General features: G+C 71.4%; 36 protein-coding genes (1 of these 36 only partly in view). 9 read left to right on the top strand and 27 right to left on the bottom strand.

Annotation, left to right across the window (positions count from 1 at the left end):
- Nucleotides 1-1,178, top strand: a 1,178-nt coding sequence (locus BFF77_RS32970; protein WP_107422109.1) for a helix-turn-helix domain-containing protein, incomplete at its 5' end; no start/stop codon positions are given.
- A 137-nt stretch (nt 1,179-1,315) separates the two neighbouring features.
- Here BFF77_RS32970 and serA read toward each other — a convergent pair.
- The 6 genes from serA to BFF77_RS08325 form a co-directional block, all read right to left on the bottom strand.
- Nucleotides 1,316-2,908: a phosphoglycerate dehydrogenase gene (serA, locus tag BFF77_RS08350; RefSeq protein ID WP_066945696.1), complete on the bottom strand. Its 1,593-nt coding sequence runs from the start codon at nt 2,906-2,908 to the stop codon at nt 1,316-1,318.
- Nucleotides 2,909-3,245: 337 nt separating this feature from the next.
- A complete protein-coding gene (gene ilvC, locus BFF77_RS08345; protein WP_107422108.1) occupies nt 3,246-4,280 on the bottom strand; it encodes a ketol-acid reductoisomerase in 1,035 nt (344 codons plus the stop codon).
- 127 nt (nt 4,281-4,407) lie between these two features.
- The gene (gene ilvN / locus BFF77_RS08340; RefSeq protein WP_066945691.1) at nt 4,408-4,932 is read right to left on the bottom strand and encodes an acetolactate synthase small subunit; all 525 of its coding nucleotides are present in this window, start codon (nt 4,930-4,932) and stop codon (nt 4,408-4,410) included.
- A gap of 52 nt (nt 4,933-4,984) precedes the next feature.
- On the bottom strand, nt 4,985-6,835 hold the full coding sequence (locus BFF77_RS08335) for an acetolactate synthase large subunit (RefSeq protein ID WP_066945688.1): 1,851 nt from the start codon (nt 6,833-6,835) through the stop codon (nt 4,985-4,987).
- 234 nt (nt 6,836-7,069) lie between these two features.
- The gene (locus BFF77_RS08330; protein ID WP_066945685.1) at nt 7,070-9,910 is read right to left on the bottom strand and encodes a putative bifunctional diguanylate cyclase/phosphodiesterase; all 2,841 of its coding nucleotides are present in this window, start codon (nt 9,908-9,910) and stop codon (nt 7,070-7,072) included.
- Nucleotides 9,911-10,248: 338 nt separating this feature from the next.
- Nucleotides 10,249-11,196 (bottom strand): 2-hydroxyacid dehydrogenase, encoded by a 948-nt coding sequence (locus BFF77_RS08325; RefSeq protein ID WP_066945682.1) that lies wholly within the window; start codon nt 11,194-11,196, stop codon nt 10,249-10,251.
- Between the two features lie 79 nt (nt 11,197-11,275).
- Here BFF77_RS08325 and BFF77_RS08320 point away from each other — a divergent pair, with 79 nt between their 5' ends.
- From BFF77_RS08320 to BFF77_RS08310, 3 genes are all read left to right on the top strand, one after another.
- Nucleotides 11,276-12,271, top strand: a complete 996-nt coding sequence (locus tag BFF77_RS08320) for an aldo/keto reductase (protein ID WP_079124944.1) — start codon at nt 11,276-11,278, stop codon at nt 12,269-12,271.
- 244 nt (nt 12,272-12,515) lie between these two features.
- A complete protein-coding gene (locus tag BFF77_RS08315; RefSeq protein ID WP_066945677.1) occupies nt 12,516-13,661 on the top strand; it encodes a PQQ-dependent sugar dehydrogenase in 1,146 nt (381 codons plus the stop codon).
- A gap of 39 nt (nt 13,662-13,700) precedes the next feature.
- A complete protein-coding gene (locus BFF77_RS08310) occupies nt 13,701-13,883 on the top strand; it encodes a DUF6191 domain-containing protein (protein ID WP_245703316.1) in 183 nt (60 codons plus the stop codon).
- Between the two features lie 56 nt (nt 13,884-13,939).
- Here the strand turns inward: BFF77_RS08310 and BFF77_RS08305 are convergent, their stop codons facing one another.
- The 6 genes from BFF77_RS08305 to BFF77_RS08280 all read right to left on the bottom strand — a co-directional run bounded on the left by BFF77_RS08305 (nt 13,940) and on the right by BFF77_RS08280 (nt 21,718).
- Nucleotides 13,940-17,008, bottom strand: coding sequence for a helix-turn-helix transcriptional regulator (locus BFF77_RS08305; RefSeq protein ID WP_107422104.1), 3,069 nt, complete (start codon nt 17,006-17,008; stop codon nt 13,940-13,942).
- A gap of 139 nt (nt 17,009-17,147) precedes the next feature.
- On the bottom strand, nt 17,148-17,333 hold the full coding sequence (locus tag BFF77_RS08300; protein ID WP_066945670.1) for a hypothetical protein: 186 nt from the start codon (nt 17,331-17,333) through the stop codon (nt 17,148-17,150).
- A gap of 217 nt (nt 17,334-17,550) precedes the next feature.
- Entirely contained in the window at nt 17,551-18,180 is a 630-nt protein-coding gene (locus tag BFF77_RS08295; RefSeq protein ID WP_066945667.1) for a hypothetical protein, read from the bottom strand.
- Nucleotides 18,181-18,298: 118 nt separating this feature from the next.
- Nucleotides 18,299-18,862 (bottom strand): GNAT family N-acetyltransferase, encoded by a 564-nt coding sequence (locus tag BFF77_RS08290; RefSeq protein WP_066945665.1) that lies wholly within the window; start codon nt 18,860-18,862, stop codon nt 18,299-18,301.
- Nucleotides 18,863-18,899: 37 nt separating this feature from the next.
- On the bottom strand, nt 18,900-21,065 hold the full coding sequence (locus BFF77_RS08285; RefSeq protein WP_066945663.1) for a phosphocholine-specific phospholipase C: 2,166 nt from the start codon (nt 21,063-21,065) through the stop codon (nt 18,900-18,902).
- Nucleotides 21,066-21,115: 50 nt separating this feature from the next.
- On the bottom strand, nt 21,116-21,718 hold the full coding sequence (locus BFF77_RS08280) for a TetR/AcrR family transcriptional regulator (protein ID WP_066945661.1): 603 nt from the start codon (nt 21,716-21,718) through the stop codon (nt 21,116-21,118).
- 212 nt (nt 21,719-21,930) lie between these two features.
- On the opposite strand from BFF77_RS08280, the gene BFF77_RS08275 reads away from it, so the two are divergent.
- Nucleotides 21,931-22,779 (top strand): oxidoreductase, encoded by an 849-nt coding sequence (locus BFF77_RS08275; protein WP_066945657.1) that lies wholly within the window; start codon nt 21,931-21,933, stop codon nt 22,777-22,779.
- A 37-nt stretch (nt 22,780-22,816) separates the two neighbouring features.
- On the opposite strand, the gene BFF77_RS08270 is transcribed toward BFF77_RS08275, so the two are convergent.
- The 11 genes from BFF77_RS08270 to BFF77_RS08220 form a co-directional block, all read right to left on the bottom strand.
- Nucleotides 22,817-23,335: a universal stress protein gene (locus tag BFF77_RS08270; RefSeq protein WP_342671210.1), complete on the bottom strand. Its 519-nt coding sequence runs from the start codon at nt 23,333-23,335 to the stop codon at nt 22,817-22,819.
- A gap of 51 nt (nt 23,336-23,386) precedes the next feature.
- Nucleotides 23,387-24,643 carry an SLC13 family permease gene (locus BFF77_RS08265; RefSeq protein ID WP_066945654.1) on the bottom strand — a complete coding sequence of 419 codons (1,257 nt, stop codon included), beginning with the start codon at nt 24,641-24,643 and terminating at the stop codon, nt 23,387-23,389.
- Nucleotides 24,644-24,821: 178 nt separating this feature from the next.
- Nucleotides 24,822-26,330: an Asp-tRNA(Asn)/Glu-tRNA(Gln) amidotransferase subunit GatB gene (gatB, locus tag BFF77_RS08260; protein ID WP_066945652.1), complete on the bottom strand. Its 1,509-nt coding sequence runs from the start codon at nt 26,328-26,330 to the stop codon at nt 24,822-24,824.
- Nucleotides 26,331-26,346: 16 nt separating this feature from the next.
- A complete protein-coding gene (locus tag BFF77_RS08255) occupies nt 26,347-26,589 on the bottom strand; it encodes a hypothetical protein (protein WP_066945648.1) in 243 nt (80 codons plus the stop codon).
- The gene (gene gatA, locus BFF77_RS08250) at nt 26,586-28,097 is read right to left on the bottom strand and encodes an Asp-tRNA(Asn)/Glu-tRNA(Gln) amidotransferase subunit GatA (protein ID WP_066945645.1); all 1,512 of its coding nucleotides are present in this window, start codon (nt 28,095-28,097) and stop codon (nt 26,586-26,588) included. The genes BFF77_RS08255 and gatA overlap by 4 nt, the downstream gene beginning before the upstream one ends.
- Nucleotides 28,098-28,102: 5 nt before the next feature.
- On the bottom strand, nt 28,103-28,399 hold the full coding sequence (gatC, locus tag BFF77_RS08245; protein ID WP_066945642.1) for an Asp-tRNA(Asn)/Glu-tRNA(Gln) amidotransferase subunit GatC: 297 nt from the start codon (nt 28,397-28,399) through the stop codon (nt 28,103-28,105).
- A gap of 443 nt (nt 28,400-28,842) precedes the next feature.
- Nucleotides 28,843-30,972, bottom strand: coding sequence for a putative bifunctional diguanylate cyclase/phosphodiesterase (locus BFF77_RS08240; RefSeq protein ID WP_066945639.1), 2,130 nt, complete (start codon nt 30,970-30,972; stop codon nt 28,843-28,845).
- 237 nt (nt 30,973-31,209) lie between these two features.
- On the bottom strand, nt 31,210-33,570 hold the full coding sequence (ligA, locus tag BFF77_RS08235; RefSeq protein ID WP_079124943.1) for an NAD-dependent DNA ligase LigA: 2,361 nt from the start codon (nt 33,568-33,570) through the stop codon (nt 31,210-31,212).
- Between the two features lie 42 nt (nt 33,571-33,612).
- Nucleotides 33,613-34,608 carry a methionine synthase gene (locus tag BFF77_RS08230; RefSeq protein ID WP_066945636.1) on the bottom strand — a complete coding sequence of 332 codons (996 nt, stop codon included), beginning with the start codon at nt 34,606-34,608 and terminating at the stop codon, nt 33,613-33,615.
- Nucleotides 34,605-35,294 (bottom strand): SDR family oxidoreductase, encoded by a 690-nt coding sequence (locus tag BFF77_RS08225; protein WP_066945633.1) that lies wholly within the window; start codon nt 35,292-35,294, stop codon nt 34,605-34,607. The genes BFF77_RS08230 and BFF77_RS08225 overlap by 4 nt, the downstream gene beginning before the upstream one ends.
- 86 nt (nt 35,295-35,380) lie before the next feature.
- Entirely contained in the window at nt 35,381-35,920 is a 540-nt protein-coding gene (locus BFF77_RS08220) for an LOG family protein (RefSeq protein ID WP_066945631.1), read from the bottom strand.
- Between the two features lie 175 nt (nt 35,921-36,095).
- Here BFF77_RS08220 and BFF77_RS08215 point away from each other — a divergent pair, with 175 nt between their 5' ends.
- The 3 genes from BFF77_RS08215 to BFF77_RS08205 all read left to right on the top strand — a co-directional run bounded on the left by BFF77_RS08215 (nt 36,096) and on the right by BFF77_RS08205 (nt 39,178).
- Nucleotides 36,096-36,431: a DUF427 domain-containing protein gene (locus BFF77_RS08215; RefSeq protein WP_066945708.1), complete on the top strand. Its 336-nt coding sequence runs from the start codon at nt 36,096-36,098 to the stop codon at nt 36,429-36,431.
- A gap of 100 nt (nt 36,432-36,531) precedes the next feature.
- Nucleotides 36,532-37,332: an alpha/beta fold hydrolase gene (locus tag BFF77_RS08210; protein WP_079124948.1), complete on the top strand. Its 801-nt coding sequence runs from the start codon at nt 36,532-36,534 to the stop codon at nt 37,330-37,332.
- A 262-nt stretch (nt 37,333-37,594) separates the two neighbouring features.
- The gene (locus BFF77_RS08205) at nt 37,595-39,178 is read left to right on the top strand and encodes an N-acetylmuramoyl-L-alanine amidase (protein WP_066945628.1); all 1,584 of its coding nucleotides are present in this window, start codon (nt 37,595-37,597) and stop codon (nt 39,176-39,178) included.
- A 127-nt stretch (nt 39,179-39,305) separates the two neighbouring features.
- On the opposite strand, the gene mnmA is transcribed toward BFF77_RS08205, so the two are convergent.
- Nucleotides 39,306-40,436 (bottom strand): tRNA 2-thiouridine(34) synthase MnmA, encoded by a 1,131-nt coding sequence (mnmA, locus tag BFF77_RS08200; RefSeq protein WP_079124941.1) that lies wholly within the window; start codon nt 40,434-40,436, stop codon nt 39,306-39,308.
- A gap of 61 nt (nt 40,437-40,497) precedes the next feature.
- Here mnmA and BFF77_RS08195 point away from each other — a divergent pair, with 61 nt between their 5' ends.
- The gene (locus tag BFF77_RS08195; protein ID WP_066945625.1) at nt 40,498-41,217 is read left to right on the top strand and encodes an N-acetylmuramoyl-L-alanine amidase; all 720 of its coding nucleotides are present in this window, start codon (nt 40,498-40,500) and stop codon (nt 41,215-41,217) included.
- Nucleotides 41,218-41,244: 27 nt separating this feature from the next.
- Here the strand turns inward: BFF77_RS08195 and BFF77_RS08190 are convergent, their stop codons facing one another.
- The 3 genes from BFF77_RS08190 to BFF77_RS08180 all read right to left on the bottom strand — a co-directional run.
- Complete coding sequence (locus BFF77_RS08190; protein ID WP_066945623.1) at nt 41,245-42,408, bottom strand: cysteine desulfurase family protein; 1,164 nt, start codon at nt 42,406-42,408, stop codon at nt 41,245-41,247.
- Between the two features lie 109 nt (nt 42,409-42,517).
- A complete protein-coding gene (locus tag BFF77_RS08185) occupies nt 42,518-43,360 on the bottom strand; it encodes a thioesterase family protein (RefSeq protein ID WP_066945621.1) in 843 nt (280 codons plus the stop codon).
- A gap of 191 nt (nt 43,361-43,551) precedes the next feature.
- Nucleotides 43,552-43,865: the final stretch of an ABC transporter ATP-binding protein gene (locus BFF77_RS08180; protein ID WP_066945619.1), read on the bottom strand. It continues 859 nt past the right edge of the window; 314 of the gene's 1,173 nt are visible here — the last part of the coding sequence; its start codon lies off the right edge, out of view; its stop codon occupies nt 43,552-43,554.

The raw sequence follows: 43,865 nt of genomic DNA, 5'->3' as shown, positions 1-43,865 counted from the left end.
TCGAACCGGGCCCGGGCCCGGGCGACTCCCGATTGGCGGCGGCCATGGAGGTGACGGCCCGGATCGGGGATCTGCTCGCCGAGGAGGCGAAGGCGGGCGCGGACCTGGCACGCGAACTGCGCGCCGCGCTCACGGCGGAGCGCGGCTGGCAGCGCGACATGGCCCTGGCCACGCTGCGCACGGCCCTGGGCCCGAGCGCGGACGGTCTGCATGTGCTGGTGTGCGTGGCGCCCTGGCGGCTGGAGGAGCCCCGGCCCCGAGCGGTCCCGGGCACGGCGGCGGTGTGCGCGCTGCCGTTCGCGGGCGCGGGCGGACACCGCCGTACGGACCGGGCTCCCGGGGCCGGGGGCCGGGCGTCCACGGGAGAGTCCGCAGGGCTGACGGCCGCGGACCCGCGGGCCGAGCCGCCACCGGACGCTCCGTCCCCGGTCACCGCCTCCACCGGTCCGGCCGGACACCGCGCACAAGAAGACACGGCCGGCCGGACGACAGCACCCGTCGCGCGGGGCGGTTCCGCATCGGCCGGCCCGGCGGCCGACGACAGCGAACAGGCCGACGACGAACAGAGCGCGCGAACACCGGCCGATGGGCCGGCCGGGCGCGCGGCACGGTCGCGCGCGGTGGCCGGATGGGCGGACGGCGGCGGCTTCGGTGGGGTGGTGGAACCCGGTGGGGTGCCGGAGGCGGTGGCGCTGCTTGTGCGGCTTCGCTCCGGGGACGCGCTCGCGCCCGTGCTCGAAGCCGTCGGCCGGCTCTGCGAGGGCGCGGGCCCCGTGGTCGCCGCCGGTGCCTGCGTCCCGCGCCGGGGACTGGCCGAGTTGCCCGACGCCTGGCAGGAGGCGGTCGCGGCGGCCCGCGCGGCCCTCGCCGAACCCCGCTTCGGCCCGGTGGCCGAATGGTCCGCGATAGGCCCGTACCGCCTGCTCACCGCGCTTCCCCCCGGACCCGATCCCGCGGTCCGCCTCCTGCTGGCCCCGGCCCACGCCGAACTCGCCCGCACCGCCGAGGTGTTCCTCGACCGCGCGGGCCAGGCGGGCCGTACCGCGTCCGCCCTCGGCATCCACCGCCAGACGCTCTACTACCGTCTGTCCCGCGTCGAACAGCTCACCGGCCTCGACCTGGACTCCGGTGAGGACCGACTGCTCCTCCACATGGCCCTCAAGGCGGCCCGCCTCTGACGCCCGTGCCCGGTCGGGCGCGCGGTCACCGCCCGAGGACACCGGGCGAGGACGCACGAAGGGCCCGGCGGATGCCGGGCCCTTCCACGCTCACCCGGGCCCGCGGCCCGGTACGGCTCAGTCGCTCGGATCGCGGCTCAGTCGGTCAGGTTCACCGAACGGGCCGACGTCGCGCCGATCTCCTCGGCGATCTCCGTCAGCACGGACTGCGACACGGTGTCGTCGACGGTGAGCACGACCAGCGCCTCGCCGCCCTCCTCCACCCGGGAGACCTGCATCCCCGCGATGTTCTGCCCGGCCTCGCCGAGGATCCGGCCGACCGTACCGACCACACCGGGACGGTCCTCGTAGCGCAGGACGACCATATGATCGGCCAGCGCCAGATCGATGTCGTAGTCGCCGATCGCGACGATCTTCTGGAGGTGCTTGGGGCCCGCCAGCGTGCCGGAGACCGAGACCTCCTCGCCGTCCGAGAGCGTGCCGCGCACCATCACCACATTGCGGTGGTTCGGGGATTCGCTCGACGTGGTGAGCCGGACCTCGACACCCCGCTCCTGCGCGAACAGCGGAGCGTTCACATACGACACCGTCTCGGCGACGACATCCTCGAACACGCCCTTGAGCGCGGAGAGTTCGAGCACCTTCACATCGTGCTGGGTGATCTCGCCGTACACCTCGACATCGAGACGGACCGCGACCTCGCCCGCCAGCGCGGTGAAGATACGGCCGAGCTTCTCGGCGAGGGGCAGGCCGGGCCGTACGTCCTCGGCGATGACTCCGCCCTGGACATTGACCGCGTCCGGCACGAGCTCACCGGCGAGGGCGAGCCGTACGGACCGGGCGACCGCGATGCCCGCCTTCTCCTGCGCCTCGTCGGTGGACGCGCCGAGGTGCGGCGTGCAGACGACCTGGTCGAACTGGAACAGCGGGGAGTCCGTGCAGGGCTCCTTCGCGTACACGTCCAGACCGGCGCCGGCGACCCGGCCCTCCTTGAGCGCGGAGGCCAGCGCCTCCTCGTCCACGATCCCGCCGCGCGCGGCGTTCACGATCCGTACCGTCGGCTTCACCTTGTGCAGTGCCTCGTCGCCGATCAGCCCCAGCGTCTCGGGCGTCTTGGGCAGGTGCACGGTGATGAAGTCCGACACCTCGAGGAGCTCGTCCAGCGTCAGCAGCTTGACGCCCATCTGGGCGGCGCGGGCCGGCTGCACGTAGGGGTCGTACGCGACGATCTTCATCCCGAAGGCGGACATGCGCTGGGCGACCAGTACACCGATCCGGCCCAGGCCCACCACGCCGAGCGTCTTCTCGCTCAGCTCCACGCCCGTGTACTTCGAGCGCTTCCACTCGCCGTTCTTGAGGGCCGCGTTCGCCTGGGGGATGTTGCGCGCGGTGGCGACCAGCAGTCCGCAGGCCAGCTCGGCGGCGGTGACGATGTTGGAGGTCGGCGCGTTGACGACCATCACACCGGCCTTGGTGGCGGCGGAGACGTCGACATTGTCGAGACCGACGCCGGCGCGGGCGACCACCCGGAGCTTCCGAGCCGCGGCGACCGCCTCCGCGTCGACCTTGGTCGCGGAACGGACGAGAATGGCGTCCACATCGGCGATGGCGGGCAGCAGCTCCGCGCGGTCGGCGCCGTTGCAGTGCCGGATCTCGAAGTCCGGACCGAGCGCGTCGACGGTGGCGGGCGAAAGCTCTTCGGCGATGAGTACGACAGGTTTCGAGCTCACGTGAGTCCTCACAAGTCCCATTGCGGACGGCCGTCCCGACGGCCGCAGGCGGTGGAGGGGTCCTAGGGCGTGCCCGGTCGGACAGGACAGAACCTAGCCGCGTGGAAGACGCACAACGCTGTGGGCCTGACGCGTATGTGTTGAGCAGTGTAGTGCCGTAACGGGGCGGGTGATCCGCCCGAGCGACAGGATCACTCATACGCGTCGGGCCCGGCGTCCACGCACGGTCCGGCGCCGTACCCGTACGGTCCGGCGTCGTGATCGCGCGTCGGGGCGCCGCGTCGTGGCCTTGGGGGGACGGCCCGGCCCGTCCGGGCCGGGCCGTCCCCGCGCGGTGCTACGCGTCGTCGTTGTCGACCCAGCTCATGAGCTTGCGCAGCTCGGCGCCGGTGGTCGCCAGCAGGCTGTCGCTGTCGGCCTTCTTGTACTCGTTGTACCTCTTCAGACCGCCGTGGTACTCGTCCATCCAGTTCTTGGCGAACGTACCGTCCTGGATCTCGCCCAGGATCTTCTTCATCTCGGCCTTGGTCTGGTCGTTGATGATGCGCGGGCCGCTCACGTAGTCGCCCCACTCGGCGGTCTCGGAGACCGACCAGCGCATCTTCTCCAGACCGCCCTCGTACATCAGGTCCACGATCAGCTTCAGCTCGTGGAGGCACTCGAAGTACGCGATCTCCGGCTGGTAGCCGGCCTCGGTCAGCGTCTCGAAGCCCGCCTTGACCAGCGCGGCGGTTCCGCCGCAGAGCACGGCCTGCTCACCGAACAGGTCGGTCTCGGTCTCCTCTTTGAAAGTTGTCTTGATGACGCCGGCGCGGGTGCCGCCGATGCCCTTCGCGTACGAGAGGGCCAGCGCGAAGGCGCCGCCGGAGGCGTCCTGCTCGACGGCCGCGATACACGGAACACCGCGGCCCTCCTCGTACTGGCGGCGGACGAGATGGCCGGGGCCCTTCGGGGCGACCATCGCGACATCGACATGGGCCGGCGGCTTGATGAAGCCGTAGCGGATGTTGAGGCCGTGGCCGAAGAAGAGCGCGTCGCCGTCCTTCAGATTGTCCTTGATGGACTTCTCGTAGACCTCGGCCTGGATCGGGTCCGGCACCAGGATCATGATGACGTCGGCCTCGGCGGCGGCCTCGGCGGGCGTCACCACGCGCAGGCCCTGCTCCTCGGCCTTGACCTTGGACGTGGAGCCCTCGTGCAGACCGACCCGGACGTCGACACCCGAGTCACGGAGCGACAGCGCGTGGGCGTGGCCCTGGCTGCCGTAACCGATGACCGCGACCTTGCGGTTCTGGATGATGGACAGGTCGGCATCGTCGTCGTAGAACAGCTCGGCCACTGGGTCTTCTCCTTGGTGTGCACTTCTGTGAATTCGCAGCTTGTGTGATGCGCGGCTCGCGTCCCACCGTACGGCGGGACGGGCGGGGGCGGCGGTCCGGTCTCGCCATGCGAGCCGGACCCCTGCTGACGGGCGTGCTGAAGGCGTGCCGGCGGGCGGCTCACGCGCTGCGGTCGAGCGCCCGCAGACTGCGGTCCGTGATGGACCGCGCGCCACGTCCTATGGCGATCGTCCCGGACTGCACCAGCTCCTTGATGCCGAACTGCTCCAGCATCTTGAGCATGGCGTCGAGCTTGTCGCTCGATCCGGTGGCCTCGATCGTGACGGCCTCGGGCGAGACGTCGACGGTCTTGGCACGGAAGAGCTGGACGATCTCGACGATCTGGGAGCGGGTCTCGTTGTCGGCGCGGACCTTCACCAGGACGAGCTCGCGCTGGATCGCGGCGCCGGGCTCGAGTTCGACGATCTTCAGGACGTTCACCAGCTTGTTGAGCTGCTTCGTGACCTGCTCCAGCGGCAGTTCCTCGACATTGACCACGATGGTGATGCGGGAGATGTCGGGATGTTCGGTGACACCGACGGCGAGTGAGTCGATGTTGAAGCCTCGGCGGGAGAACAGGGCGGCGATCCTGGCGAGGATACCGGGGGTGTTCTCCACCAGAACGGAGAGCGTGTGCCTGGTCATGTGTCGGTCTCTTCTCTCTGGCTCTCGGTCTCTCTGGGCTCTCGGTCCCGGCTCAGTCGTCTTCGTTGTCACCGAAATCGGGGCGGACGCCCAGGGCCGCCATGACCTCGTCGTTGGAGGTGCCGGCGGCGACCATCGGCCACACCTGGGCGTCCTCGTGGACGATGAAGTCGACCACGACCGGGCGGTCGTTGATCGCGTTCGCCTTGGCGATGACCGCGTCCAGCTCGTCGGGCGACTCGCAGCGCATCGCGACGCAGCCCATGGCCTCGGAGAGCTTCACGAAGTCGGGGACGCGCGTGCCGCCGCTGGGGCCGTCCACCGTCTCCTGGCCCGAGTGCAGCACGGTGTTGGAGTAGCGCTGGTTGTAGAAGAGGGTCTGCCACTGGCGGACCATGCCCAGCGCGCCGTTGTTGATGATCGCGACCTTGATCGGGATGTTGTTGAGCGCGCAGGTGGTCAGTTCCTGATTGGTCATCTGGAAGCAGCCGTCGCCGTCGATCGCCCAGACCGTGCGGTCGGGCCGGCCCGCCTTGGCGCCCATGGCGGCCGGGACGGCGTATCCCATGGTCCCCGCGCCGCCCGAGTTCAGCCAGGTGGCGGGCTTCTCGTACTCGATGAAGTGCGCGGCCCACATCTGGTGCTGGCCGACGCCCGCCGCGTAGATGGTGTCCGCCGGGGCGAGCTGCCCGATCCGCTGGATGACCTGCTGGGGGGAGAGGCTGCCGTCCTCGGGCTGGTCGTAGCCGAGAGGATAGGTCTCGCGCCAGCGGTTGAGATCCGTCCACCAGGCGCTGTAGTCCCCCACCCGCCCTTCGGTGTGCTCCGCCTGGACCGCCTGGACCAGATCGGCGAGGACCTCACGCGCGTCGCCGACGATCGGCACGTCGGCGGCGCGGTTCTTGCCGATCTCGGCCGGGTCGACATCGGCGTGGACGATCTTGGCGTACGGCGCGAAACTGTCCAGCTTGCCGGTGACACGGTCGTCGAAGCGGGCACCCAGGGCGATGATCAGATCGGCCTTCTGGAGCGCGGTGACGGCGGTGACCGAGCCGTGCATGCCCGGCATTCCCACATGCAGCGGGTGGCTGTCGGGGAAGGAACCCAGCGCCATCAGGGTGGTGGTGACGGGCGCGCCGGTCAGCTCGGCCAGGACCCTCAGCTCGGCGGTCGCGCCGGCCTTGATGACCCCGCCGCCGACGTAGAGCACCGGCCGTTTGGCCTGGGTGATCAGCTTGGCGGCCTCACGGATCTGCTTGGCGTGCGGCTTGGTCACCGGGCGGTAGCCGGGCAGGTCGTGGGTGGGCGGCCAGGAGAAGGTCGTACGGGCCTGGAGCGCGTCCTTGGCGATGTCGACCAGCACCGGTCCCGGCCGGCCGGTGGAGGCGATGTGGAAGGCCTCCGCGATGATGCGCGGGATGTCCTCGGCCTTGGTGACAAGGAAGTTGTGCTTGGTGATCGGCATGGTGATGCCGCAGATGTCCGCCTCCTGGAAGGCGTCCGTACCGATGGCCTTGCTGGCCACCTGGCCGGTGATCGCGACCAGCGGCACCGAGTCCATGTGCGCGTCGGCGATCGGGGTGACCAGATTGGTGGCACCGGGGCCCGAAGTGGCCATGCAGACACCGACCTTGCCGGTGGCCTGGGCGTAACCGGTGGCCGCGTGGCCCGCTCCCTGCTCGTGCCGGACCAGGACATGGCGGACCCGGGTGGAGTCCATCATCGGGTCGTAGGCGGGGAGGATCGCGCCGCCGGGGATGCCGAATACCGTGTCGGCGCCCACTTCCTCAAGCGCACGGATGAGGGACTGCGCTCCCGTGACGTGCTCGACGGGGGCGGACGACGATCCGCCGTTACGGGCCCGCGGCTGCGGATGGTGGGCCCCGGTGGCCTGCTCGGTCATCGGCATTCTCTTCTCGAAGCTGAGGGTTTTTGCGAGGTTTGTGGTGTGCCGGTGCAACAAAAAACCCCTCGTGCCGTGAGGCAAGCGAGGGGAGCGCGTCGGTGTGGACTGCAGAGCGGGTGCCGGGCTCTGCTTCAACCGACGCGCTGTCCAAGTACGAGAATTCGGGTGCGCATGGCACAGACCATCCCTCCGGCGCGCCCCGACTGTCAAGCCGGTGGGACGGGAGTCTCATTATTTGAGCGGATCGAGCGGGCGTGGAACACGGTCGGAGACCGGCTGGCGGGGCTGTCTGACCGGCAGTGAGCCGCCGGTCAGAACGGGCAGGACGGTGCCGCTGCCGGGCAGCGCGTACGGGCCGCCCACCAGGGCGCGGCGCAGCCGGTACTCGTCGAGCGGCCCGGAGAAGGCCATGCCCTGGCCATGGGTGCATCCCATGGCGCGCAGCGCGAGCACCTGCTCCGGTACGTCCAGGCCGTCGGCCACCGACTGCATCCCCAGATCACCGGCGATCCGCAGCAGTCCCGCGGTGATCTTGTGCAGCCTCGCGGACTCCACGACGCCCTCCACCAGACCGCGGTCCAGCTTCAGTACGTCGACGGGGAGCCGCCGCAGCGCGTTTATCGCCGCGTAGCCGCTGCCGAAGCCGTCGAGCGCGATCCGTACGCCCAGTCGGCGCAGCGCGACGAGACGGTGCTCCAGCTCGTCCAGGCAGGCGCGCGGATCGGTGTCGGCCAGCTCGATCACCAGGGCGCCGGAGGCCAGACCATGGCGGGTCAGCAGGGCCTCGATGGAGCCGAGCGGCATGGACCGGTCGAGCAGCCTGCGGGCCGGGAGCCGGACCGCGACGGGTACGGCATGGCCCGTCCTGGCACGCTCGGCGGCCTGTACGACGGCCTCTTCGAGCAGCCAGCGGGCGAGTTCCGCGGTGCGGTCGCTGTCGTCGGCGACGCGCAGGAACTCGGCCGGGGTGAAGAGGATGCCCTGGGCCGAGCGCCAGCGGGCCTGGGCGGCGACGGAGGAGACCCGGCCGGTGGCCAGATGCACCACCGGCTGGTGGAGCAGCGCGAACTCGCCGTCGTGGAGCGCGGAGCGCAGCCGGGCCGCCAGCTCCGTCCTGCGCACGACGTCGGCCTGCATCTGCGGCGCGTACAGCTCGACGCGGTCCTTGCCGCCCGCCTTGGCGCGGTACATGGCGAGGTCGGCGTTGCGCATCAGATCGGTGGGCGTTATGCCCGGTTCGGCGAAGGCGACGCCGATGGAGGCGGCGACCCGGACATCGTTGCCGTCGATGCGGTACGGCTGGGAGAGCCGCAGCCGGAGCCGGTCGGCGATCTCATGGACCTGGTACTCCCGTGCGCGCTGGTCGCCGCCGCCGTCGCCGAGGACGATCGCCGCGAACTCGTCGCCGCCGAGCCGGGCGGCGGTGTCCCCGGCCCGTACCGAGTCCTGGAGCCGCTGCGCGGCGAGGATCAGCAGCTCGTCCCCGGCCTGGTGGCCCAGCCGGTCGTTGACGGCCTTGAAGCCGTCGAGGTCGATGAAAAGCACGGCGGTGCCGGGATCGGTCGTACGGCGGCCGGAGAGGGCCTGGCGCACGCGCTCGGTGAACAGAGCCCGGTTGGGCAGGTCGGTGAGCGGGTCGTGCTCGGCGTTGTGCTGCAACTGCGCCTGAAGGCGCACCCGTTCGGTGACGTCCCGGCTGTTGAAGATCAGCCCGCCCTGGTGGCGGTTGACCGTGGACTCCACGTTGAGCCACTCCCCCGCGCCGGACTTGAAGCGGCACTCGATCCGGGTGGTGGGCTCCTCGGAGGGCGGGGCGGCCAGGAACCGCCGCACTTCGTGGACGACCCTGCCGAGATCGTCCGGGTGGATGATCGAGGCCAGCTCGGCGCCGACGAGATCCTCGGCCTCGCGTCCGTACACACCCGAGGCGGCGGGGCTGACATAGCGCAGTATGCCGGAGGGCGCGGCGATCATGATCACATCGCTGGACCCCTGGACCAGGGAGCGGAAGTGGTTCTCCGTCTGGGCCAGTTCATGGGTGAGCGCGATGTTGTCGACGAGCATGATGCCCTGACGGACGACCAGGGCGAGGACGACCGTACAGCCGGTGAGGACCACCACCCGGTCGACCTGGCGGCCCTCGATGACGTTGTAGAGGATCCCGAGCGTGCAGACGGCCGCGGCGAGATACGGCGTGATCGCGGCGAGGGAGCCCGCGATCGGATGGCCGGCGGGACGGCTCTGCCGGCTCTGGCGCGGATGCGGGACGCTCTCGGGGGCCCGGCGCACGCCCCAGGGCGCGTAGGCGAGAAGCAGCGAGCCGGCGAACCAGCCCGCGTCCAGGAGCTGGCCGGAGCGGTAGGTCTCGCGCAGGAGCGGCGAGGTGAACAGGGCGTCGCACAGGACCGTCAGGGCGAGTGCGGCGATCGCGGTGTTCACCGCGGAGCGGCTGCCGGTGGCCCGCCGGAAGTGGAGGGCCAGGACCATGCTGACCAGGACGATGTCGAGCAGCGGATAGGCCAGGGAGAGCGCGGCCTGGGTGACGCTCTCGCCGCTGACCTGGGTGGTGCGCGCGAGGGCCAGGCTCCACGAGAGGGTGAGCAGCGAGCCGCCGATCAGCCAGGAGTCCAGCGCGAGACAGACCCAGCCGGCCCTGCTGACCGGCCGTTTGGCGAGGACGAGCAGACCCACGATGGCGGGCGGCGCGAAGCAGAGGAAGAAGAGATCGGCGAGGGAGGGGCTGGGCACGGGCTCGTCCAGGATCACTTCGTACCAGCCCCAGACCGCGTTCCCCCCGGAGGCCATCGCCGAGGAGAACGAGAACAGCAGCCAGGCGGGGCGGAACGGGCCGCGTCGGACGCGGGCGTAGCAGAAGCAGGAGACGGCGGCGATCATGGCGGCGAGGCTCAGCCCGAAGTCGCCCATGAACAGGGCCAGTTTCTCCGAGCCCCAGCCGAGCGCGGCCCCGGCCGCGTACCCTCCGCAGATCAGCGCGAGGAGGAGTTGCGCCAGCAGTCCGGTGCCGCTGCCGGAGACCGTCCGGCGGCCGAGGACCACGCCCTCGGCGCTCACCGGACCGCTCCTGGGGTCTTCGCTGTCACCGCCGCCGGGGCCGGCGTGCGCACCGGGATGTCCGGAGGTCGCCGTCGGCGTCCCTGCCGCGTCGGATCGTTGGTCCATTGGCCGTACATCGCCCGTCGCCCCCCTCGGATTCTGATCGCTCCGCCGTGCCGCCCCAGGCGTGGCGCGGCCCCCAGATCGGGACGATACACCAGTCTCGTCACTCAGGGACATAGTTCTTCTACTCTCCGTGACGACCAGGGCGGTTGTCAGCCACGAGGGTGTCCGGGCGGCTGCGGAGAGTGGCTGAAGACCGGCGGGCGCCGGACCACGGGATTCCGCCGGCGGTCCTAGGACGGCCGTCCGGTGACGAGGACGGTGTTGAGCAGGTCCCGCCCGGTGGCGAACCGGGTGAGCTGCTCGGCCAGCAGACGTCTGGCGCGCGGCAGGAACGCCGAGGTCGATCCTCCGACGTGGGGGCTGATGAGGACACCCGGAGCATGCCAGAGCGGATGGCCCGCCGGGAGTGGTTCCGGATCGGTGACATCGAGCGCGGCCGTGATCCTTCCGCTCTCCGCCTCCGCGAGCAGCGCCTTGGTGTCGACGACCGGGCCGCGCGCGACGTTCACCAGGAGCGCGCCGTCCTTCATCCGGGCCAGGAACTCGGCTCCCACCAGGCCTTTCGTGGTCCCGGTGAGCGGCGTCGAGAGGATGACGACATCGGCGTCCGGCAGCAGCGCGGGCAGCTCGGTGAACGCGTGCACCGGACCGCGCTCCGTAGTGCGTGCGGAGCGCGCGACGCGCGCCACCCGCGCGCACTCGAACGGCGCGAGCCGGTCCTCGATGGCGGCGCCGATCGATCCGTATCCCACGATCAGTACGGACTTGTCGGCGAGCGCCGGATAGAAGCCGGACCGCCACTCCTCGCGCTCCTGGCCCCGGACGAAGCCGGGAATACCGCGCAGGGAGGCGAGGATCAGGGCGAGCGTGAGTTCGGCGGTGCTGGCCTCGTGGACGCCCTTGGCGTTGCAGAGCCGGACTCCGGCGGGCAGTGAGCCGAGTCCGGGCGTCACATGGTCGATGCCCGCCGAGAGGGTCTGTACGACGCGTACCGAGGTCATCGCGGAGAGCGGCCGTATGGCGATCTCCATGCTCTTCATGTACGGGACGACGTAGAAGGCGCAGTCGGCCGGGTCGGCTGGGAAGTCCTGGCCGCCGTCCCAGAAGCGGAGGTCGAGCCCCGCGGGAAGCCCGTCGACCTCCTCGGCCGGAAACGGGATCCAAACGTCTGAAGTCATGGTCAGGAGGCTATGCGAAGCGTGCGGGCTACTGGGGCGATGCGGTTAGCTTGAGGACGGCACAGGGAGGGGTACGGCGTTGGAGCGCAGGACAATCGGTGCGGCGGCGCTGGAAGTGGGAGCGGTCGGGCTCGGCTGCATGCCGATGCACTGGGCCTACACGGGTTCGCAGCAGCGCGGCGACCGTTCGCTCCGTACGGTCCACGCGGCGCTCGACGCCGGTACGACCCTGCTGGACACGGCCGACATGTACGGGCCGTTCACCAATGAGCTGCTGCTGGGACGGGTGCTCGGACAGCGGCGGGCGGATGCCTTCGTCTCGACCAAGTGCGGGCTGCTCGTGGGCGATCAGCACATCGTCGCCAACGGCAGTCCCGGCTATGTGCGGCGGGCCTGCGACGCCTCGCTTCGGCGGCTCCAGACCGATGTGATCGATCTCTACCAGTTGCACCGCGCGGACCCGGAGATCCCGGTCGAGGAGACCTGGGGCGCGATGGCGGAGCTGGTGGGCGCAGGGAAGGTGCGGGCGCTGGGGCTGTGCGCGGTGGGCGCGCGTGCGTCCCGGCGCAGATCCGGCGCGCATCTGCACGAGGCGACGATCCGGCAGTTGGAGCGGGTGCAGCAGGTCTTTCCGGTGAGCGCGGTGGAGGCGGAGCTGTCGGTGTGGTCGCCGGAGGCGCTGGAGCGGCTGCTGCCGTGGTGCGAGGCGCGCGGCATCGGTTTCCTGGCGGCGATGCCGCTGGGCAACGGCTTTCTGACCGGCACGCTCACTCCTGGCCAGGGGTTCGAACCGGACGATCTGCGGGCGCGCCATCCGCGGTTCACCGCGGAGATGATGGCGGCGAACCAGCCGCTGGTGGCCGGGCTGCGGCGGATCGCGGAGCGGCACGAGGCGACTCCGGCGCAGGTGGCGCTGGCGTGGGTGCTGGCCCGGGGGCGCCATGTGGTGCCGCTGCCGGGGACGAAGCGCGAGCGGTGGGCGGTGGAGAACGCGGGCGCGGCGCACGTGCGGCTGACCGCGCGGGACCTGGCGGAGATCGCGGCCCTGCCGCCGGCCCGTGGCTCCTGGGACTGAGGTCCGACTCCCCCGGAACGACGGACGACTGGATGTACGGGCGGCCCGGGTCGGGATGCCGGGGTCCCGATGCCCGGGTCGGGATGCCCGGGTACAGGACGTCGGCGTGCGGACGGCCGGTGATTGGCCGGATCCGTGTGTTCGCTTGCGTATGCGCCGCCGGTGGGAACCCGAGCCGGGTCAGCGGTGTATGAACAGTGGAGACGCCGCCGTCGAAGGGATCGGAACCGTGCATCGTTCAGCAGTGACGGCTCTGTGGGCCGCTGCCGCCCTTGTCGTGGTCACCGGATGCTCCTCCGGCGGTGAGGGGGCCGGTCCCGGTGCCGTGCGACGGACGGCGTCGAGTCCGGCCGCCTCGCCGGAGGGCGGCGCGCCCAGCCCGTCGGCCCCGCCCGCGAAGGGTTCGGTGAAGGTGGTGTCGACCGTGACCGAGGGACTCGACTCGCCCTGGGGTCTGGCCGCTCTGCCCGACGGAGATCTGCTGGTCTCCTCGCGCGACGAAGGAACGATCACCCGGGTCGACGCGGCGAACGGGAAGAAGACCCTGGTCTCGACCGTGCCGGGGGTCTCCGCGTCGGGTGAGGGCGGGCTGCTCGGGATCGCCCTCTCGCCCGGCTTCGGCGCGGACCGTCTGGTGTACGCCTACTTCACCACCGAATCGGACAACCGCATCGCCCGGATGCTCTACGACGAGAAGAAGCCCGTCGGGCAGCAGATGGGCGCGCCCGACACGGTGCTGCGCGGTATTCCGAAGGGCACTGTTCACAACGGCGGACGGATCGCCTTCGGCCCGGACGGGATGCTGTACGCGGGCACGGGCGAGACCGGTGACGGACAGCTCGCCCAGGACCGGACGTCACTGGCGGGCAAGATCCTCCGGATGACTCCGGACGGGCAGCCCGTGCATGGAAATCCGGAGGCGGATTCGGTCGTCTATTCCTATGGCCACCGCAATGTGGAAGGTCTGGCCTGGGACTCCGGGAAACGGCTCTGGGCCTCGGAGTTCGGCCAGGACAAGTGGGACGAGCTGAATCTGATCGAGCCCGGGAAGAACTACGGCTGGCCGGACGTCGAGGGAAAGTCCGACAGGCCGGGCCTGGTGAATCCGGTCGCGGAGTGGCCGCCGAGCCAGGCCTCGCCCAGCGGTATCGCCTTCGCGGAGGGGTCCGTCTGGCTGGCGACGCTGCGCGGTGAGCGGCTGTGGCGCGCTCCACTGGCCGGACGGGAATTGGCGGCGCCGCCCGAGGCGTTCCTCGAAGGCGGGTACGGCCGCCTGCGCACGGTGCTTTCGGCGGGCGGCGGCAAGGTGTGGCTGGTGACCAGCAATACGGACGGCCGGGGCACACCGAAGCCGGGCGACGACAGGATCCTCCAACTGGAGGTCGTGTAGCGGTATTGCCGTGAGGACGGTGAACAGCCTGTGTTCAACATGATCGAGGAGATCTTCGCTCCGGGCCGCAAGCACACCGACGACGAGCAGAAGCGGCTGGAGGTCAGCCGGGTCGATGTCGACGACAACGACCCGGGCCGGGGCCCTATAGACCTCGCCTCCGGGAAGGTCACGATCAGGGTTCCGGCGCGGACCGAGGACACCGCGGACGCCGAGGACTGACCGGGGCACCGGGGACCGGCCGGATCCTGGCTCAGGAGCGGACGGCGGGTCCTGGCTCAGGAGCGGAGAGACGCGTCGGCCGGGTCGGGGAAGAGCTGGAGCCGGTGCGAGAGGGCCGCCGCCTCCGTGCGGCCCGAGACACCCAGTTTGGCCAGGATGTTGGAGACATGGACGCTCGCGGTCTTGGGCGAGATGTACAGCTTCTCGGCGATCCGGCGGTTGCTGTGACCCGCGGCGACAAGACGCAGCACGTCCTGCTCCCGGGGCGTCAGCCCGAGTGAGCGGGCGGCGTCCGGGCCGGGCTCGGTGAGGGCCCCGCGCTCCTGAGCGCCGTCGGAGGGAGCCGAGAGGCTGATACGGGCGCGGCCCGCGACCAGCGCGATGTCCTCGGCGAGAGGCCGCGCTCCGAGCCGCAGGGCCGTGATGTGGGCCTGGACCAGCAGACGGGCGGCCTCCGCGCGGTCGGTGTGGGCGTCCAGCAGGGCGGCGGCGTGGCGCAGCCGGGCAAGGGCCAGTTCATGGGGACGCGCCGTCTCCTCGAAGGCCGCGACGACCCGCGCCCAGTGCTCCGCGGTCCCGGCGCCCGCCGCGCGGGCCAGCTCGGCGTCCAGCATGAGGCCGTACGCCCGCCAGACCGGCACCAGTGTGGGCAGCCGCTTGGCATGGGAGCGTACGGCCGCGAGCACGGCGCCGCGGCCCGCCTCGGTGCCGGGCAGCCCCCTGGCATCGGCCTCCATCGCCGCCGCGGCGCACAGCAGCGGCAGCGCGTACCGCTGGGTGCCGGGCGGGAAGCCCTGCTCCGTGATCCGCTCGAACTCCGCGCGGGCGTCGGCCAGCGCGCCTCGCCGTGCGGCGACGGCCATCATCAGCCGGGCCGGTGTGATGAAGTGCTGCGGCTGCGGATCGTGCGTGCCCATGAAGCCCCGGGTCAGCTCCACCTGGCGCCGGGCCTCGTCGAGTTCGCCGCGGGTGAGGGCCAGCTGCGCCCGGTGCACGGCGACGACTCCGCGTGACTTGTGGGAGTGGGCGAGCCCGTCGGCGATGTCGAGCGTGGCGTCCGCCTCGGACCAGCGGCCCAGCGAGTGGAGGGACTGGGCCTGGTTGCCCCGGACCCATGCCTCCGTGTCGGCGAGACCCCGCTGATGCGTGACGGCGATGCCCCACTCCGCCGCCGCCACCGCCTCCTCGGAGCGGCCCATGCTCTCCAGCGTGGACGGCAGATTGATGCTGGCGCGGCCCAGGACACCGGCCGTGCCCAGTTCGAGGGCGCGGTCGCGCGCCTCGTACATCTCGGCTATGCCCTCCTCGACACCGCCGGCGTCGGCGGTGAGCCAGCCCCGGGTGAGACGGGCGTGCAGTTCGGTGTGTTCCGCGCCGACCAGCCGCGCGTACTCCACGGCGCGGTTGGCGGCGACCAGGCTGTCGGGACCCGGCCGGTGCAGGGCGCCCCACCCGGCGACGCTGGCGAGGACCTCCGCGTGCACGGCGGACGGCTGGAGGCCCCGTACGAGCTCCTGGGCGGTGGCCAGTTCCTGCCAGCCGTCGCCGCGTGTGAGTTCCTGCATCATCTTGGAGCGCTGGATCCAGAACCATGCCGCGCGCAGCGGGTCCTTCTCGTTGTCCTCGCCGTCCAGGGCCCTGACGGCCTTCTTGGCTATCGCGTACGCCCGCTCGCGCTCACCGCCGAGCCGGGCGGCGACCGTGGCCTCCGCCATCAGGTCCAGATAGGTCAGCGGCGCGGGATCGCGCCCGCAGAGCGGATAGACCTCGGTGTCGGCGTCGTCCGGTGGGCGCAGCGTGCCGCGCACGCTCGCGGGAGCGTCGTCCCACAGCTCCATGGCCCGTTCGAGCAGCCTCAGCTGTTCGGAGTAGGCATAGCGCTGCCGTGCCTCCACAGAGGCCCTCAGAACCGCGGGAAGGGCCTTGGCGACCTCATGCGCGTGGTACCAGTGGCTGGCCAGCCGTGTGGCGCGCTCGTCGGCCCGCACGAGCGCGGGATCGGCCTCCAGCACCTCCGCGTAACGGCGGTTGAGCCGGGAGCGCTCGCCGGGGAGCAGATCGTCGCTGACCGCCTCGCGCACCAGGGAGTGCCGGAAGCGGTATCCGTCGCCGTCCGCCGTGGGCAGCAGGATGTTGGCGCCGACGGCGGCCCTCAGCGCCTCGATCAGATCGTCCTCGGAGAGCCGGCCGACGGCCAGCAGCAGCGGGTACTCCACGGTGGTGCCGCCCTCGGCGACGATCCTGGCGACGCGCTGCGCGTCCTCGGGCAGCGCCTCGACCCGTACGAGCAGCAGATCGCGCAGGGAGTCGCTCAGCCCGGTGCAGCCGCAGCCGCTCCCGATCGAACAGGCCAGCTCCTCCACGAAGAAGGCGTTGCCGTCGGAGCGTTCGAAGATCTGGTCCAGCAGGGCCGGTTCCGGTTCGGCCGCGAGGATGCCGGTGAGCTGGCGCCGTACCTCGGCGCGGGTGAAGCGGGAGAGCTCGATGCGCCGCACGGACCGCAGCCGGTCCAGCTCGGCCAGCAGCGGGCGGAGCGGATGGCGGCGGTGGATGTCGTCGGCGCGGTAGGTGGCGAGCACGACGAGCCGGCCGCGGCGCAGCGCGCGGAAGAGATAGGCGAGGAGATGGCGGGTGGAGGCGTCCGCCCAGTGCAGGTCCTCCAGGACCAGCACGACCGTACGGTCGGCCGCCAGCCGCTCCAGCAGCCGCGCGGTGAGCTCGAAGAGCCTGGCCGTGCCGTCCTCGCCCAGCGCGCCCCGGTCGGACTGCCCGAACTCCGGCAGGATCCTGGCCAGCTCGTCCTCCTGGCCCTCGGCCGCGGCGGCCAGCTCGTCGGGCAACTGGCGGCGCAGGGAGCGCAGGGCGGTGGAGAAGGGCGCGAACGGCAGCCCGTCGGCGCCGATCTCGACGCAGCCGCCGATCGCGACGACGGCCTTCTGCGCGCAGGCGACCCGGTGCAGCTCCTCCACCAGCCGGGTCTTGCCGACGCCCGCCTCGCCGGCGATGAGCAGCGCCTGTGGCTCGCCCGCGGTGGCGCGGGCGAGCGCTTGGGTGAGCGCGGTCAGTTCGCCGGCTCTGCCGACGAACACCGGGCTGAGGGACCTGGTCTCCACGTGCCCGAGCATCGCACAGGGCTCTGACAACGCGGCACTCGTTATCGGAGCGCCCGTGCCGGAGAGGCCCGGCGTCGGGGCACCCGCGACGGAGGCGCCCGTGACGGAGGCGCCCGGCGTCGGGGCGCCCGGCATCCGGACGCGCACGGCGTCAGGCCGCGCGCACGAACCGGCCGCCGGGTCCCCCGTGCCGTTCCTCGCCCGCGTCCTTGGCGGCCTTCCTGGCCTGGCGGCGTGCCTCGCGGCCCGCCTCACGGACCTCGCGTACGAGCCGCTGGTTGTCGGCCCTGCGGATCAGCTCGGCGGTGTGGATCTTCTGGAGTTCGTACTCGAACATCGGGCTCCCCCTGGTGCGAAAGTGTTCCGGCGTCCTGTGGACGTCTCCACCTTCGTCTCCCAGGGGGTAGCGGCACATCGGGAGAGTTCCGCATCCTGGCGGGCCCCCGGGCCTTAGAAGAACGACCAGGGAGTACTAAGGAGCCTCAGGAGAGGGGCCTCAGCGGAAGGACCTCGCAACGGCCTCGGGAGAGGTGAGGTCCGGGCGGGCGCCCGGCTCAGCCCGCGGGAGCCGGAGCGGCGGGGGCGGGCGCGGCCGGCAGGGCCACGAAGAGATCGAAGTACATCCCGACGGAGACCAGCAGCCCGAGCAGCCCGAGGACGGCTGCGGCCACGGCGACGGGCCGTACCCAGCCGGCCCGCTGGGGCAGGAGCAGCACGATCGCACCGATGATCAGCGCCAGCAGGGCCACGACACCGTTGGCCGCGGCCGTGGCGTGCCAGGCGTCGCCGTAGCCCTCGGAGATCTGCTGGTCCGGGGTGGCGGACTGGCCGAGCGTGATCTGTCCGATGAGCGCCTCGCGCTCGGAGATGACCCGGCCGGTCCAGGTGCCGGTCAGGGCGATGACGCCCAGGCAGGCCGCCAGGACGGCCGAGGCGGCGGCGCCGAGGCCGGACGGACGCGCGGCGACGGCGTCGTCGTCCAGATCCTCGTCGTCGTCCAGGTCGTGGACGCCCTCCGGATCGTCGGAGCCGCCGTCGGCGTCGGGACCGGCCGGGGAGTCGGCCTTGAGGAGCGAGGGGCCCTTGGCCTCCGAGGCGGAGTCGGAAATCGCCTCGGTCGCCCTGGCGGTGGAGGCCTCGGCCGTCTCCGGCTCGGGGTTCTGTGTCTCGGGGGTGGGGTTCATGCCCCGCACGCTAGGGGCCCCGTCTGAGAACTTCCTGAGAACGGCGGAACGTCCCCGAACGAGGGAGTTCCACCGTTCCCGTACCCCGCGTCCCGGACCGCCCTCCCGGACGCCCGGCTCAGACCGCTTCGGCGGCCTTCCGCTCACGCCACTGCGGCGCCAGGAGGGACCACACCTCGGTGTCCCGCCGTACACCGTCGAAGAGATAGCTCTCGCGCAGTACGCCGTCCCGCGTCATACCGAGCCGCCGCGCGACCTTGACGCTCGGCTCGTTGGCCGGTGACACCAGCCACTCCACCCGGTGGATCCCGCGCTCCTCGACCGCCCAGTCGATCAGCACGCGCGCGGCGCGCGTGACCAGCCCGCGTCCCGTCGCGGCGGGCTCCAGCCAGCAGCCCACCTCGCAGTTGCCCGCCCTGGCGTCGAAGACCCGGAAGAGCACGCCGCCGACCAGGGTCGAACCGAGCCAGATCCCGTAGATCCGTCCGCTGTCGGCGGCCTGCTTCTCCGCGTACGAGATGAGCAACTCCCGCGCCGACGCCAGATCCGCGGCGACCCGGGCGAGCATGATGTGCTGATCGACCAGATCCCTGGCACGGTCCATATGGGCGACGAACTCCTCGGCCTGCCACGGCTCCAGTGGCCGCAGCTCCGCCCCGTCACCCAGTGATATCGCGAACATCGGGTTCTCCTTCGCGCCTCGTACCGTCCGAGCGCGCTCAGCCTGAGACGCTCGGACGTCCGTTCTCGATGTGTCCCATGAGACGGCGGCGGAAGCGCACCGCGGTGTCGCCGGCCCCGCCGTGCGTGGACGGCTCCGCGGTGATCTCGACGTCGTACCAGCCGTGCGCGTCGGCCGCCGAGTGCACGACATTACGGCTACGGCCCGGCTTGACGGTGATCCGGCGGGTCCAGCCGTTGAGATCGGCCTCGTCGACATAGCCCAGGGGCCGCACCGTGAAGGTGACCGGCAGATCGCCCTTGTTGCGCAGGGTGAGCTGGAGATCACGGTCGTGGTGGTCGACTGCGGAGGAGACCTCGGCGCCGAGGCCGTTCACCGGACCGGCGAACTCGCGGCGGAAGCCGTTCGGCCCGGTGATGGTGAAGCGGTACCCGTCACCGGTCAGCCCGGTGAGGGGCACCGTCCACAGCCCGGTGCCCCTCACGTCCCGGTGCTGCGGGACCGCGAACTCACCGGCGTACGGATAGAGCGCGAAGTGCACGCTCGCGCGGCCCGTGTTGCTCAGCGCGACGGTGAACGTGCGCCCGTCCGCGTCGAGATGGCCGTACGCGTCGGTCTGGTACGGCAGCGGTCGGGCGGGGCGCGCACCCGGCTCCTGCACGGGCATCCGCTGCCGGTCCGGCGGTACGGGCAGCCAGCGGCCGGTGAACGGCGGTATCGCGCCCGGCTGTTCCACCCCGGGCTGGGTCCGGCCGCGCTCGAAGTCGAAGGCGGAGGTCAGATCGCCGGTGACATTGCGCCGCCACGCCGTGATGTTGGGCTCGTCCACCCCGGTCCACTTCTCCAGGAAGCGGATGACCGAGGTGTGGTCGAAGACCTGTGAGCAGACGTAGCCGCCGACGGTCCAGGGCGAGACGACCAGCAGCGGGACACGCATGCCGAGCCCGGTCGGCCGTCCCTGCCAGCGCTCGGCGGAGCCGGTGGGTCCTTCCGCGGGCGGCACGGGCGGCGGCACATGGTCGAAGAAGCCGTCGTTCTCGTCGTAGTTGATCAGTACGACGGTGTGCCGCCAGACATCGGGATGGGCACCGAGCGCGTCGAGCACCTGGTAGACGAGGGTGGCGCTGGCGATCGGCGACGAGGAGCCGGGATGCTCGGAGTCGATCGCGGACGGCACCAGGTACGACACCTCGGGGAGCGTCCCGGCGGCCACGTCGGCGCGGAACCGCTCGGCCAGGGTGCCGCTCTCGACGCGCCGCAGCCCGCGCTCGAACAGCGACCGCTCCTCCTCGGACAGCAGGGCGACGCCCTCGTCCAGCGCGGCGAGCAGCCGCGCGCGCCCGGCGGCGTCGTCCGTGTCGCGCACGGCGGCGTAGAAGGCCTCCATGTACGTGAAGCCGGCCGCGCCGGGCAGCGCACGCGCCCTGCTGAGCGCCTTGCGGGCGATGTCCTTGAAGGTGGTGAAGAACTCGATGTTGTTGTCGGTGAAGTTCTCCCACTCCGTGTACGTCTGCCAGCTCCGGCCCGCCCGTTCGAGCCGCTCGGCGTAGGTCGGCCACGGATAGCCCGGGTGGGTGTCCTCCTCGTACGCGTCGTTGCCCACCGCACGCCGTCCGTCGGCCTCGTAGCCGGTCCAGCCGCTCCAGAGATGGTTGCGGTTGGGGCTCGTCGAGGTGTGGACGGACGAGTGGTACGCGTCGCAGACCGTGAACGTGTCCGCCAGCTCGTAGTGCAGCGGGATGTCACGCCGGTCGTAGTAGGCCATGGTGGCGGCGGTCTTGGCGGAGACCCAGCGGTCCATCCAGCCGTTGTTCCAGGCCTTGGCCCCGCCGTCCCAGGAGTGGTCGAGGGCGTCGATGTACTGGAGGTCCTTGTGCTGTGTCCGGGCCGCGTCCCGGACGGAGAACGGCAGGACCGCGCCCGCCGGGCCGGGCTGCTCGAAGACGGGTCCGCCGGAGGGCAGTTCCACCGCGTTGCGGTCACCGAAGCCGCGTACGCCGCGCAGTGTGCCGAAGTAGTGGTCGAACGAGCGGTTCTCCTGCATCAGGATGACCACGTGCTTGATCGCCCGCATTCCGCCGGCGGCGGGTTCCGCCGCGAGGGCGGTCCGCAGGGAGGGCGGCAGGGCGGACCCGACCGCCGCCGCACCAAGGGCTCCTGTGCCGAGGGTGACCATTCTTCTCCGCGATATCTCCGGTGACATGCGACCGGACGGTAATGAGAGCGAATGGCACGGAAGAGTCCCAGGCGCGACTACGAGGTGAACGTCCCCGGGAGCGGTCGGCCGGGCGCGCCGGGGCGGGTGAGCCGGCCCACCGAGACGACCACCGCGTGGCGTCGGGCGGCGATCTCGGCGGCGCCCACGAGTTCGCCGAGCGGCTCGGGACCGCCCTCGGCCCAGGTGCCCGCCAGCGCCACGAGCAGCGCCAGCAGCAGATGCGGCGGCAGCCCGGCGTCGACCTTGCCCTCGCCCTGGGCCGCGGCCAGGGCCCGCAGCTTGGCGCTGTTGGCCTTCTCCGCGACCGGCAGCAGGACTCCGTGGCGCTCCAGGCTGTGCCAGCGGCTCAGCCGCATGAGATGCGGGTGCGCGTGGTGGAAGTCGAAGAGCGCGCCCGCGTATCCGGGCAGGTCCTCGGCGTCGAACGGCGCCGCTTCCAGGATCTCCTGGACGGCGGCCTCGTACACCGCGTCGAAGAGCTGTTCCTTGCTCCCGAAGTGCACATAGATCAGGTTCTTGTTGTAACCGGCCGCCGCGGCGATTCGGTCGACGCGCGCGCCTGCGATGCCGTAGGCGGCGAACTCGTCGGTCGCGGCGCGCAGCAGGCTGCTCTTGGTGGTTCGGGAGTCTCTGGCCACGCCCTCATCGTAATCAGCGCCGCTGACGGCGGAACCCGCTGATCATCTCGCGCGCGGCACGGTGCGCGCGCCATGTAACTGACCGTGTGGTTACTTCTCCGCAAACCTCCTGACCAGCCCATCACTCGTCCGAGTCACCCCTTGCATCGGCGCTGGTCGCGACTTACAGTGAAGTAACTGGATGGTCAGTTACTTCCTTGAGAGGCTCTCCCATGTCACAGGTCTGGTTCATCACCGGCAGCTCGCGCGGTCTGGGCCGCGCCATCGCCGAGGCCGCGCTCGCCGCGGGCCATCGGGTCGTGGCGACGGCACGCAAGCCCGACCAGCTCGACGATCTCGTCGCTACGTACGGCGAGCGGGTGCGCGCCGTGGCGCTCGACGTGACGGACGCGGACGCCGCGCGCGCGGCGGTCCGGGGCACGGTCGAGACCTTCGGCCGGCTGGACGTCGTCGTCAACAACGCCGGATACGGCGACATCGCGGCCGTCGAGGATGTCACCGACGCCGATTTCCGCGCCCAGATCGACACCAACTTCTACGGCGTCTACCACGTCACCAAGGCGGCGGTGCCGATCCTGCGCGAGCAGGGATCCGGGCATGTCATCCAGATCTCGTCCAGCGGCGGCCGGATGACCACCCCGGGCCTCGGTGCCTACCAGAGCGCCAAGTGGGCGGTGGCCGGCTTCTCCGAGGTGCTCTCCCGTGAACTGGCGCCGCTGGGTGTACGGGTCACCGTCATCGAACCGGGCGGTCTGCGCACCGACTGGGCCGGATCGTCCATGACGATTCCCGAGATCGGCGAGCCGTACCGGCCGACCGTCGGTGCGACGGCCGAGATGGTGCGCGGCATGGACGGCCGTCAGACGGGCGATCCGGCCAAGGCGGCGCAGGTCATCCTCGGTCTGCCGGATCTGGACGAGCCCCCGGTCCATCTGCTGCTGGGCAGCGACGCGTACCGGTATGTGACGGACTCCGACCGGGCCCGTACCGAGAGCGACGCGAAGTGGCGCGAGCTGACCGAGTCCATCGACTACGACTCCGCGAGCAGACAGGGCTCCTGACGGACCCGCACACCGCCGGCCAGGAGGACGGACCCGGTCAGGGCCACACCAGCAGCACCGGGCACTCGGCGTGGTCGACCACGAAGCGGGTGACGCGGCCGAGGCTGTGAGGTCCGGGGTGGCCGCGCTCGCCGTCCCGCGCGCAGATCAGCAGTGCCGCGTCCGCCGCCGCGCGCACGACCTCGTGCTCGGCCCGGCCGTGGTGGTCGAGCAGTTCGCAGGGCCGCCCGAGCCGGTGCGCGGCGGCCTCCAGCAGATCGGCCGCCGCCGTGCCCGACAGCGCTTCGAGACGGGCGCCGGGGTCGCGCTCGGGCCGGTGGCCCCGGCCGAGGAGCCCTTCGTAGGCGTGGTGCGCGGCGGCGGCGACCTCGTCGTCACTGACATGGAGCAGGACGACCGCGTCGTGCGGGGCGCGTTCGCGGGCGGCGTCCACACAGGCGGGCCAGGTGGATTCGGTGATCCAGACGAGAACGGTCCTTTTCGGATCCGTCCCGGGCGGACCGGTCCTGGTCTCCGACGGGCCGGTCTCCGGGGGATCGGGCATCGGTACGGTCACGGCGTCAGCCTCCGACACGGGCTCATCGGCACGGGCTCGGCCGACACGGGGTCAGCCCTGGATCACTTGCAGCGTGCCCCACAGTGCCACGGTCGAAGCGACGAGCGCGGCAGGCACGGTCAGCAGGCCGAGCCGGGTGAAGTGCCCCAACTTCGGTTCGACGGCGTGCTCGTGGAGGACGCGGCGCCACAGCAGGGTGGCCAGTGATCCGACATAGGTCAGGTTGGGACCCAGGTTGACGCCGATCAGCGCCGCGAGCACCGGTCCCGGTCCGGCGGGCGCGACGACCGGCAGGAGCGCCAGGATCGCGGGCAGATTGTTGATCAGATTGGCCAGTACGGCGGCGACCGCCGCGATCGCCAGCAGCGAGGGCAGCGACGAGCTGTCCGGCAGCAGCCGGTCGATCCCGGTGTCGAGTCCGTGGTCGACAACAGCCTTGACGACCACACCGAGCGCGAGGACGAAGAGACAGAACAGCGGTGACGCGGCCCTGACCAGCCCCGCCACCGTCGTACGGCGCTGCCGCAGCGCACGGGCGGCGAGCACGGCCGCACCGGCGACGGCGGCCCACAGCGGTTCGATCCCGGCGAACGACGTCACCACGAATCCGGCCAGCGTCAGCGCCAGTACCACCAGCGTGAACACCGGCACCTCGCGCGGCTCGTCCGTCCCCGGCACCTGCGCGCCGGCGGCGAGATCGGCGGCGAAGAAGCGGCGGAAGACGACGTACTCGACGGCGATCGCGGCCAGCCACGGCAGTGCCATCAGCGCGGCGAACCGGGTGAAGGAGAGCCCGCTGGCGGTGAAGGCCAGCAGATTGGTCAGATTGGAGACGGGCAGCAGGAGCGACGCGGAGTTCGCGAGATGCGTACAGGCGTAGACATGCGGCAGCGGACGGGCACCGACACGGGCCGCGGTCGCGAAGACCACCGGGGTGAGCAGGACGACCGTGGCGTCCAGGCTCAGTACGGCGGTGATGACGGCGGCGACCGCGAACACTCCGCCCAGCAGCCGCCGCGGCCGGCCGCCGCACAACCGCGCCACCAGGTCGCCGGCCGCGGTGAACAGCCCTTCCTCGTCACAGAGCTGAGCCAGCACCAGCACGGCCGCGAGGAAGACCACCACGGGCAGCAGCGTGCGCGTCTGCTCACCGGCGTCCTGCGGCGAGAGCGCCCCGAACGCGATGACCAGCAGCGCGGCGGGCACGGCGGCGACGGCCTCGGGCAGACCGCGCGGCCGGACGACGGCGAACGCCAGCACGGCGAGCAGCAGTGCGACCGAGAGTGCCTCGGCGGTGACGGTGTTCAGGCTGGTGCTCCGGATTCCGGGAAGGTCGTTCCGGGAGACGGTCGGGGACGGTCAGGGGCGGCGCACCGGTCGGTGCGCCGCCCCGATGGCGTACGGACGAGTCTGCCGGGGGAGGAACCGAGGCCGGCCCGCGGCGACCCGCCCTCCGGCCAGGGCCCGGGCCCTGGCCGGACACCGCTCACTCCGCCGGGGCGAGCCGCTCAAGGATCAGTTCGCGCACCCGCGCCGCGTCGGCCTGGCCGCGCGTGGCCTTCATGACGGCGCCCACCAGCGCGCCCGCCGCGGCGACCTTGCCGGCCCGGATCTTGTCCGCGACAGCCGCGTTGGCCGCGATGGCCTCGTCCACGGCCGCACCGAGCGCGCTGTCGTCGGAGACGACCTTCAGACCGCGCTTCTCCACCACGGTGTCCGGGTCGCCCTCGCCCGCGAGCACGCCTTCGAGCACCTGACGGGCCAGCTTGTCGTTCAGATCGCCGGACGCCACGAGCGCGCCGACCCGGGCGACCTGCTCGGGCGTGATGGGCAGCTCGTCCAGCGGGCGGCCCGACTCGTTGGCGTGCCGGGCCAGCTCGCCCATCCACCACTTACGGGCCTGGTCGGCCGGGGCACCGGCGTCGATGGTGGCCACGATCAGATCGATCGCGCCCGCGTTGAGGATCGACTGCATGTCGTGCTCGGAGACGTCCCACTCCTCGCGGAGCCGGTTGCGGCGCACCCGCGGCAGTTCGGGCAGTCCCCGGCGAAGCTCCTCGACCCACTCGCGCGAGGGCGCCACCGGCACGAGGTCCGGCTCCGGGAAGTACCGGTAGTCCTCGGCCTCCTCCTTCACCCGTCCCGAGGTGGTGGAACCGTCCTCCTCGTGGAAGTGCCTGGTCTCCTGGATGATCGTGCCACCGGAGTTCAGCACCGCGGCATGGCGCTGGATCTCGAAGCGCGCGGCCCGCTCGACACTGCGCAGCGAGTTCACGTTCTTCGTCTCGGAGCGCGTGCCGAACCTCTCGCGTCCGTGCGGGCGCAGCGAGAGGTTCACGTCGCAGCGCATCTGGCCCATCTCCATACGGGCCTCGGAGACACCGAGCGTCTTGATCAGCTCGCGCAGCTCGGCGACATACGCCTTGGCGACCTCGGGGGCCCGCTCACCGGCGCCCTGGATGGGCTTGGTGACGATCTCGATCAGCGGGATTCCGGCGCGGTTGTAGTCGAGCAGGGAGTGCGAGGCGCCATGGATCCGTCCGGTGGCACCACCGACATGCGTGGACTTGCCGGTGTCCTCCTCCATATGGGCGCGCTCGATCTCCACCCGGAAGATCTCGCCGTCCTCCAGCTGGACGTCCAGATAGCCGTCGAAGGCGATCGGCTCGTCGTACTGGGAGGTCTGGAAGTTCTTCGGCATGTCCGGATAGAAGTAGTTCTTCCGGGCGAAGCGGCACCACTCGGCGATCTCGCAGTTGAGCGCGAGACCGATCTTGATCGCCGACTCGACACCGATCGCGTTGACGACCGGCAGCGAGCCCGGCAGGCCCAGACAGGTCGGGCAGGTCTGCGAGTTGGGCGCGGCGCCCAGCTCGGTCGAGCAGCCGCAGAACATCTTGGTCTTCGTGCCGAGCTCGACATGGACCTCCAGGCCCATGACGGGGTCGTACGTCGCGAGGGCGTCCTCGTACGACACGAGTTCAATGACGGTCACAGTGAAACTTTCCCTCTCAGCCCAGCAGGACGTCGTCGTCGCCCAGGCGCTTCAGCTCACGCAGGAGCAGAGCGACGCCCGTGACGATGGCGGCGGCGGAGACGACCGCGTCGACCAGCCGGAGCGTGTCATTGTCCTGGCGGGCCGTCCTGGCCTGTTTGACGACGCCGATCGCGCCGAAAACGGTGGTCCCGATCGACAGGTACGTGCCGGCCTTGGACTTCTTGAAACCCTTGGCCTTGCTCATTGCACTGGTCATAGTGACGGTGCCTCCTCCAGCAACGGGTGCCCCCACCTTTCCACGAAGGCGGCCTCGACGGCGGCACCGACCTTGTAGAGACGGTCGTCCCGCATGGCGGGGGCGATGATCTGGAGACCGACCGGGAGGCCGTCCTCCGGCGCGAGACCGCAGGGCAGCGACATCGCGGCGTTGCCGGCCAGATTGGCCGGGATGGTGCACAGGTCCGCCAGATACATCGCCATCGGGTCGTCGGCGCGCTCACCGATCGGGAAGGCGGTGGTCGGCGTCGTCGGGGAGACGATCACGTCGACCTGCTCGAAGGCCTTCTCGAAGTCCCGGGTGATGAGCGTGCGGACCTTCTGCGCCGAGCCGTAGTACGCGTCGTAGTAGCCGGAGCTGAGCGCGTACGTGCCGAGCATGATGCGGCGCTTGACCTCGTCCCCGAAGCCCGCCTCGCGGGTCAGGGCCGTGACGTCCTCGGCGGACTTCGTACCGTCGTCGCCCACCCGCAGTCCGTAGCGCATGGCGTCGAAGCGGGCGAGGTTGGAGGAGCACTCGGAGGGTGCGATCAGGTAGTACGCGGCGAGCGCGAGGTCGAAGGAGGGGCAGTCCAGCTCGACCACCTCGGCGCCGAGCTTCCTGAGCAGTTCCACCGACTCGTCGAAGCGCTGGACGACACCGGCCTGGTAGCCCTCGCCGCGGAACTGCTTGACGACACCGACGCGCATCCCGTCGACCGAGCCGTTGCGCGCGGCCTCGACCACGGGCGGGACCGGGGCGTCGATGGAGGTCGAGTCCAGCGGGTCGTGGCCGGCGATCACCTCGTGCAGCAGGGCCGCGTCCAGGACCGTACGGGCGCAGGGGCCGCCCTGGTCGAGGGAGGAGGAGAAGGCGACCATGCCGTAGCGGGAGACACCGCCGTAGGTGGGCTTGACGCCGACCGTGCCCGTGACGGCGGCGGGCTGGCGGATGGAGCCGCCGGTGTCGGTGCCGATGGCGAGCGGCGCCTGGTACGAGGCGAGCGAGGCGGACGAGCCGCCGCCGGAGCCGCCGGGGATCCGGGTCAGGTCCCAGGGGTTGCCGGTCGGGCCGTACGCGCTGTTCTCGGTGGAGGAGCCCATGGCGAACTCGTCCATGTTGGTCTTGCCGAGGATGACGACGCCCGCGTCCTTGAGCTTCCTGGTGACGGTCGCGTCGTAGGGCGGGATCCAGCCTTCGAGGATCTTGGAGCCGACGGTGGTCGGGACGCCCTCGGTGGTGAAGATGTCCTTGAGCGCGAGAGGTACCCCGGCCAGCGGGCCGAGCTTCTCGCCGGCCGCGCGCCTGGCGTCCACGGCGCGGGCCTGGGCCAGCGCGCCCTCGCGGTCCACATGCAGGAAGGCGTGGACCTTCTCGTCCACCGCCTCGATACGGGCGAGATGGGCCTCGGTGACCTCGACGGCGGTGAGTTCGCCGGCGGCGATCTTCGCGGCGATCTCGGCGGCGGTGAGCCTGATACAGCTCTCGGTCCTGCTGATGTCCGTCATGGCTGTTAGTCCTCCCCCAGGATCTGCGGCACCTTGAAACGCTGCTGCTCCTGGGCAGGAGCGCCGGAGAGCGCCTGCTCGGGGGTGAGCGACGGACGGACCTCGTCCGCGCGCATGACATTGGTCAGCGGCAGCGGGTGGGACGTCGGCGGTACGTCTTGGTCGGCGACCTCGGACACGCGGGCGACCGCGCCGATGATGTCGTCGAGCTGTCCGGCGAAGTGGTCGAGCTCGGAGCCGGACAGCTCCAGACGCGCCAGCCGAGCGAGGTGGACGACCTCCTCGCGCGTGATGCCAGGCATTCAGCGATCCTCAGGGGTTGATGGCTTCGGTTGATGGCTTCTTTGAGCCCAATCCTAGAGGGCGCGGTCACCTCACCACGCAACGGATGAATCACCCGGGCGGCGGAGCACACCGGCACGTGCACGGACCACGACGGCGCGTGACCGCACACGAACCGGCCCCCCGCATCCGCCCGACGGCGACGGGGCCTGGGCGGCACGGCTACGGGCGAACCGGGACCGCGCCGGCTAGGTCCTGTCCGGGCGATCTTCGTGGATCAGGCCGCGGCGTCCGGTGCGGTGGATCGCAAGGCGGAGGACCGCCCGTGTACTGGACGTACTCGGGCGACTCCGACAACGCCGCGAGGTGCCGTGCCGGGCGTCGCGGACCCGCGAAGATCGCCCGGACAGGACCTAGGCGCGCGGCCCGCGCGGCCGATGGGCCTGGCCCGGTGGCCGGGTGCCTACTGGACCACTCGGCCGGACTGCTCCACGACCTGGCCCGACTGCTTGCGGCGGGCCGCTTCCAGTTCCGCCGGGCGCTGCCAGCCGCGCTCGCCTCTGGCCAGCAGCCAGGCCGTCGCCTCGGGCGGCGGCATCGCGGCGGCCACCAGCCAGCCCTGGACCGCGTCGCAGCCGAGATCCCGCAGCCGCTCCCAGGTCTCGTCGTCCTCGACGCCCTCCGCGACGACCAGCAGGCCCAGCGAGTGCGCCAGGTCGACGGTGCAGCGGACGATCTCCGCGTCCTCGGTGTCGACGGCCAGCCGGGCCACGAAAGACCGGTCGATCTTCAGCTCGCTCACCGGCAGCCGCCGCAGATGCACCAGCGAGGAGTACCCCGTGCCGAAGTCGTCGAGGGACATCTTCACGCCGTGCCCGGTCAGCCCCGCCAGGGTGTCGGCCGCGCGCTGCGGGTCCTCCAGCAGGACATGCTCCGTTATCTCCAGCTGGAGCGAGCCGGCCGGGACACCGTGGCGGGCGAGCCGCGCCGCGACCGCTCCGGCGAAACCGGGGGTGTGGACGTCGCGCGGCGAGACATTGACCGCGACCGGCACCTTCAGCCCCTGGGAACGCCAGCGCGCGACCTGCGCGAGGGCGGTCTCGAGGACGTACTCGGTCAGATGCGGCATCAGGCCCGAGGACTCGGCGATCGCGATGAACTCGTCGGGAGGGACCCGGCCGCGCTCCGGATGCACCCAGCGCACCAGCGCCTCCAGGCCCGCGACCTGACCGTCGAACCGGACCTTGGGCTGGTAGTGCAGCTCCACCTCGCCGGCGTCCAGCGCGCGTCTGAGGTCTCCCAGCAGACCGAGGCGGTCCGGGGTGTTGGAGTCCCGCTTGGACTCGTACACCTCCACACCCGTACGGTCCCGCTTCGCCTGGTACATCGCCACATCGGCCCGGCGCAGCAGCCCTTCCGCGTCGAGCGCGTGCTCGGGATAGACGGCGACCCCGGCGCTGGCCTCCAGGACCAGCGTCAGCCCGTCGAGATCCAGCGGCGAGGACAGCTCGGCCACGAGATGGCGGGCGACGCGCTGGGCGCTGGTCGCGGAGTCACAGGTCGGCAGGAGCACCGCGAACTCGTCGCCGCCCAGGCGCGCGGCCTCCGCACCGCGCGGCAGGGCCAGCCGCAGCCGGTCGGCTATCTGGAGCAGCAGCCGGTCACCCGCGAGATGACCGAGCGTGTCATTGACCGAGCGGAAGCGGTCGAGGTCGATCAGGACCAGCGCGGATCTGGCACCGAGGCTCTCCGCGTCCTCCAGCGCCGACCAGGTGCGCTCCAGCAGCCACTGCCGGTTCGGCAGGCCCGTCAGCGGATCGCGGAGCTGCTCCTCGGCCCGTGCTCTGGCGATCCAGAGCGTCGAGTCCAGGGCGATCAGCGGGATGGAGAAGAGCGGCAGCAGAACCGGCACGGTCATCGCGACCACACAGATCAGCGGAGCGATACCGAGCAGGGCGACCGCGACAAGTCCCTGGCGGTACAGGGCCGTACGGGCCACGGTCGGCAGTCCGCCGCCCTGCGGGGCCAGCGCGTACCACAACAGCAGCCGGGTGACGAGCAGATGGATCCCCGCCGCCAGCACGATCTCCGGGACGGCCTCGATCCCCCAGTCGAGCGGATTCCACGGCTTCTCGACCGTGGGCAGCACATCGAAGAGTCTCAGGACGAGCGCGGCGGCGCCGATGCCCAGCATGTCGGCCGCGCCGTGCAGGACGCCCTGCCGCCAGCGGTGTCTGCGAGCCATGCCGACGAGCACCACGACGGACAGGCTGACGAGTACGGCGGGGACCCAGCCGTACAGCAGCAGGACGGCCAGGGTGAGGGCCGCGCCGGAGCCCGTGCCGCCCCACCAGCGGTCGCGGCCGAGCGCCACGAGATGGCCGACGATGATGCCGGTGAGCACGGCCATCGCCCAGCCCGTCGAGCCGCCCGGGAAGAGCGCATGGCCGTCCCGCACCGTACGGACGAGGCCGGTGGCCAGCAGGACCCCGGCGAGTCCCACCACAAGAACGGGCGTTCTCGCCGCAGTGCCCGCAATTCCCGCGAAACCACGCGGGGGTGAGACCGGGGCGGCGCTCTCGGTCGGTTTCATTCCCGTCCCTCTCACAGCCGGCGGAGCCGATGCCACGCGATGGCACGTTGTCATGCCATCACGGCTGAAATCGCACCACGCAGCCGTGCACGACAGGCGCACATCCCAACAGTAGGCCGCGAAAGGCGTCAACGGGCAGCGCTCTACAGCTGTTGCCCGAATGCGACCTGCCCATCCGTATCCATCTGGTATGCGCCGAACGGGTGAGCTTTGCGGCCCGAATCCGACGGTCGCGCCCTACTCCTGGGGACTCTTCCCGGGCGGCTCCTCGGACGTCCGTCCCGAGGTCTCCGCGGAGGTGTCCCCGCTGGTCCCTTCGGGCGTCTCCCCGGTCGCCGCGCCGGACGTCCCCGTCGCCCCGGCGGCCGTCCCCCCAGCGGTCTCCGCGGCCGGCTCCTCGGCCGTGAGCGCGACCTCCCTGGCCGCCTCCGGGCCCTGTTCGAGCAGTACGGCGAAGCCCTCCTCGTCCAGCACGGGCACCTTGAGCTGCATCGCCTTGTCGTATTTCGAACCCGGGTTCTCACCGACGACGACAAACCCGGTCTTCTTCGAAACGGAGCCGGTCACTTTTGCGCCAAGGCTCTGGAGCGCCTCTTTCGCGCCATCCCTGGTGTACCGCTCCAGGGTCCCGGTGACGACCACCGTCAGTCCCACCAGCGGCCTCGGGCCCTCGTCCTCGCCCGCGCCCTCCTCCTCCGTCCGGACCCCGGCCGCACGCCACTTGCGCAGAATCTCGCGGTGCCAGTCGACCTCGAACCACTGGGTGACCGACGCGGCGATGGTCGGTCCGACTCCCTCGACGGCCGCCAGCTCCTCCTCCGTGGCCTGCTCGATCCGGTCGATCGAACGGAACTCCCTGGCCAGCGCCTCGGCCGCGACGGGCCCCACATGGCGGATGGAGAGCCCGGCGATGATCCGCGCCAGCGGGCGCTCCTTGGCCGCCGCGATGTTCTCCAGCATCGCCAGGGCGTTCTTCCTGGGCTCGCCCTCCTGGTTGGCGAAGACCGTGGCGATCTTCTCCTCGCCGGTCTTCGGATCGCGTTTGGGCAGTCCGCTGTCCTGGTCGAGGACATACGCCTTGATGGGCAGAAGCTGATCAGCCGTCAGATCGAAGAGATCTCCCTCGTCCAGCAGCGGAGGCGTCTTCGGCTCCAGCGGCTTCGTCAGCGCGGCGGCGGCCACATAGCCGAAGTTCTCGATGTCCAGGCACTTGCGGCCGGCCAGATAGAACAGCCGCTCGCGCAACTGGGCAGGGCAGCTTCGCGCGTTGGGGCAGCGCAGATCGACATCGCCCTCCTTCATGGCCCGCAGCTCCGTGCCGCACTCCGGGCACGCGGCCGGCATCACGAACTCGTACGCGTCGTCGGGCCGCAGATCGACGACCGGGCCGAGGATCTCCGGGATGACATCACCGGCCTTGCGCAGCACCACCGTGTCGCCGATCCAGACGCCCTTGGCCTTCACCACGTCCTGGTTGTGCAAGGTGGCGAACTCGACCTCGGAACCGGCGACGGTGACCGGCTCGACCTGCGCGTACGGTGTGACGCGCCCCGTACGGCCCACGCCCACCCGGATGTTGACCAGCTTGGTGTTGACCTCCTCCGGCGCGTACTTCCAGGCGATCGCCCAGCGCGGCGCGCGCGAGGTCGAGCCCAGCCGGCCCTGGAGCGGGATCTCGTCGAGCTTGACGACCACGCCGTCGATCTCGTGCTCCACCGAGTGGCGGTGCTCCCCGAAATACGCGATGAACTCCCGGACGCCGTCCAGGCCCTCGACCACCTTGTTGTGCCGCGCCGTGGGCAGACCCCACTCGCGCAGCAGCCCGTACGCGTGCGACAGACAGTCGATGTCGAACCCCTCGCGCGCGCCGATGCCGTGCACCACCATGTGCAGCGGACGCGTCGCGGTGATCTTGGGATCCTTCTGGCGCAGGGAGCCCGCAGCCGCGTTGCGCGGATTGGCGAAGGGCTTGTCCCCGGCCTCCACCAGCCGTGCGTTGAGCTCCTGGAAGGCGTCCATCGGGAAGTAGACCTCGCCGCGGATCTCCACCAGGGCCGGCACGCGCTCGCCCGCCAGACGGTGCGGAATCTCCGCGATCGTACGGACGTTGGGCGTGATGTCCTCGCCCGTGCGCCCGTCGCCGCGGGTCGCCGCGCGGGTCAGTCTGCCGTGCTCATAGGTGAGATTGACCGCGAGCCCGTCGACCTTCAGCTCGCACAGGAAGTGGTAGTCGGTGGTGCCCACGTCCTTGGCGACACGGTCGGCCCAGGAAGCCAGCTCCTCGTCGTCGAAGGCGTTGTCCAGGGAGAGCATCCGCTCGCGGTGCTGGACCGCGGCGAAGTCCGTCGCGTACGCGCCCGCCACCTTCTGGGTCGGCGAGTCGGGCGTACGCAGCTCCGGATGGGCCTCCTCCAGCGCCTCCAGCGACCTGAGCAGCCGGTCGAACTCGCCGTCGCTGACGACAGGCTGATCCTTCACGTAATACCGGAAGCGGTGTTCCTCGATCTGCTCGGCGAGCTGGGCATGCTGATCCCGCGCCTCCGCGGGCACGCCCGTGCGCGCCTGTGCCGGAACTTCGGTCCGCTCTTCGCCAGCCACCGTTTCGTCCTCCCGTTCACCAGGGCCCGTCACCGGGGATCGTCACTCAGGGTTGTCCGCGAGGGATCGCGCGGCCCTGACACAGTGCGCGAGCGCAGTGCGCGCGTACGCGGGAGAAGCGCCCGCGAGCCCGCACGAGGGGGTGAGCACCACGGACTCGGCGAGAGTCCCGGGATTCAGCCCCAGCCTGCGCCACAACGTTCTGACACCCATGACGCTACCGGCCGGGTCGGACAATGGGCCCTCGGTGCCCGGCACGATTCCGGCGAAGAGTTTCGTACCGCCCTCCACCGCCTCTCCGATCGCCTCCTCGTCACGCTCGGTGAGCAGGCCGAAATCGAACGAGACGGCCGCGGCGCCCGCCCGGCGCAGCAGCGCGAACGGCACGTCGGGCGCGCAGGAGTGCACGACCGCCGCTCCCGCGCCCACCGCGGTCACCTCCCGCAGCGCGCTCTCCACCACCTGGCGGTCCACGGCGCGGTGGGTCCGGTAGCCGCTGGCCGTTCTGACCTCGCCGCGCAGCACGGCGGTGAGGGACGGCTCGTCGAGCTGGAGCACCGGTACCGATCCCGGGATCCGGCGCCGTACCTCCGCGAGATGCGCGGTCAGTCCCTCCACCAGCGAACCGGTCAGATCGCGGCAGGCTCCCGGATCGCCGATCGCCGACTGGCCGTTGCGCAGCTCCAGCGAGGCGGCGAGCGTCCACGGCCCGACGGCCTGGATCTTCAGCGGGCCCTGGTACCCCTGGGTGAACTCCTCCAGCGCGTCGAGGTCCTCGCCCAGCCAGGATCCGGCCCGCCTGGTGTCCCGTCCCGGCCGGTCGCCGATCCGCCAGCCGCTCGGCTCCACGCGCGCGTAGACCTCGACCAGCAGTCCCACCGTGCGGCCGATCATGTCGGCGCCCGGCCCTCGCGCGGGCAGTTCCGGCAGATACGGGAAGTCCTCGAAGGTGCCGGTGACGGCCTTGGCCGTCTCCCTCGCGTCACCGCCGGGCATCGAGCCGACACCGGTGGCGGGTCCCCAGACGAGATCGCTCATCGGCCCGGCCGTACGGTCAGATCGTCGATCCGCGCGTCACGCGGCAGATCGAGCGCGGCGAGGATCGTCGTGGCCACCGAGCCGGGATCGATCCAGCGCGCCGCGTCGTACTCCTTGCCCTCCTGCTGATGGACCTTGACCTGCATGGGGCTCGCCGTACGGCCCGGATAGACGGAGCTCACCCGGAGGCCGTTCTCCATCTCCTCGTGGCGCAGCGAGTCGGCGAGCGCCTTGAGCCCGTGCTTGGAGGCGGCGTACGCGCCCCACTGGCCGTGCGCGTGGAGCCCGGCGCCCGAGTTGACGAAGATCACCTGGCCCTGGGAGATCCGGAGCTGGGGCAGGAAGAGCCTGGTCAGCTCGGCCGGAGCGATCAGATTGACGGCGAGCTGGTGCTGCCAGACCTTGGGCGTCAGCTCGGCGATCGGGCCGAGATCGACCACGCCCGCGATATGCAGCAGGGAGTCGAGCCGGTCGGGCAGCGGCTGCTGGGCGAGCGCCCAGGAGAGTCTGTCGGGGACGGCGAGATCGCCGACGAGCGTACGGGCGCCGGGGAAGTCCGCGCCGAGTTCCTTGGCGCGGCCGGCGTCGCGGGCGAGAAGCAGCAGGTCGTCGCCGCGCTCGTGCAGCCGGCGCGCGACGGCGGCGCCGATGCCCGAGCCCGCACCGGTGATGAGATGGGTAGCCATGCGGTCATCGTCGCATCACCGAGGACCGCCCGGCGCACGCCCGCGTCCGCCCTCCGGGAAGGCCGGGCGCTCGCCCTCCCGGCAGGTCAGCGCACGCCCGCGCTCTCCTCCAGATACGCCAGCGCGCCGACTCCGTCCTCCGCGAAGAAGACCAGGTCGGTGAGCGGGACGGGCAGGAAGCCCTCCTCGTCCATCCGCCGGAACTGCTGCTTCAGCCCGTCGTAGAAGCCGGCCGTGTTGAGCAGGACGACGGGCTTGGTGTGCAGGGCGTGCTTCTTCAGCTCCAGGATCTCCGTGGCCTCGTCCAGCGTGCCCGTACCCCCGACCATGATCACGACCGCGTCGGACTTGGCCAGGAGCAGCGCCTTCCGCTCGGCGAGATCCTTGGCGATCACCATCTCGTCGGCGACGGGCCGCACGAACTCGCCGAGGAAGTCAACCGAGACCCCCACCAGCCGGCCGCCCGTCTCCTGCACGCCGTCGGCGACGACCTTCATCAGCCCGCTGTCGGAGCCGCCCCACACCAGGGTGTGGCCGCCCTTGCCGATCAGCTCGGCGAATTCACGGGCCGGGCGGGTGTAGCGCTCGTCGAGATCGGCGGCGGAGAGGAAGACACAGATATTCATGCGGCAACGGTAAGGGGCGGTCCGGCCCCGCGGAAAAGTCGGGCCCACCGGGAGGCCGCTCCGGCCGGAATCTGCCGGAAGGCCGCGCTCGCCGGGAAGACTGTGAGCCGGTTCGTTGCTGAGGAGAGTGGCGCGAGCCGGGAAACGTATGAGCCGGGAACCACCGAAGGGACCGATCACCATGGCCACGGGTCACACCATCACCGTCGAGCAGGGCACCGAGCATGTACGCGTCGTACGCGACGGACAGGTGCTCGCCGAGAGCCGCAGTCCGCTGGTGCTGCGCGAGACCGGCTGTCCGGTGCGCTACTACCTCCCGCCGGAGGACGTGCGCACGGAGCTGCTGACCCCCTCGGCGACCACCACCCACTGCCCGTTCAAGGGCGACGCCTCCTACTGGTCGCTGCCCGACGCCGCGGATCTGGTCTGGGGCTACGCCACGCCCAAGGCCGAAGTCGCCCAGATCAAGGGCCACTTCTGCTTCTACGACACCGAAGTCGTCGCGGCCTGAGAGAAAGCCGTGGCCGGGGCTGCCCCTGGCCGCACGCGGACCCGCGAAAATCCTCGCCGTTGAGCGATGAGTTGTACGCGGCGTGCCGGTCTGCCTCACCATGGACCACGTGTGCACTGCCAAATCGGGGGACGGCACCCCCATCGCTTACCGGCGGACGGGCGAGGGCCCACCGGTGATTCTGGTCGGTGGCGCGCTCAACACCGCGGAATCGCAGGCTCCGCTGGCCGAGCTGCTCGCGCCGGTCTTCGAGGTGCTCATATACGACCGGCGCGGGCGCGGCGCGAGCGGTGACACCGCTCCGTACGCCGTGGAGAGAGAGATAGAGGATCTGGCGGCCCTGATCGCGGAGGCGGGCGGCAGCGCCTCCGTGTACGGCGTCTCCTCGGGCGCCGCGCTCGTACTGGAGGCGGCGGCGGCCGGGCTGACGGTCACCCAGCTCGCCGTCTACGAGCCGCCGTACGCCACCGGCCCGGCCGATCTGGCGGAGTACGCGACCTACGCCGAGCGCCTCTCCGAGCTGCTGGCGGGAGGACAACGGGCCGAGGCGGTCGAGCTGTTCATGACCGTCGTCGGGGTGGCGCCCGAGATGATCAGCGGATTACGGCGGTCACCGATGTGGCCGGATCTGACAGCACTCGCACAGACCCTCGCGTACGACAACGCGGTACTGGGCCCGGGACTGGTCCCGGCGGAGCGGCTGAGGTCCATCAGGACCCGCTCGATGGTCGTGGACGGCGGATGCAGCCCGGTCCTGCTGCGGAACGCGGCGAGATCGGTGGCGAAGGCCCTGCCCCGGGGCCGCCATCGCACCCTGACGGGCCAGACCCACGATGTGGCACCGCATGTGCTGGCGCCGGTCCTGAGGGAGTTCTTCGCGGCCCAGGGCCTGTCCGGCTGATCCCCGAAGACCCGCCGGACAGGGCCTGGGTCCGCCTCCGCCGAGCCCCGCGCCCCGCGCGCCCGGAAGCTCCCGGGCCGGGTGCGCGCGGGCGGCGGCATGTGCGTGGCAGGATGCGAGAATCGCCCAACTTCGGTACCGACAACGACAGTTGGACGTACTTGACATGTACATGACTGGCCGGTAGGTCTGGTCGTTCAACGGGCGTAGACCCGCCTCCGCTCGCGCGGAGACCGCCGAACAGACCGACCCAGGAGGAAGCATGTACCGACGATCGACGCCATGGAGACGGGCGGCACTGTCCGCGCTCGGCGGTCTGGTCACCGCGGTGCTCGTCGCCACGGCCCAGCCCGCCGGCGCCGCGCCCGCTCCCGTCGGCACGGCGGACCGCGACTCCATGAGCCGGGCCTTCGCGCGCGCCGCCTCGGAGTTCGGCGTGCCACGGGACCTGCTGGTGGCGGTCGGGTACGGCGAGACCCATCTCGACGGACACCGCGGTGAGCCGAGCCAGGCGGGCGGCTACGGAGTCATGCATCTGGTGAGCAATCCGCGGAGCCGCACGCTGGAGAAGGCCGCCGAGCTGACCGGTGAGCCGGGCGCCGGGCTGCGTACGGACACGGCGGCGAACATCCGGGGCGGCGCGGCCGTGCTGCGCTCGCTGGCCGACGGGCTGGGTCTGGACGCCACGGAGCGCCGCAGCGTGGACGAGTGGTATCCGGTGGTGGCCCGTTACGGCGGGGCCTCCGACACCGCCACGGCGCGGCTGTACGCCGACACCGTCTACACGCTCCTCGCGCAGGGCGTCACCGCGGAGGTCGCGGGCGGCGAGCGGGTCACCGTACGGCCGCGCGCCGTCGAGCCCGAGCGCGGCCGGTACGCGGCGGACACGGCCGGCGGCCGGGAGCGCGCCGCGCTCAGCCCCGACTATCCCGCCGCCGCCTGGGTCCCGGCCAACGCGGCCAACTACGCCGTCGGCCGCAGCGCGTCGATCCGCACCGTGGTCGTCCATGTCACCCAGGGCTCGTACGCCGGGACCATCAGCTGGTTCCAGAACGCGTCCTCGCAGGTGAGCGCCCACTACGTGGTGCGTTCCTCGGACGGTGCGATCACCCAGACGGTCCGTGACAGCAACACCGCGTACCACGCGCGCTCGGCCAACTCCTCCAGTCTGGGCATCGAGCATGAGGGCTTCATCGCCGACCCGAGCTGGTTCACCGACGCCATGTACCGCTCCTCGGCCGCCCTGACGAAGTATCTGTGCGAGCGGTACGGCATACCCAAGGACCGCGCGCATGTCGTCGGCCACGCCGAGGTACCGGGCAACGACCACACCGATCCGGGGCCGAACTGGAACTGGAACTACTACATGCAGCTCGTGGGCGGCAGCTCCGGCGGCGGCGGTGGCGTGCAGCTCAACTTCGCCTCGTACTCCACCCTCACGAGTGGTTCCACCGGCGCCCAGGTGACGGCGGCCCAGACCTTGCTGAACCAGCAGGGCTACGACGCGGGCACCGCGGACGGCGTCTTCGGCACCCGGACCGCGAACGCGGTCAGGTCCTTCCAGAGCGCCCGCGGGCTCACCGCCGACGGTGCCGTCGGCGCCCGCACATGGACGGCGCTGCTCTCCGCGGGCAGCACGGCCGTGGTACGGGAGGGCAGCACGGGCGCGGTGGTGGAGCGCCTCCAGCGCGCGCTGACGGCCGCGCTCGGGCGGACCGTGTCCATCGACGGACAGTTCGGGCCGGGGACGGCCACGGCGGCGCGTGACTACCAGAGCAGCCGCGGACTGACCGCGGACGGCATCGTCGGCGCGGCCACCTGGTCCGCGCTCCAGTCCGGCCGCTGAACCGGCCGCACCCCGCCGAGCGCTCCCGGCACCGGACGGAAGCCGTGAACGGGCCGGTCTCCTCGAAGAGGTCTCCTCGAAGCCGTCGCGCCGAAGAGCCCTTCCTCGAAGAGGCCGGCCCGTTCCGTCAACCGGTGAGCGCCGCTGTGGGCCGCCGTGTCGTCGTCGCGATCGTGGCCGAGCCGACCACGCGCGTGCCGTCGTACAGCACGATCGCCTGGCCGGGCGCGACACCGCGGACCGGCTCCTCGAAACTGACCCGCAGCGTGCCGTCCGCCAGCTCCGCCGTCACCGCCGTCTCACCGCCATGGGCGCGCAACTGGGCGGTGTAGCCGCCGGGTCCCGTGGGCGCCGTACCGCACCAGCGGGGCCTGACGGCCGTCAGCGCCACGACGTCGAGCGCGGCGGCCGGACCGACCGTCACGGTGTTGTCGACGGGCGAGATGTCCAGCACGTAGCGCGGCTTGCCGTCGGCGGCCGGACGGCCGATGCGCAGGCCCTTGCGCTGGCCGATGGTGAAGCCGTACGCGCCGTCGTGGCTGCCCACCTTCGTACCGGACTCGTCCACGATGTCGCCCTCGGCCCGGCCCAGGCGCTTCGCGAGGAAGCCCTGGGTGTCGCCGTCCGCGATGAAGCAGATGTCATGGCTGTCGGGCTTCTTCGCCACGGCCAGACCACGGCGCTCGGCCTCGGCGCGGATCTCGTCCTTGGTGGTGAGGGTGTCACCGAGCGGGAACATCGCGTGTGCGAGCTGCCGCTCGTCCAGCACGCCGAGGACATACGACTGGTCCTTGGCCATGTCGCTGGCGCGGTGCAGCTCCCGGGTGCCGTCCTCGCCGATGACGACCGTGGCGTAGTGGCCCGTGCACACGGCGTCGAAGCCGAGGGCGAGCGCCTTGTCGAGCAGCGCGGCGAACTTGATCTTCTCGTTGCAGCGCAGACAGGGATTGGGCGTACGGCCCGCCTCGTACTCGGCGACGAAGTCGTCGACCACGTCCTCACGGAAGCGTTCTGCGAGATCCCACACGTAGAACGGGATACCGATCACATCGGCCGCGCGGCGCGCGTCGCGGGAGTCCTCGATGGTGCAGCAGCCGCGCGCGCCTGTGCGGAAGGACTGCGGATTCGCGGAGAGCGCCAGATGTACTCCGGTGACGTCATGGCCTGCCTCGGCGGCACGGGCGGCGGCGACGGCGGAGTCCACGCCGCCCGACATGGCGGCGAGCACACGGAGTGGGCGCGGAGAATTCTGTGTCATGGCCTCCCCAGAGTACGGCCAGGCGGGAACCGGAGTCGCCCCGGTTTGCGTTGACGATCACATGGGCGAGAAAACACCGGGCGCGGCCGGGGGCGCGGGCGGCAGGGGCCGCCATCGCAGGGCCGCGGATTCCGGCGAGATCAATCGCAGGACGGTGCTGATCGGCGGCGCGGCGGCGCTGATCGGCGGCGGCGTGCTGGCACGCGAGAAGGTCTCGCGTGTGTGGTGGCGGGTGCCGGGCATCGACAAGCCCCGCAAGGAAGGTGAGCTGGATTACGCGCGGGCGCAGTGGATAGCGGCCTCTCCGGCGAACTGGCGCCGGGCGGACAGGCCCGACGACTACGCGGTGGACCGCGTGGTGATCCATGTCGTCCAGGGCAGCTATCAGGTGGCGCTCAAGGTCTTCCGCGACCCGTCCCACGGCGCCGCCTCGCACTACGTGGTGCGCAAGGACGGCCATGTGGCGCAGATGATCCGCGAGCTGGACGTGGCGTACCACGCGGGCAATCGCGCGTACAACGAGCGGTCCATAGGCATCGAGCACGAGGGATGGGTGGACCGGAAGGCGTCCTTCACGGACGCGATGTACCGCTCGTCGGCGCGGCTGACCGCCGGGATCTGCGCGCGCTACGGGATCCCGGTGGACCGGGAGCACATCATCGGCCATGTCGAGGTCCCCGGCACGGACCACACGGACCCCGGGCCGTACTGGGACTGGGACCTCTACATGAGGCTGGTCAGGGAGGCGGGCACGGACACGGCGCGAACGGGCACGGCCTGAGACGGAGGCGCGCCGGGACCGCCGGGATCAGCTGAGCCCGGCGCTTCTGGCCCGCTCGACGGCCGGGCCGATGGCCTTCGCCACCGCCTTCACGTCCTCCCTGGTGGAGGTGTGGCCGAGGGAGAAGCGCAGCGTGCCTCTGGCCAGATCGGGATCACAGCCGGTGGCGAGGAGCACATGGCTGGGCTGCGCCACACCCGCCGTGCAGGCCGAGCCCGTCGAGCACTCGATGCCCTGGGCGTCGAGCAGCAGGAGCAGCGAGTCGCCCTCGCAGCCGGGGAAGCTGAAGTGCGCGTTGGCGGGCAGGCGGTGGTCGGGATCGCCGCCGAGGACGGCGTCGGGGACGGCCGTCCGTACGGCCTCGATCAGTTCGTCCCGCAGCGCGCCGATGTGCTGGGCGAACCGCTCCTGCCGTTCGGCGGCGAGCCTGCCCGCCACGGAGAACGCGGCGATCGCCGGCACGTCGAGGGTGCCCGAGCGCACATGGCGTTCCTGGCCACCGCCGTGCAGCACGGGTACGGGGGTGTACTCACGGCCCAGCAGCAGCGCCCCGATGCCGTACGGGCCGCCGATCTTGTGTCCGGAGACGGTCATCGCGGCGAGTCCCGAGGCACCGAAGTCCAGCTCCGTCTGGCCGAAGGCCTGGACGGCGTCGGAGTGCAGCGGAATACCGAACTCCGCCGCAACCTCGGCCAGTTCACGGACCGGCAGGATGGTGCCGATCTCGTTGTTGGCCCACATGACGGTGGCGAGGGCGACACTCCCGGGATCGCGCGCAATGGCCTCGCGCAGCGTCCCGGGACTCACCCGTCCGTAGCCGTCGACCGGCAGGTACTCGACGGTCGCGCCCTCGTGCTCGCCGAGCCAGTTCACGGCGTCGAGGACGGCGTGGTGCTCCACCGGGCTGGCCAGCACCCTGGTCCTGGCCGGATCGGCGGCGCGGCGGGACCAGTACAGGCCCTTCACGGCGAGATTGTCGGCCTCCGTGCCGCCCGAGGTGAAGACCACCTCGCTCGGCCGTGCGCCGAGGGCCTCCGCGAGCGTCTCGCGGGCCTCCTCGACGGTACGACGGGCCCGGCGCCCGGCGGCATGGAGCGAGGAGGCGTTGCCGGCGAGGCCGAACTGGGCGGTCATCGCCTCGATCGCCTCCGGCAGCATCGGAGTGGTCGCGGCGTGGTCGAGGTATGCCATGGTGGACTCGATTCTACGAGTCGGGGAAGCCGTACACGTCCCCGGTCCGCACCGGCCCACCGCCCGCGGGGCGTACCACCGCCCGCCGGGGCCGCGATCCGCCGGGTCGTCAGTCCCGCGGCGCACGGGCGAGTTGGCGGGACTGGGCCACCAGACGGTCCGCGCTGTCCCAGATCTCCGCGTCCTCCTCGAGGAAGCCGCCGGCCAGGTTACGGGTGGTGAGCGCGACCCGGAGCGGGCCCGGCGCCGGTCGGCAGCGGATGTGGGCGGTCAGTTCGACCGTCGGGGTCCAGCCGTTGAGGCCCATCTCGAACGCGGTCGGCGGCAGCGCGTCCACGGCCAGCAGCAGCGCGAGCGGATCGGCGTCCCGGCCGTCCGCGAACCGGAACCAGCCGCGCATCTCGCCCAGCCCGGACGGAGCACCGACGGCCCAGCCCACCGTCGCCGGGTCCAGCCGCAGGTCGAGCCGGTCGATCATCGCGAAGTCGCCGGGCGGCGGCGGCCCGTCGGCGGAGCTGACACAGCGCTCGAACGGCGGGATCGCGGGCGGCTTCGCCGCCGTCCGCACATCGTCGGGCAGCGCGTCCAGATCGCCGTACGAGGCGAGCACCCTGATCCGTTCGACCTCGGTGCCGTCCTCGGCGGTCTGGAAGAGGGACGCCTGGCCGGTGGAGAGCGTACGGCCGGTCCGTACGGTCTCCGTACGGACCACGGCGGGACCGGGCGTCGACGGTGTGAGGTAGTGGGCCGAGACGGCGAACGGGTCCGCGTGCGGCAGGGTGTCGCCGAGCGCGCGGCCGATCAGTGCCAGCAGATAGCCGCCGTTGAGGACATTCATGATCGTCCAGCCCGGGAGGAGCGTCGTGTCGTGGACGCCCGGCCCACGCCGGATCACGGCCGTGCCGCGGTCGAACTCGCTGTCCCCGATGGGCGCGATGGATGCCTGTGCCATGGAAGACAATCCTACAAGAGGACTGTACTAAGCAGTAGCTTACAACGGTGACAACCATGTGAAATGCACGGCGCCTGGGCAGGGCACGGCGTACGGCCGCCGCCCCGCGAAGGCACGGCGTACGGCCGGAAACGCCGCCGACCCCCGGCCCCATGGGGACCAGAGGCCGGCCGGCCCTGCGTACGCGCTGTCTACTCCGCGGACCCGGCCTCCGGGGAGGCCCCGCCCTCGGCCGGTGTCTCCGTGCCCGCGCCCGACACGTCCGCCAGCTCGATCGTCTCCCGCGACGCCACCGACACCGTGTCCTGCGGACGCTGGTCGGCCGCGTTCTCCGGGTGGTGACAGGCGGCCTGGTGGCCCGGCGCGAGCTGGATCAGCGGCGGCTCGGTGGTCCTGCAGATCTCCGTCGCCTTCCAGCACCGCGTGTGGAAGCGGCAGCCGCTCGGCGGATTGATCGGCGACGGCACATCGCCCTTGAGCAGGATCCGGTCGCTCTTCGCCCCGC

This window comes from Streptomyces lushanensis (assembly GCF_001700515.1).
In the GTDB taxonomy this organism is placed as follows: domain Bacteria; phylum Actinomycetota; class Actinomycetes; order Streptomycetales; family Streptomycetaceae; genus Streptomyces; species Streptomyces lushanensis.
Note: the sequence above shows the minus strand (reverse complement) of the source record. Positions and strands in the feature narration are given on the sequence as shown.

Coding starts and splice junctions, on each gene's coding strand:
- mnmA (WP_079124941.1), bottom strand. CDS start 40,436: ATGACACAGAATTCTCCGCGCCCACTCCGTGTGCTCGCCGCCATGTCG.
- BFF77_RS08290 (WP_066945665.1), bottom strand. CDS start 18,862: ATGTTCGCGATATCACTGGGTGACGGGGCGGAGCTGCGGCCACTGGAG.
- BFF77_RS08335 (WP_066945688.1), bottom strand. CDS start 6,835: ATGACCGAGCAGGCCACCGGGGCCCACCATCCGCAGCCGCGGGCCCGT.
- BFF77_RS08295 (WP_066945667.1), bottom strand. CDS start 18,180: ATGAACCCCACCCCCGAGACACAGAACCCCGAGCCGGAGACGGCCGAG.
- gatA (WP_066945645.1), bottom strand. CDS start 28,097: ATGACGGACATCAGCAGGACCGAGAGCTGTATCAGGCTCACCGCCGCC.
- BFF77_RS08220 (WP_066945631.1), bottom strand. CDS start 35,920: ATGAATATCTGTGTCTTCCTCTCCGCCGCCGATCTCGACGAGCGCTAC.
- BFF77_RS08185 (WP_066945621.1), bottom strand. CDS start 43,360: ATGGCACAGGCATCCATCGCGCCCATCGGGGACAGCGAGTTCGACCGC.
- ilvN (WP_066945691.1), bottom strand. CDS start 4,932: ATGACCAGGCACACGCTCTCCGTTCTGGTGGAGAACACCCCCGGTATC.
- BFF77_RS08300 (WP_066945670.1), bottom strand. CDS start 17,333: ATGTTCGAGTACGAACTCCAGAAGATCCACACCGCCGAGCTGATCCGC.
- BFF77_RS08240 (WP_066945639.1), bottom strand. CDS start 30,972: ATGAAACCGACCGAGAGCGCCGCCCCGGTCTCACCCCCGCGTGGTTTC.
- BFF77_RS08310 (WP_245703316.1), top strand. CDS start 13,701: ATGATCGAGGAGATCTTCGCTCCGGGCCGCAAGCACACCGACGACGAG.
- BFF77_RS08325 (WP_066945682.1), bottom strand. CDS start 11,196: ATGACTTCAGACGTTTGGATCCCGTTTCCGGCCGAGGAGGTCGACGGG.
- BFF77_RS08255 (WP_066945648.1), bottom strand. CDS start 26,589: ATGACCAGTGCAATGAGCAAGGCCAAGGGTTTCAAGAAGTCCAAGGCC.
- BFF77_RS08230 (WP_066945636.1), bottom strand. CDS start 34,608: ATGAGCGATCTCGTCTGGGGACCCGCCACCGGTGTCGGCTCGATGCCC.
- BFF77_RS08285 (WP_066945663.1), bottom strand. CDS start 21,065: ATGTCACCGGAGATATCGCGGAGAAGAATGGTCACCCTCGGCACAGGA.
- BFF77_RS08205 (WP_066945628.1), top strand. CDS start 37,595: ATGTACCGACGATCGACGCCATGGAGACGGGCGGCACTGTCCGCGCTC.
- BFF77_RS08225 (WP_066945633.1), bottom strand. CDS start 35,294: ATGGCTACCCATCTCATCACCGGTGCGGGCTCGGGCATCGGCGCCGCC.
- BFF77_RS08210 (WP_079124948.1), top strand. CDS start 36,532: ATGGACCACGTGTGCACTGCCAAATCGGGGGACGGCACCCCCATCGCT.
- BFF77_RS08305 (WP_107422104.1), bottom strand. CDS start 17,008: ATGCTCGGGCACGTGGAGACCAGGTCCCTCAGCCCGGTGTTCGTCGGC.
- gatC (WP_066945642.1), bottom strand. CDS start 28,399: ATGCCTGGCATCACGCGCGAGGAGGTCGTCCACCTCGCTCGGCTGGCG.
- BFF77_RS08275 (WP_066945657.1), top strand. CDS start 21,931: ATGTCACAGGTCTGGTTCATCACCGGCAGCTCGCGCGGTCTGGGCCGC.
- BFF77_RS08190 (WP_066945623.1), bottom strand. CDS start 42,408: ATGGCATACCTCGACCACGCCGCGACCACTCCGATGCTGCCGGAGGCG.
- BFF77_RS08195 (WP_066945625.1), top strand. CDS start 40,498: ATGGGCGAGAAAACACCGGGCGCGGCCGGGGGCGCGGGCGGCAGGGGC.